The following is a 56,113-nucleotide window of genomic DNA, read 5'->3' on the forward strand; positions in this document are numbered from 1 at the left end:
CCCGAAAAAAAACCCGTAAATTTATCGATGGCCGATTTTGCGCTTTGCAAGCCGTCCTCGGTCGCACTTATAAATTTATCGCTCAGTGCCATCGCGCGCTCATCCGTGATGAAAAAATCCTTTTGATATTTAGCTTCGTAGTAGTTTGACAGCGGTCGCAAAAATAGCGCAATCAGCGTAAAAAACGCGAGAAATACCCCAAAAAACGCTCTCATTAAAATCCTTGATATATAAAGTTAGGCATGCCTGACGGCATCAAAAAGTAAATAATTATCCCAAAAATCGCCAAAAAAACGGCTGAAAAAAGGGCGTTTATATTTTCAAAAAATTTAACCAAAAGCGGATAAACGTCAAGCGCGGCGTATAAAAATACGAATACGAAAACGCCCGCAAATAGCGCGCAAATCGCAAGAAGCTCGCCGCCCGAGTTTCTAAAAATAGCTCCGATGTAGCGCACCGCTCCCTCAAAATCCATCGTGAAAAATACCCAAACCATACTCACGAAAATAAATGTAAAATATCGTCCAAGCATAGCCGAGTTTAGCCATTTGCGCTCGCCGGTTAAGTTTAAAAATACGACGCCAAGGCCGTGGATAAGCCCCCATAGTAAAAAGCTAAGCCCCGCGCCGTGCCAGATGCCAGATATCGCAAAAACTAGCATGACGTTTAGTTGCGTTTGCGCCTGTGTGCCGCGACTGCCTCCCAGCGGAAAATAGACGCACTCTTTAAAAAAATTCATAAGGCTGATGTGCCAATTTTGCCAGAAAATTTTTAAATTTCGCGCCGTAAAAGGGCGGTTGAAGTTTTGCGGCAAAACAAAACCGCACATGAGTCCAAGCGCCGTCACGAAGTCCACGTAGCCGCTAAAATCGGCGTAAAGCAGCACGCTGTAGCTAAAAAGCGCGCCAAGAAGCTGCGACGCGGGCAGGGTGGGCGCGGCAAAAACGGGATTAACTATCTCGAAAAGATGGTTTGCGACGATGAGCTTTTTAAAGAGCGCAGAGCACAAAAGCGCGAATATGGCGGGGCTAGCGCGAAAAACTTTGGGAGAGTTTAACGCCTCGAAAAATGGCTTTGGCCGTAAAATCGGACCCGAAATAATCGCGGCAAAAAAGCTAAGAAAAATCAGCGTATCAAGATAGCTAGGCGCCTCTAGCTCGCCCTCTCGCACGGCCTTTAGCAACAAAATGCTCATAAACGAATAAAACGAAATGCCAAGCGGAAGCGCGATGGTTTCAAGCCTCATGACGCCAAATTTGATCGTAAAATAGCCGCCGTATTTAAAAAACGCAAGCGCACAAAGCACGAAAATAATGCCCGCGGCAAACGGCAATGCCGAGTCTTTGCTCTGAGCCGCCCTTGCGAAAAGAAAAATTGCCGTGCTAAAGATAAAATTTATGATTAGAAATTTAAGTCCGAACGAGGCTAAAAAAAGGTATGAAAAGGCGAGTAAAACGGCTTTTTGCAGGTGCGGGCGCGTGTTTAAAAAATAATAAATCGGCCAAAAAATAAAAAAGCACAAGCCAAATTCTATGGAAAAAAGATTCATATACCGCCTAAATTTTTGCGTAATTATATAAAAAAATTATTTTGGGTTAGGTTAAATTTATGTTTGACGGGAATTTAAAATTTACTTGCTGTTTTGTTTGTGCGTATTTTAAATTCGGCGTCAAATGTGGGGTTTAAATTTGAGTTCAAAACGGCTCAAATTTGCTTGGATTAAATTTGCTTCCAAATTTGAGCCCTAAAGTCGCTCGCCGTCTTGCGTAAATTTGACGGAAATTTAAAGCCGCTCTATCGCCGCAAGTACGTTTGTAGCGTCGTTTGCTGGCTCTGCCACGTCGTTAAATCTTTTTACGACTTCGCCGTTTTTCATAATCAGCGTTTGGCGGCGGTAAAATTTCTTGCCGTCGTTTGTGGTAAAAGTTTGCAAATTTAGCGGGGATTCTAGCTCAAAGTTCTCATCGCTCAAAAATATAAAATTTGCGCCTACGCTTTGTTTAAACTCGTTCATCTTTTCTACGCTTTGAGAACCGACAGCTATTAGTGTAAAGCCCAAAGATTCAAGCTTTTCAAGGTTTTCTTGGTAGGCTTTGCACTGAAGCGTGCAGCCGGTTAACCCCTTTAAATCTTTTAAATTTTCAGGCAAAAACTTCCCGCTCTCGCCCATTTTAGGATATGTAAAAACTATGCAGTTTTTGCCGCCCGTTAGCTCGATAAATTTGACCGAATTTGCGTTTATATCTTTCATTGTGTCCTCTTTGAGTGTGAATTGTTGAAAAAATAGACTAAAAATAGCACCGCAAAGCTTATAAACAGCATAATCGCCGAATAAACGTGCGCCTTAGTATAGTCCATGAGCTCGACGGCCTCGTAGATGGCGATACTGGCGACCTTGGTTTTGTCTCCGACGCTGCCGCCTATCATCAGCACGACGCCAAACTCGCCCAAAGTGTGCGCGAAACTTACTATGAGAGCGGTTAGAAGCGAGAGTTTGATGTTTGGCAAGGCGACTCTAAAAAGCGTCTCCCATTTGCCTTTGCCTAGCGAATAGCTCGCCTCAAAAAGGCTCTTTGGCAGGCTCGCAAAGCCCGCCTGAAGCGGCTGAAACATAAACGGCAGCGAGTAAATGCAGCTAGCGATGATGAGGCCTGAGAAGTTAAAAACCAAGCGTATATCAAAGGTTTCTTCAAAAAATTTGCCCAAAAAGTTGTAAGGCGAGAGAAAAACCAGCATGTAAAATCCCAGCACCGAAGGCGGTAGCACGAGCGGCAGCGAGATCACGGCTTCTAGCACGGGTTTAAATCTAAAACTCGCGCGGCTAAGCCAAAACGCAACCGGTAGCACGAGAAAAAATAAAATCGCAGTCGAGATAAAAGCAAGCTTTAAAGAGAGGTAAAACGGCGTAAAGTCGATATTCATTTCGGCTCGCTTTGCGGGTAAATTTCGCCACTTGGGTCGTCAAATTTGGCGCCGTAAGTCGCGCCTCTTTCACTGTCGCTTTTTTGCAAATTTAGCCCAAACGCCTTGGCGCTTATCGCTGCTTCGTCGCCCGCTTTTAAATTTGTAGCTTCCGCGGCGCTTAGAGCCACTTCGCAAAGCTGCCCACCGACGGAGACGACGGCTACGTAGATGGCGTCGCGCTTTGAGATCTCTAAAATTTTTGCCGGCAGGCTAAATTTCTGCGAGCCGCTGTGGCGCAAAAATATCTCGCCAGGGCTACCTTCTTGCGCGATTTTACCGCCGTCTAGTACGAAAACTTTTGAGGCGAGTTTGTAGATCTCCGCGACGTCGTGGCTAACTAAAATCGTCGTCATATCAAACTTTGCGTGCACCTTAGCAAGATAGTCTTGCAGTTTTTCGCGCATGGCGTTATCAAGCGCGGAGAGCGGCTCGTCGAGTAGTAAAATTTCAGGCTTTCGCATGAGAGCGCGGGCTAGGGCGGCGCGCTGCTTTTGACCGCCGGAGAGCTGCGAGATAGCGGCGTTTTCTAGCGAGCTCATCTCGACAAGACCCAGCAGCTTGCGGGCTAAATTTACGTCGTCGTTTGCGAAAAGCAGGTTTTTCATCACGTTCATATTTGGAAAAAGCGCGTAGTCTTGAAACAAAAACCCGATATTTCGGCTTTGCGGCGGAGTGAAGTTTTTACCGTCAAATAGCGTCTGGTCGCCTGCTTTTATCGTTCCGCTATCAGGCGTTTCAAAGCCTGCGATTAGGCGCAGTAGCGTTGTTTTGCCGCTACCGCTTTTGCCGTAGAGAGCGACGAATTCGCCCTTTTTTACGTTCAAATTTACGTCTAAATCAAATTTTCCGTTCGCGCCGTTTAAGCTTTTTATGCAGTTTAATTCTATCATGCGATGTAGAGCGAGGTTGCCTTGACGTAGGCGTAAATTTGATCGCCAGGCGCTAAATTTAGCCGCTTTAGCGATGCCGTGGAGATAATGCTTTCAAACTCAAACTCGCCCGCGTTTAGATGCAGCGAGCTCGTGATTTGCCCTCTTTGGATATCTGAAATTTGCGCTTTTATCTCGTTTGAGACCGAGCAGTTTAAAAGCGGGGAAGTAGCGACGAAGACGTCTGAGCTTTTAAAGCCCAGCCTCACTTCGTCGCCGATTTTTAAATTTTGCAGATTTTCCAAGGATAGCATTTTTAGGCTCAAATTTTCGGCGCTAAACTCAAAAACGCTAACGCCGCCCGTTTGCTCTATCGCCGAAATTTTAGCCTTTATCATTAGATGTTGTATCCAAATTTTCTAAAAATTTCCTTCGCGCGGTCGCTTCTGATGAAGTCATAGAAAGCCTTTGCTTCAGGATTGTTCTCGCCGTGTTTTAGGATAACCATGCCTTGATCGATCGGAGTGTAGAGCTTTGGATCGATTAGAACGAAATTTTTACCCTCTTTATACTCAGCCATTTTCTTGTCATGCATTGCAGAAGCCGCGATAAAGCCCACGTCAGCTGCGCTTAGAGCTTGGCTTAGCGCGTCGCCGATTGATTTTGAGATGACGATGTTTTTCTCGACTTTGTCGTAAATTTTAGCGTTTTTCAAAGCCTCGATGCTTGCCTTGCCGTATGGAGCAGTCTCAGGATTTGCTATCGCGATAGCTTTTAGCCCTTCAACGGCGTTTATGCCTTTAGCTAGATCGATATCTCTGATCGTAAATAGAGCAAGCGCGCCCTGAGCGTATACTACGGGCTTGGTTACGGCAAATTTGGTGTCGTATAGGTCCTGGACGAATTTCATATTTGCAGCCATGAAAACGTCCGCCGGAGCGCCGTTTTTGACCTGTGTAGATAGCGCGCCGCTAGCTCCTAGCGTGACGGTTACATTGGTGTCCGGATTTGATTTGGCAAACTCCGCTTTTAGCTCGCCAAACGCGTATGTCACGTTTGCAGCGGCAAATACGTTGATCTTGCCCGCGTTTAGGTTAAAAGCGGCGATGGCCGCGACTACTAACGAAAAAAATATTTTTTTCATTTTTATACTCCTATTATGATTTGACTTGCTTTGATTATAGCGGTGAGCTCGTCGCCCACGCCAATACGCATCTGCATCGCGCTTTCTTTGGTGATGATAGATGTTAGCGTCTGATGATTGCTGATTTCTAGCACGATTTCGGCGTTTACGGAGCCGATTTTAGCCTCGATCACGCGTCCTTTTAGCAAATTTGCCGCGCTTAGTTTTAGATTTTCCTCTTTTGCGAGCATTACGCTCGGGGCTTTAAAGATAAATACGACCTTTTTGCCGACTTTTAAATTTAGATTTTTTTCAGACTCGACCGTGACGTTAGCGCGTAAAATTTCGCCGTTTGAGAGTTTGGCGCTGATTTGCGAATTTACCGCGCCAGTTTTTACCTCGGTTATCTCACAGCTTAGTTGATTTCTGGCGCTTAAACTCATGCTCATGCGCTGTAAATTTAAAATTTCGTTCGTATCGATGTTTATATTTGAACAAACTTTTTCTAAAAATATCTTTTGGCTCTCTAGCATCGCGTCGTATAGCGCGATCATCTTTTTGCCGTAGGGCGTGAGCTCCGAGCCGCTGTTTTTCTTGTTGCCTTCGGCTCTTGCGATTAGCGGTTCGTCCGAGCGGTTATTTAGCGCGTCTAGGCTGTCCCATGCGTTTTTGTACGAGATGCCGACATACTCGGCCGCTTTTGTTATGCTTTTGGTGTGCTCTACGGCCTTTAAAAGCTCTATGTGCTTGGCTAACACCGATACGCCGCTATCTAAAAATAGCTCTAAACTAACATCTGCTTTCATGAAAATCTCCCAAATTTATCAGTATAAAAAAATAATTTGTTAGAAAGTATATTTAAATATATATGAAAAATAACTTAAACAAACTTCGTAATACCGGGCATTTTGAAATTTATAAATTTAAAAGCTACATTGAGATAAAATATCAGATTACTGCCTTTGCAGACTTAAAATTCGGAGATTCAATGAGAAAATTTTTACTCTCTTTTTTGCTTTTTTTTAGTTGCGTTTTTGCCGAACAAACGCAAGAAAAGAGCGAATTTGACGACGAATTTACGCAGCCTAGCGAGGTTTTCGATCCGCTTAGCGGCTATAATAGAATGATGACGGGATTTAACGATTTTATGTACGTAAACGCCATCCACCCCGCAATAAAAGGCTATAACTACGTAGTGCCCGAGGCTGCTAGAACTGCGGTAGGGAACTTTTTTGACAACCTTTTATATCCCGTTCGCTTTGTAAATAACCTCTTGCAGTTTAAATTTAGCGAGGCGGGCGAAGAGACGCTGAGATTTTTAGCAAACACGATCATCGGCTTTGGCGGGCTAACCGACGGCGCGAAATACTATAATCTGCAGCGCCATGACGAGGATTTTGGCCAGACGCTTGGATACTGGGGTGTGGGTAGCGGGTTTCATGTGGTTTTGCCATTTCTGGGTCCTTCAAATTTACGCGATATGGCAGGCCTAGTCGGCGATTATTATCTCGATCCCATAAGCTACGTAAAGCCGGCGCTAGACTCCTTTGCGATAAAAACTTTCCGTCAGGGCAACCTTTTGTCCTTGCATCCAGATGCTTACGACAATCTTAAAAAAGACGCGATCGACCTGTATCCGTTTCTACGCGACGCATACGAACAGCGCCGCAACCACTTAATAAAGGAATAAAATGAAATTTTTAAAAATCATCCTACTTGCGCTTTTTAGCGCGGTTAGCCTCTTTGCGATTAGCGAGGAGCAGATAAAGCCTACGATGCAAAAAACGACGCAAGACGCCATCGAGGTGCTAAAAAACGCAAATTTGAGCAAAGACGAGAAAATAAGTAAAATTTTCGCCGTTTTTGATCCATATTTCGACTACGAGCAGATGTCTAAAATCGCCCTAAGCAAGCGCTACAACAACTTAAATGCCGAGCAAAAGGCTAAATTTAATAAAGCTTTTGAAGAGAGGTTAAAATCAAGCTATGTCGATAAACTTTTAAGCTATAAAAACCAAACTATAAATTTTAAAGACGCGACCAAACCAAACGAAAATCGCTACTTTCTAAACGCCGATCTAGTCGGCGAGGACGGCAAAAACTACGGCTTTACGTATAAATTTTACAATGCCAAAGAGCGTGGCTGGCTTATCTACGACGTCGAAATTTTAGGCGTTAGTATCATCCAGACATACCGCAGCCAGTTTGATAGCCTGATGGAAAACGAGAGTTTTGAAAATTTACTTAGCAAGCTAAACTCCGTCCAAGCTCCGCAATAAGGCGTCGATGAAGCGGATTTTTAAATTTATCGTCAACTTTCCAAAAAGCGTTATCGCAGGCGTACTGGCCGCGACGCTCTTTTTTGGATATTTTAGCGGCAAACTCGAGGTGGATGCGTCGACCGAGACGCTGCTGCTTGAAAACGATAAAGACTTAGCTGTCTTTAGGGACGTTTTTAAACGTTACGTTAGCCCAAACTACCTGGTCATCGCCTACACGCCAAAAGACGATTTGCTTGCACCTTCTACGCTTGAAAAGATAGAAAAATTAAGCCGCGAACTAGAAAAAAACGAGCTCGTATCAAGCGTTATTTCGGTACTAAATATCCCGCTGCTTCAAAGCGGAACTAGCGATCTTAGCGAGCTGGTTAAGCATGTGCCAAGCCTCGCTGATGCCGATATAAACAAAACTCTAGTACGCCACGAGTTTGCGGATAGTCCGCTATACACGAACAACCTCGTTAGCCGCGATCTAAAAACTACGGCGATCGTACTAAATTTAAAGACCGACGAAAAATATCAAAGCATACTAAACGAGCGAAATACTCTGCTAAACGCCAAACTCGACGGCAATATCACGAGCGAGCAAAAGCAGCGCCTAAGCGCCGTAAATACGCAGTTTAAGGCCCACCGCGACGAAGCGCGTATAAAAGAGCACGCCGCGATCGAGCAGATACGCGAGACGATAGCGAAATTTGGCGGAGGCGAGAGCCTGTTTTTAGGCGGAGCCAACATGATCGCGGATGATATGGTGAGCTTCGTGCGCTCCGATCTTGCGACATACGGTATCAGCGTCACGCTACTTTTGGTCTTTTGTCTTTGGCTCTTTTTTAGGCAGATTCGCTACATCGTTATGCCGATTTTTATCTGCGTGATTAGTGTTATCTGGGCGAGCGGGCTGTTTGGATTTTTTGGCTGGGAGATTACCGTCATCAGCTCAAACTACATCGCCCTTCAGCTCATCATCACGATCTCGGTCGTCATCCACCTGATCGTGAGCTACCGCGAGTTTTGCCTTACCAAGCCGCACCTTAGCAACCGGCAGCTCGTCTATCTCACGCTACGTGATAAGGCCAGCCCATCGTTTTTTGCGATATTTACGACCGTTATTGGCTTTTTGTCGCTTGCGCTTTCGGATATCAAGCCGATCATAATGCTTGGCATCATGATGAGCGCGTCGATCTCTATCTCGCTGGTGCTTGCGTTTTTGCTATTTGGCTCCGCGATGGCGCTGATGCCAAAGCTCGCTCCCGTTAGGACGTTTGAGGATAAATTTAGCTTTACCAAGCACTGCGCCGCATTTGCGCTAAATCATAGCCGCGCCGTTTACGCCATCAGTCTTGCAGTGCTGATTTTTGGGTTTTACGGCATCTCAAAGCTAAAGGTCGAAAACAGCTTTATAAGCTATTTTAAAGATACGACCGAAATCCACAAGGGCATGCAGGTGATCGATACGAAGCTAGGTGGCACCGTGCCGGTTGATATATTGATCAAATTTAACAAGCCCAAATTTGACGAAAAGGTAGCCAAAAACGAGCCTAAAGACGAATTTGACGACGAATTTGCCGCTAGCGCAAACGAGGATAAATACTGGTTCAATCAGCATAAAATCGACGTAGCAAAAAAGGTGCATAACTATCTAGAAAACAAGCGCTTTATCGGGCACGCCAGCAGTCTAAACACGGTCGTAAAGATCGTCGAGCGTATCACGCAAAAGCCAGCCGACGGCCTCATGCTCTCGATCCTATACGAACAGATCCCGCAAAAGTACAAAGACATCATCCTAAGCCCCTACGTGAGCATAAAGGACAACGAGTTACGCTTTACCGCGCGTACTCTAGATAGTGACGATGCGCTACGCAGGGACGAGTTTTTGCACGAGCTTAAAACCGATATCGCAAATTTGATCGCAAACGACAACGCAAGCGTGCAAGTTAGCGGCGCGATGGTACTTTACAACAACCTCCTTCAAAGCCTCATCGCCTCGCAGGTGGATTCTTTTGGTTTCGTGGTCTTATCGCTTTTTATCGTTTTTTGCATTATTTTCAAAAGCATTAAGCTCGCCGCCATCGCTATCACGTCAAATTTGATCCCGCTTTGTGCGGTATTTGGCGTCATGGGCGTGCTGGGCATCCCGCTTGATATCATGAGCATTACGATAGCGGCTATCAGCATAGGCATCGGCGTGGACGACATCATCCACTACATCCACCGCCTAAAAATCGAGCTTCGCAGTAAAAACGTCGCCGAGTCGATCAAGGCCTCGCACGCAAGTATCGGCTACGCGATGTACTACACCTCGTTTGCGATCATCCTGGGCTTTAGCATCATGGTAACGAGCAACTTTATCCCGACGATATATTTCGGACTTTTGACCGATCTTGTTATGATAATGATGTTGCTAGGGGCGTTGGTGTTGCTGCCGACTCTAATCAAAACCTTTTACCGGGCTAAGATTCCCCATAAATGACGGATTTCAAGCTTTAAAATTTTAAGCCCGTTTTGGTTATGTATTTCATATACGCGCCCTAACGGGTTAAAATTTTAAAGTTAAACTACGCCTATTGCGTCTGGAATATTTGTCTCTTGTCCTGGTAAATTTGCAAATTTGGCTTCTAATTTTAAACGTGCGGCGTGTGTCTTGGAGGATAAAATCTTTAAATTTAACTCAAATTTGAATGGGAAAACTACTCTTTCATAACCTTAAGAAAAGAGTAAACATCCCGCACGCCTTCGATGTGTTTGGCGTACCAGATCGCGTGTTTTTCCTGCTCGATATCGGTGATGATGCCGGTAAATACGACGTTGCATTGCACTACGCTGACTCTCACGCTTGTGCCGTTGATTATGCTATCTTTAAAAAAATTATTTTTTAGTTTTAGCATTATGGCGAGGTTGCTTTCGCATTCGCCGCCGTCGCTAGGGAGGCGAATATACGTATAAATTTTACTCACGCCGTCGGTGTTTTTAGCTAGCTCTACGAGCTTGGTTTTATGCTCGGCGTCAGGCACCACGCCGATGAGATACACGTCGCCGTAAAAGCTCTCGACGTCCACGTTTAGGTTGCTAAGTCCGCTTGAGGCAAAAATTTTAGTCTGGATTTTTGTTTTTATAAATTTATCTTTCGTTATCGAATATATGCCGCGTTCGTCTTTGCTGATCTGGTAGGCGTCGTAGACGTTTATGCCTGTTAGCGGCGTCACGGTCGTAAAGAGCTCGAGGCAGCCGCCAAGGAAAAAAATCGGCGAGAAAATGAGAATGTTTTTTAAAAAAAATCGCGCAAATAGCTTTTGCATCGCCGACCTATAAAATTTTCTCTAAATACTATAGAAATCAAACTAAAATTTATATAAATTTAGCTATAATCGTGCTCATCATCTAAAGACGCGGAGGATAAAGCGATCTGGTGGCGCTCGCGGACTTCAAATCCGATGGCGGGGCGGTTGACCGCTTCGCGGGGAGTTCGATTCTCTCATCCTCTCGCCAAACTTCTACATTTATTATCTTAAAACAAGCAAAATTCAGCTACAATAAGCCGTTTATATTAAATTAATTTAAGGTTTTTCTTTTGGCTAGTTCATCCGCCTCTAAATTTCCTCTCGCACGCGCCGTTTTAGGCAGGATATACGTGGTGCTTTTTGCTACCGCCATATTTCTGATATGCGCGGCTAGCTTTGGGTTAAATTTAAAATTTGAAGGCGTAAAAGAGGATATTTACACTGCAAATTCTAACTTTAAAACTTTCATCAAAGAACGCGCCGTAAATATAGATAACGAACTTAAACTTATCGAAAGATATATTGAAGCACCCGATTTTGACTCAAAAGCGATCTTTGACTTTGCCGTAAAAAACAATAACGAATACATGGCCTTTTTTATCGTAAACGAACGCGGCGAGATAGAGTTTGTCAGCGATGAAAAATTGCGCGATACGTACTCTGCGTTTTTTCTCTCAAAGCCTTGGGAAAACGAGCCTGAGGATAAAATTTTAAGATCAGAGTTTATGTTTGATAAAAGCGACGTACCTACAAGACTCGCCGCAAAAAAGATGAAAAACGGCAAAATCTTAGCTACGCTCATACGCTTTACGGCGATTTACGAGGAGTTTGCGCGCGGATACGAGAGAATCGGCGTAAATTCGTTCGCGATAGATAAAAGCGGTAGGATCGTATTTCACCAAGACCCCGAGCTGGTTTTAGAGCGCAAAAATATCTTTGATCTTTACGATGTGAGTGCGGACTACCTAAACAGCGACGAAGTAAAATTTGCAAATTTAGGCTCGCTAAACAGCGAAATTTATTATATTCAAAGTATCCCGAGGATCGGTTTGGCCGTGGTTTCAAGCTATTCTGTGGATAAATTCTTAAAAGAAAATTTACTATTTTTGCTAATCTGCGCCGTATTTTTGGTTGCAGGCGCATTTTTTACTATTTATTACGTTAAATTTGTCAAAAATTCAGTAATAAAACCTATTTTATCTATAAGAAATATACTAGCCAAGGCCGGGCGCGGCGAGGAAATCAAAGCGTATGCAAATTTCGGATCTATAAAAGAATTTGAGCAAATACTGGACGAAATCGTCAAATTTCACGACGACTTCGTCCAAAAAAAGATGAATTTTGAGGATTATTCGCGTAAATTCGGTTTTTTGTTTGAAAAAGGACCGTTTGTAATGCTACTCATAGACGCAAAAAGCGGCAAAATCATCGAAGCTAGTACAAAAGCATGCGAGTTTTACGGGCTCAACGATGTGGAGATAAAAAATAAAAACCTGGCCGAGCTAAACGCGTCAAATTTGACGGATATGACGATACGGCAAGACGGTGAAGCTCAAATTTACGAAACGACTCATTTCGTCGCTAGCGGCGAAGTAAGGCAGGTGCGTATCCGAAAGCAAAACTACGAGTTACCCGGCGGCGAAAAGATAGGCTTTTGCGTTATTAAAGACGTTACAAAGAGTAATGCTCTAAAGAAAAACGCTCAAAAACAAAGCGAGATAGATGCCAATTCGCCTATGTTTAGCGTGGTTTGGAAGGACCGCTTTATAGGCGATATATCAAGCGTTTCTGACAATATCGAGCGCGCATTGGGATACAAAAAAAGCGAAATACTCTCAAACGAATTTGAGTTTAAAAACATCATCCATCCAGACGACCGAGATAGGCTCGCGAATGAATTTAACATCAAATTTAGCCTATTTAACGCGGCTTCGCTCAAAAAAGAGAACGAGTCGCTACAATCTTGCAGGCTGATAAGGAAAAATCTAGAGGTCATAAACTGCAGCGTATTTATCAAATTTATCTCAAAAGACGGCAGAACCGTGGATGAGGTGATCGGATACTTTATCGAGAGCAAGCTGGCGGCAAATTTGACCGCAAAAACCGGCATGGAGATAGCGCGTCTAAACGACGACAAAGAGGGCGCATATAAAAATACGATTTTAAGCCTATTTGCAAACGCGCAAGAAGCCGTCGCCGTAGTCGGGTTAGACGGAGTGTTCTTGGATGCAAATGAAGCTTTTTGCAGAATAAGCGGCTATTCCAAAGAAGAAGCTATCGGCAAGCCGTCAAATTTACTAAGATCCGGCGTGCATGATGATAAATTTTATGAAAATATGTGGAAAATCTTGTTAAAAAACGGGTTTTATAGTGGTAAAATTTATAACAAGCGCAAAAACGGTGAAATTTATCTCGAGCAGCTTAGTATCGCGACCGTTTATAGCGGCTCAAAGCCTAGCTACTTCGTGGCGGCGTTTCACGAGTTGCCGTGGAGAGAGCCCGGGATAAAACAGAATGAATCAAAAGCAAAGGAGCAAGAGTGAGCGAATTTGACGCGAGCGTTTACGAGCACGAAATACCAAGCGGCACGAGGCTGTATTTCGGACAAAGCGCGAAACTAAAAAGAAAGATCGAGCGCGCGGCGAGCGAAATTTTGGAGAAAAACGGATTTCACGAGATCGTGACGCCATTTTTCTCGTATCATCAGCACCTAAGCGTGCAGCCCACGGCTCTGGTGCGCTTTAGCGATCACGAAAATCACCAAATCAGCCTGCGCGCCGATAGCACCGTGGACGTCGTACGCATCGTGCTTAGACGCCTAAAAGATACCGAACCTAAACGCTGGTTTTACATCCAGCCGGTTTTTAAGTATCCTAGTACTGAAATCTATCAAATCGGCGCAGAGCTAATCGGCGAGAGCGATCTGGCTACTAGCGTCAAGATCGCAAAGGAGCTTTTTGAGTCGTTTGACCTCGCGCCCGTGCTGCAAATCAGCCACATCGCGATCCCGCAGATCGTGTGCAGGCTCTTAAATTTACCTATTTCGATATTTGAGCACGGCGAGATCGAAAAAATCCTAAATCAAAACGAAGAGTGGCTAAAAAGGCTAGCCTTCGTAAATACGGTAGCAAGCATCGACGAGATCTTGCCGGTAGTGCCGGACGAGATAAAAACTGCGCTACTTGAGATAAAAGAGCTGGCGCAGGCGGTAAAATATGAAAATTTAAGAATTGTTCCGTTATATTATTCAAAGATGAGGTATTATGGTAAGCTGTTTTTTAGATTTTTGGGCGGCAACGCCGTGCTAAGCGGCGGCGGCAACTACGAGATAGAAGGCATCAAAAGCAGCGGTTTTGGCGTATATACCGACGCGTTAATCGAAAATTTAGATCAAAAGGAGATAGTATGAGCAAGGCTGACGTGATTGTAGGCGTACAGTGGGGAGACGAAGGCAAAGGTAAGATCGTAGATATGCTAAGCGGCGGCTACGATATGGTGTGCAGGTGCCAAGGCGGACACAACGCGGGCCACACGATCGTCGTAGAGGGCAAGAAAATCGCGTTGCATCAGGTTCCATCGGGCATACTTCATAAAAATATAATCAACATCATCGGCAACGGCGTCGTGCTCTGTCCGGCCGCGATAATCGAGGAGTTAAAGCAGTTTGGAGACGTTTCGGGACGGCTGTTTATCAGCGACAAGGCGCATTTAAATTTATCTTATCACGCGCAAATCGACCAAGCTAAAGAAAAAGCCAAAGGCGCGCACGCTATCGGCACGACTGGCAAGGGCATAGGGCCTGCGTATAGCGATAAAATTAGCCGCAGCGGACACCGCGTCGGGGAGCTAAAAAATCCCGAAAAGCTTTGCGACGCTATTTTGGCTGATTTTGCGGCAAATAAAGCGTTTTTAGACGTTTTAGGCGTCAAAGCGCCTGTTCGCGATGAGCTTTTGGGCGAGCTAAAGAGCTATGAGGCCGCGCTGGGTAAATTTATCGTTGACACCACGCATATGGTGTGGGAGGCGATAGACGCGGATAAGAAAATTTTGCTCGAGGGCGCGCAGGGCACGCTGCTAGACATCGATCACGGCACCTATCCTTTCGTAACTAGCTCAAACACCGTAACCGCAGGCAGCTGCAGCGGCATCGGACTAAGCCCTAAAAACGTCGGCGAGGTGATCGGTATCATCAAAGCCTATACTACGCGCGTTGGCAACGGCGCATTTCCGACCGAAGATATGGGCGAGGACGGCGAAAAGATACGCGATATCGGACGCGAATACGGCGCTACCACGGGCAGGCCGCGCCGCACTGGCTGGTTTGACGCGGTTGGCGTGAGATATGCGGCGAGACTTGACGGCGTGGATAAATTTGCGCTGATGAAGCTTGATGTTTTAGACGGCTTTAAAAAGGTAAAAATCTGCAAAGCCTATGAGAAAAACGGCAAGATAATCGAGTATTTCCCAAGCGATCTAGAGGGCGTAAAACCGGTCTATGAGGAGCTTGATGGCTGGGATAAGGTAGAAGGGGCGCGTAAATTTGAGGATCTTCCTGCAAATGCAAAAGCCTTTATCAAACGCATCGAGGAGATCACGGGCGTAAAGGTCGGCATCGTTTCCACGAGCCCGGAGCGCGAAGACACGATAGTTCGTTAAGATGAAAAGCAAATTTACGCAAATCGTAAATATAAAAAAGCGAAATTTAGACAAAATCGAGCTAAATTTAGCAAGAACCAGAAACGAAGCGGCGATGATAGAGGGCTTCATAGCGCAGGCCGCGGAGCAAATTTCAAAATTTGAAATGCCCTCCAGCGGCTCTGCGACCGATTTGCGTGGATCGCTCGAGCTTCTGGGTGCGATGCGGCGAGAAAAGAATCTGCTAACCGAGCGGCTCGAGCTAATGAAAAAAAACATCGCGCACCTCGAGTGGCAGCACAAGGCGGCAAATTTGGAGTACGAAAAGATGAAATACCTGCAAACGCAGGACTTTAGCGCGCAAATAGAAAAGATAAAAAAGGCCGAAGCAGCGGCTCTGGACGAGTTTGCGACGATGAATTTTACTAGGCAAAAAGAGGCGAAAGCTTGAAAAAAATTTTGATTTTACTAACTTTAAATTTATGCGTTTGGGGCGCAAACGACGTAAACGCTCAAAGCGCGAGCCAAAGCGGCTTTAAGATCCCGGTGGACTGCGTTTCGATATTTGAAACCAGAAAAGACGAGCTAAAAAGAGAGCTTGCCAAAATAGACGAAGCAAGGCAGAGTTTGGAGGCTTTTAGAGCGAGTTCGGCGGCGCTTTTTGAGGAGCGAAACGCCAAGCTAGCCGTCAAAGAGGCCGAGATAAACGCAACTCTAGCCCGCGCGCAAGAGGAAAAAAAGCAAACCGAGCAGCTGCTAAAGAAAAACGAGGAAATCGTAAAAGAGCTAAAAGCGATGACTAGCGACAAGGTCGGCGAGGCTTACGGCAAGATGAAAGACCAGGCCGCCGCCGACGTGCTAAGCGCGATGGATAGGGCGGATGCGGCTAGCATCATGTACTCGCTAAGCCCTAAAAAAATCTCCGCGATAATGGCAAAAATGGAGCCTACCGCGGCGTCTGAAATCACGCTTTTAATCAAACAAGGCCCGCCATTTATAAAAGCCGAAAAAAACGTAACACAGGAAATCTCTCCGACTTCGCCCGACGGCCCGGCGGGAAATCTGCTAAATTTGTAAATTTGGGCTATAACGCTCTAAATTTATCTTGGCTGGCGTCTAAATTTGGGCTCAAATTTGCGCGGATAATGCGAAAGCCAAATTTGCCTTTGGCGGTCAAATTTGACTCCAAAGGTTAAATTTTACTGCCGTCAAATTTAACTATCGCTCGGACCCAAAAGCATTTTTGCCAGCGCGTCAAATTTTGCTTCAAATTTTACTTAAAACAAACGCCCTTCAAAACAAAAAACTCCGTAAGATTTTAGGTATTTCTTACCAAATTTTGGTTAAAATCAAGCCCAAAAAGAGAGGTAAAAATGCGTATAAAACTCCCACACACACCCTACATCGCGCACAAAATCGCTATTGATTTATTAAAGTCCGGATTCGTAAATTTAACGCGCGGAGTAGAGCCCGTAGCGGCATGTGCGAAAGAAATTTTAGATAACGATTTACAAAAAGAAAAAGCGCTTGAAGAGCGCGTAAATGAGGTGCTCGCCGAGAATGAAGACGATATGGAGAGCATGCAAGTCGATAGAAAAAATATGTTTTGGCTCGTAAAAAAGAAGCTGGCTAAAGAGTACGGCGTGATCCTGACATATGAAGACCGCTTTAGCAACGTCGCTCATCTCGTGCTTGAGGGCGCTTGGAAAAAGGGACTCATCGACTACACTGTCTCCGAAAACCGTATCAAAAACATCATCTATGGCTCGATCGAAGAGTATCTAAAAACGTATGAAATTTTACAAGACGTGGTCATCGACAAGATCGACGGCTACAAGCGCAAACTAATCCCGGGCACCGAGGAGTACGACATCGTATTTGAGCGGCTCTACGAGGACGAACTAAGAAAACGAGGCATGCTGTGAGAGCTTATATCTACCTTGAAAACGGCGTTTTTTTACAGGCGAAGGCATTTGGCGCGAGCGGTACGGCTAGCGGAGAAATGGTCTTTAATACGAGTCTAACGGGCTATCAGGAGATCATGAGCGATCCTAGTTATGCGGGGCAGTTTATTGTTTTTACGATGCCTGAGATCGGCATAGTGGGCGTAAACGAAGACGATATGGAGAGTGCGAAAATCCACGCTAGCGGCGTTTTGATGCGGGATTTTAATCCTACTGCGTCAAATTTCCGCTCGCAAAAAAGCTTGGAAGAGTTTTTCAAAGAGCAAGGTAAATTCGGCGTTTACGACATCGACACGAGATTTTTAACCAAGATGCTACGCGATAACGGCGCGCTACACGCTGTGATCTCGACTGAAATTTCAGACGAAAAAGAGCTAAAAAAACTGCTCGAAAACTCGCCTAGAATCTCGGAGATAAACTACGTCGCAAAGGTAAGTACCGAGCAAATTTACGCTCACGAAAACGGCGCTTGGGATCACGCGAGCAAAGCCTACTCCGCGCTAAAAGCAAACGGCAAAAAGGTCGCCGTCATCGACTACGGCGTGAAGCGAAACATCCTAAACGAGCTTTGCGAAACCGGCCTTGAGACGCAAATTTACCCTCACGACGTGCAAGCAGACGAGCTCATCGCTAAATTTAACAAAGGCGAGATAAACGGCGTGTTTCTCTCAAACGGCCCGGGCGAACCCAAAGCCCTAAAAAACGAGATCGCGCAGATAAAAAAACTGATCGAAGCGAGGGTGCCGATTTTTGGTATTTGCCTAGGCCATCAGCTGCTTAGCAACGCGTTTGGCTTTGAGACGTACAAGCTAAAATTCGGTCAGCACGGCGCAAATCATCCGGTTTTAAATTTGCAAACCAAAGCAGTCGAGATAACGGCGCAAAACCACAACTACAACGTTCCCGAGGAGATCGCGCAGGTCGCCGAGATCACGCATAGAAATCTTTTCGACGGCACGATCGAGGGCGTGAAATACAAGGATTATCCGGTATTTTCGGTGCAGCATCACCCCGAAGCTAGCGGCGGACCGAGCGAGAGCAAATATATCTTTAAACAATTTTTAGAAATTTTATAGTTGCTAGTCGCGGTCAAATTTGAGCAAAATTTAGGGTTAAATTTGCGAGCCGAATTTAACCCCAGCGCGGCTAAAATTTGCAAATGAAATTTGACGGTCAAATTTGATGAGCGGCGCGGAGTTTGTTTCGATTTTGAGCGTCGCGGCGCTTAGCTCGGTGGGCCACTGCGCGGGTATGTGCGGCGGTTTTGCTATCTTGCTCGCGCGGTTTTTGAATGGCAAAGGTAAAATTTTTAGCGCGGCGATGATAGCGGGGTACAACCTAGCTAGAATTTGCGCTTATATGCTACTTGGCTTTATTTTCGGGTCGCTTGGCGGCGTTTTTACGCTATCTCTTGCGGCGCGAGGCTACCTATTTTTTGCTATCGGCGTTTTTATGGCGGTTTTGGGCGTTGCGCTCATTAGGCGCGGAGCGGTGTTAAATTTCATCGAGAAAAACGCATTTTTATCCAAAATTTTAAACGAAAAAATGAAAGCCGCCATCGCGAAAAATAGCGTGATCGGGTTTTTGACGCTCGGGTTTTTAAACGGGCTGCTGCCGTGCGGAGTGGTTTACTATTTTTTAGCTTTAGCAGTAGCTAGCGGCAGCGGGGCAAAGGGTGCGGCGATCGCGGCTACGTTTGGCGCGGTTAGTTTTTTTGCGATGAGTTTTTACGCGCTGGTTTTAAAGGCCGTGAGCGAAAAATTTAAAAAACAGGCTCTAGATTTAAGCGGCGCGGCGATAATAATTTACGGAATTTATCTATCTTTTATAGGATTTACGGCGAGCAATGGATGATATCAAAGAAAGATTTAGGCAGTATCAAGAGGCTATCGAGACTAGCAATATAGTCTCAAAGACCGACACAAACGGCACTATTACCTTCGTAAACGACGAGTTTTGTAAGATGTCAGGCTTTTCGCGCGAGGAGCTAATCGGCGCAAATCACAACATCGTGCGCCATCCCGAGGTGCCAAAGGAGGTTTTTGCACGGCTTTGGGATACGATTTTAGCCAAAAAAGTACACAAAGGCACGATAAGAAATCGCACCAAAGACGGCCGCGATGTCTATCTAAACACGACTATCATCCCGATTTTGGATTTAAGCGGGCAGATCGAGGAGTTTCTTGCGATTAGATACGATGTAACGGACGTGATAAATTTAAACAACGAGCTTGAAAAGACGAAAAAAGAGCTGCTAAATTTAAACGAAAGTCTCGAAAATAGGGTCGCCAAGCAGACGGCCAAGCTCGTAAATTTAAACCAAAATCTAGAAAATTTGGTGAAAGCCGAGATAAAGAAAAACGAGGAAAAGACCAAAATGCTCTTTTTGCAGTCGCGTCTAGCTTCGATGGGCGAGATGATCGCAAACATCGCTCACCAGTGGCGCCAACCGCTAAACGAGCTTAGTATCACGCTTTTTAAACTAAAAGAGAGCGTGAAGTCAAACGAGAAATTTGAAACCAACTACGAGCACGCAAAACGTGTGATAAAGGGCATGTCGCAGACGATCGAGGACTTTAGAAACTTCTTTAGCGTCGAGCGCGAGAGGGGGCTTTTCTTTCCTTCGGCTGCGGTAGAAAACGCGCTAAAAATGGTACAGGGAACCTACGAAAAAGAGGGCATAGACGTAAATTTGGAGCTAAAAAGCGAAGGTCAAATTTACGGCTTTGAGTCGCAGCTTTGTCAGGCCGTAATCATACTGCTTTCTAACGCCAAAGATGCGCTGGCAAATAAAAAAGACGATAAAAAAGTAACGCTAACGTTAGAAACAAAGGATAAATTTGCTATCATAAGAGTAACGGATAACGCCGGCGGTATAAAAGACGAGATAATGGACAAGATTTTTGAGCCGTATTTCACCACGAAGCACCCGAGCGCGGGTACGGGCATCGGTCTATATATGTTAAAAAGCATAGCCAAAAATCACGGCGGAAGTGCCGGCGCTAAAAACGTAAAATTTGGAGCGGAATTTGAGATAAAGTTGCCGCTAAAGGATGAAAAATGAAAAATTTTAAAGAGCTAACGCTGCTGCTAGTCGAGGACGAGGATAGCATAAGGGAGTCTATGCAAGAGGTTTTCGGCGGCGTATTTCAAAAGGTCATTTCGGCCTCAAACGGCGACGAAGGACTTAAGAAATTTAAAAAATTTAGCCCCGACATCGTGATAGCTGATATCATGATGCCTATCATGGACGGACTTGAGATGTCAAGGCAGATAAAAGAATTCTCAAAAAACACGCCAGTAGTGATCCTAAGCGCATATAGTGAAAAGGAAAAACTGCTAAAAGCTATCGAAGTAGGCATCGATAAATACGTGATCAAGCCTATCGACATGGACGAGCTTTTTGTCGTGCTGGAGCAGATCGTAAAAACTAAAATCATAGGCGCCGATATCATCGATATTTCGGGCGGGTATTCGTTTAATCAAACCAAAAAAGTGCTCGTAAAAAACGGAGTCGAGATCGCGCTAACCAAAAAAGAGCTGGCCTTTATCTCTCTTTTAGTTAAACGCATCGGCACTCTAGTTTTAACCGAGGAGATCAGAAACGTGGTATGGTTTGGTGAAAAGGTAAACGATCCGGCCGTTAGGACATTTATCAAGCGAATACGTGATAAAGTGGGCGCCGGACTCATAAAAAACTCGCCAGGACTTGGCTATAAAATCGAGCTTAAAAAGTAAAATTTAAAGTAGTGTAAATTTAAAACGATTAAGCGATTTTGCGCTTAAATTTTAGTAAAATAACATTTTCGTAATAAAATAAACAAAGGAGGATATCGATGCGACTAGACAGGGCGCTAAGCTACGACTACACGGTCGCCAAGTATTTTATGTTCGCGACGATACTGTTTGGGATAGTCGGCATGGGCATAGGCGTGCTGATAGCCTTTCAGATGGCATATCCCGATCTAAACTATCTCGCGGGCGAATACGGTACCTTTAGCCGCCTAAGACCGTTGCACACGGCAGGTGTGATATTTGGATTTATGCTATCTGGCGTATTTGCGACGTGGTACTATATCGGACAAAGGGTTTTAAAGGTCTCGATGAGCGAGTCGCCGTTTTTGATGGCGGTAGGTAAGCTACACTTTTGGATATATATGCTGGTTATGGCAGGCGGCGTGTTTAGCCTCTTTGCCGGCGTTAGCACGTCAAAAGAGTATGCCGAGCTAGAGTGGCCTCTAGATATCGGCGTGGTCGTGCTTTGGGTGCTTTGGGGCGTTAGTATATTTGGCCTCATCGGTATTCGCCGCGAGAGGACGCTTTATATCTCGGTTTGGTATTTTATCGCGACGTTTCTAGGTATCGCGATGCTTTATCTGTTTAACAACATGGCCGTGCCGACTAGGCTGGTCTCGGGATATGGCAACTGGTGGCACTCGGTTTCTATGTATGCGGGAGCAAATGACGCGCTAGTGCAGTGGTGGTACGGGCATAACGCCGTGGCGTTTGTATTTACCGTGCCGATAATCGCTCAAATTTACTACTTTCTCCCAAAAGAGAGCGGTCAGCCGATATTTTCTTACAAACTTTCGATTTTCTCGTTTTGGAGCCTGATGTTCCTTTATCTGTGGGCGGGCGGACACCATCTGATCTACTCTGCGGTGCCTGACTGGATGCAGACGATGGGCTCGGTGTTTTCGGTGGTTTTGATACTGCCGTCTTGGGGTTCAGCTATAAATATGCTTCTAACGATGCGCGGCGAGTGGCAGCAGCTCAGAGAAAATCCTCTTATCAAATTTATGATTTTAGGCTCGACGTTTTATATGTTTTCTACCCTTGAGGGGCCGATTTTAGCGATCAAGTCCGTAAACGCCCTCGCGCACTTTACCGACTGGGTGCCGGGCCACGTGCACGACGGTACGCTAGGCTGGGTCGGATTTATGACGATGGCGGCGCTTTATCACATGACGCCGCGCGTATTTAAACGCGAAATTTACTCGAAATCCTTGATGGAAACTCAGTTTTGGATACAGACTATCGGCATCGTGCTTTATTTTTCATCGATGTGGATCGCGGGCATCACTCAGGGTATGATGTGGCGCGCGACCGACGAATACGGAAATTTGGCCTATTCATTTATCGATACCGTGATAAATATCGTGCCGTACTACTGGATCAGAGCCGTGGGCGGACTGCTCTATCTGCTAGGATTTTTCATCTTTGTTTATAATATCTACAAGAGTTTTGGCGCCAAAGCGCTCGAAAAAGAGCCGCTAAGCGCAAGTCCTGCGGGCGTAAAGGAGGTTGCTAATGTTTAGTTGGTTAGAGAAAAATCCCTTCTTTTTCGCGGTTATGGTTTTTATATTTATCGCCTATGCGGGCGTGATCGAGATACTGCCTGATTTTGCCAACAGAGCTAGGCCGCTTGAGGGCACCAAGCCGCCGACGGTTTTACAGCTTGCGGGCAAACACGTGTATATGAAAGATAGCTGTAACGCCTGCCACACGCAGCAAATTCGCCCTTTTAAGGCCGAGACCGACAGATACGGCATGTATTCGCTAAGCGGCGAGTATGCGTTTGATCGCCCGCATCTTTGGGGTTCTAAAAGAACAGGCCCCGACCTTTGGCGCGTGGGCAACTACCGCACCACCGACTGGCACGAAAATCACATGAAAGAGCCGACCTCCGTGGTGCCTGGTTCTATAATGCCTGCTTACAAGCATCACTTTAGCAATAACGCCGACATCGAAACCGCATACGGCGAAGCGGTAACGACGAAAAAGGTATTTGGCGTACCGTACGACGTAGAGGGTATGCCAAGCCTAGGCACCTACGAGCAGGCACAAGCAGCCGCTAAAGAAGAAGCCGCCGCTATAGTTGAAGAGATGAAAGACGAAGAGGTCAAAAAGGCCTTCGAGCGCGGAGAGATCCGCGAGATAGTGGCGCTCATCGCCTATCTAAATAGCTTAAAATAGGCGAATTTATGGATGCGCAAACTCTAAGAGAGCTCCAAGGATACGGAGCTTTTATCTTTCTAGCAGTGTGCGCCGCGCTTCTTTACGGATACTATTTTCATCTATATAGATCCGAAAAGAGCGGCAGGCGAGACTACGAAAGATACTCCGATCTGGCCCTAAAAGACGGCATAGACGAGGAAATTTTAGAGTCTGCGTCCATAGAGCAAAACGCTAAAAAGGAAAAATAATGCAATGGTTTAATTTAGAAGATAACGTAAATTTGCTGGGGCTTATCGGAGCTATTGCTATCGTTTTGGCCACGGCTTTCGTCGTAAGTCGCTTGGTCGGGCAGATGAAGGTAGCAAAACCTAAGGCCGAGCTTAGCGAGCATGGCTGGGATGGCATAGGCGAGTACAAAAACCCTCTGCCGCTGGGCTGGGCGGTCGTTTACGTGCTGGTTATCGTTTGGGCTTTGTGGTATATGCTAGCAGGCTATCCGCTAAACTCATACTCGCAGATTGGCGAATACAACGAGGAAGTCGCCGCTGCGAATGCTAAATTTGAAAAGAACTTCGCAAATCCGGACGCCAAGACGCTTCACGCGATGGGCGAGAGCGTGTTTTTGGTGCAGTGCTCGGCCTGCCACGGTATCACCGGCGACGGCATAAACGGCAGGGCCGCAGACCTTTCCAAATGGGGCAGCGAAGAGGGGATATATGATACGATAATAAACGGCTCAAAAGGCCTTGAGTATCCGATGGGCGAGATGCCTGCCGGTATGGCGGACGAGGAGGGCGCAAAGGCGATCGCGGCCTACATCGCTAAAGAAATTTCCGGTATAAAAAAGACCAAAAACGAAAATTTGGTAGCCAGCGGCAAGGAACTTTTTGCGACCTGCGCGGCGTGCCACGGCGAGGACGGCAAAGGTATGGAGGGCATGAGCCCTGATCTATCCAAATACGGCACGGCGTCATTTGTCGAGGACGTATTGCAACGCGGCAAAAAGGGCACTATCGGTACGATGCCTAAATTTAACGACGGCAGACTAAACGCCTTGCAGCAAAAAGCGGTCGGCGAGTACGTTATCTCGCTTTCTAAAGGAGAATAAATGGAAAACACGAATCGAAACGTTTTCGGCCTCCACGGTGTGACTGGGCTACTCATCGCGACCGGGCTACTACTAGCGATCTTAGCGGCACTCACGTACTACGCGATCAAGCTTCAGCAAGAAGTCGCACAAAAGCCCTACGCGCTAAACGCCTCCGAGCTAAAGATGAAAAGCGCGGATAACGCCAAGCAAGTGCGCGTAAAGGAGTAGCTATGCAAGCAATTTTGGAAAAATTTATCGTCGCCGGACTCATTGCGGCGGCGGTATTTACGGCGTGGGCAGTGCTAACGCCAAATCACCTTTTTGTGGGATGAAATTTGATAAATCAAAGAGCGCAAACCTTGCCGCTCTTTTTCAAATTTTACGTTTAAATCCTAGCGGCTCGCTTTACTTTTTACGCGAAAATACGCGACTGGACCGATGAAATTTATAAATTACGCTAGCTCAAATTTGACTGCGCTCGCTTTTTTGCGAGGCGTTAAATTTACAATGAATTTTCTAAATTTAAATTTTAGCGCACTTCGCCGCTTTTCGGCGCTCAAATTTGCAAATTTGACCCGCGTATTTTTTATCTTTTTATTTTTTCTTTTTTACGGCGCAGCGAGTTTGCAGGGCTCAAATTTACCTCGCGAGATAGTTTTAGTAAATCAAAACATCCTAAGCCCGGCTGTAAGCGAGAAAATCGCGCTTTTAGGCCAAGAGCTAGCTGGTAAAAGCGGCGTATTTGCGGGGGTTGCGGTTTATGAGAGCTTGGATGGCAAAACGCTAAAAGAAGCGGCCGCCCAGCTAAATTTAACCCCGCCTTACGCGCTTTTGATGCTTGCTAAAGCAGAGCATAAGGTGGAAATTTTTGCCGACCCGCAGACGCTTAAGCTTTTTGATAAGGAGAAAATTTTAAGCCCGTATCCAAGCTCTGGCTCGATTTTACCAATACTAGCGTCTAAAAACGGCAAAGATATCTTTAACGCCGCCCTGCTAAACGGCTACGCCGATCTTGCCGAGCAAATCGCCGCAAGCAAGGGCGTGAGCCTGCAAAACGCGGTCGGTAGCCAAAACCGCCGCACGCTTGATGCGTTTAGGATTTTTATCTACGGCTCTATCGCTCTGGTTATTTGCGCCGCTATTTTTAGAAAATTTAGGAGGAAAAATGGCTAAAAACTACTGGCCTCACGCTATCGTCGGCTCGCTTATTTTGATAGTCGCCTCCTGCGTAGCGACCGTCGTCCTGGCTGTGAAAAACCCCGTGGAGATGGACGGTTTTTACTTCGAGCGCTACCAAAACGTCGATGAAAATATAAACGAGATCGAGGCTAGTCAGCGTAGATTTGATGCCAAATACGATCTTGATTTCAATCCTGAATTTGACGGATTAAACGGATATTTTGGTATCGCCGTCACGCCTAAAAACGGCTTGGTATCGCTAAATTTCACACACGAGATTTTACTAACTAGACCCGCGACGAACGAGCAAAATCAAAATTTAGACGCCAAATTTGACGGGCAAATTTTAAAAACCGCGCCCGTGACGCTCCCAAAAAAAGGCAGATGGCAAATTTTGCTAAAAATCTCCGACACAAACGACACCGGCTTTTATAAATTTAACTTCGAGGCGCGCTAGTTTTCTTTGATTTTCAGCCGCTCTGGGCTATCATTTCGCCAAAAAACAAAGAGCCTTTATGCAAAATTTAGACAAACTTTACATCTTTACCAACTCGCGAAAGATTCGCGAATTTAACGCGAAATTTCAAAACGAACTTGTGCCAAAGGCTATGACGATAGCGCAGTTTGAGCAAAAAGCCGTGCTGGTGCCGGGGCGCTTTGAGGCGGACGAGGCATACGCGCTGGTGCTGATGCAGCGAGCCTGCGCGAGCGTGAGAGAGGCCTCCGAGCGGCTGCGTATCCCGTCGGAGTTTTTTGCTTTTTTGAAAAACAACGACTATCTTTTTAGCTTTTTTAAGGAGCTTGCTATCAGCAAAAAGAGCGTGGCGGATCTAAAATTTAGCGACATTTACGCCGATTACGAGGAGCATTTGGGTATCCTTGAGGCGGTGCTGGCGCGCTATAAGGAGCTGCTCGCGGCTGAAAATCTATACGACGGTATCGTGCTGCCTGAAATTTACGAGCTAAACGGCGGATTTGTCAAAGAATTTCGCGAGATAAATCTCGAAGTAGACGGCTTTTTGAGCGAATTTGAGTGGGAGCTGTTTAGCGAGACCGCAAAGCTAACGACGCTAAAAATCATCTTTCAAACCAGCAAATTTAACAAAAAACTGATCTCAAAACTGGCTGAAATTTCTGGCATTGAGGAGAGCGAATTTGGTCTTTACGGCGAATTTGAGCTAAATTTGAGCTCGAGCGAGCTAAGAAAAACGGGCGTCGTGCGCAAAAATCCGCTCGTTTTAAAAAGAAGCTTTGGCGCTAGAAGCCTGCAGGCGGCGTATGCGATGGCAAAGGCTAGCGAGTTCGTGGCTGATGGCATCAAGCCCGAAAACATCGCCGTTATCTTGCCTGACGAGAGTTTTGCCGAGATCTTGCGCCTGCACGACCGCGGCAAGATGTTTAACTTCGCGATGGGCGAGAGCTTTACGCGCACGCGGTTTTTTCAAATTTTAAAGTGCATGGTAACCGCGATAAACGACAAAATCCGCGTAAATTTGAGCGAGGATAACTATAAAAATTTCAACGAATTTGAGTTTAATCTGCATGAATTTGGCGTTAGCGGCGAGCTGTTTGAGAAATTTAAAAACGGCTTTGAAGCGCCTTGCTCGTTTGAGGATTTTAGGGCGCTGATGGAGGAGATTTTGGCGCTTGAGAGCGACCACGCCGCCGCGCAAAAAACGCGCGAGGAGCTATTTTACGCGCAGAGTTTGGCGCGGTATTTTAGCTTTACGCTACGTCAAATTTGCGAGATATTTTTGATAAAGCTAGCTAGGCTTAGGCTAGATCACGTAGGCGGCGGCAAGATCGGCGTCATGGGCGTTTTGGAGAGTCGCGGTCTAAAATTTGAGGGTGTCATAGTGCTTGATTTTAACGACGATTTAGTGCCAAAGCGCAGCGTAAACGAGATGTTTTTAAGCTCGCGCGTGCGTCAAAAAGCGGGCCTCATCGGCTACGTGGACCGCGAAAATTTGCAGAGATTTTACTACGAGAGCCTAATCGGCGGCGCGAAAAAAGCGGCGATATGCTACGCGGCAAACGAGGAGAAAATCGCATCGAGATTTCTCGGCGAATTTAACGCCGTGGAGGACGCGAGATACGGCGACGAGAGTTATGCGGCGCTATTTAACGGCGAATTTGACGCGGGGGGCGATTTTGCGGATGAGCAAAATTTTGAGGGCGAGATTAACCCGAGTCTTGACGAAAAGAACGAGGCTAAATCTAGACAAGCAAAAACTGCCAAAGAGCGGAGTTTGTTTGAATTTGACGAAGCGGACGGCGAGCTAAATTTGTCCGACAAATTTGACGAAAAAGCGGCGCAAAACAAAATGCCGAGCGAAAAACGGCAAGCCGTAAATTTGATAAATTTCACGCGAAAAACGCCTGCAAAGCCTAAAATTTTCGAGCAGGACATCATCGTCAAGCATGATTTTTTCGCTATTCCGCTCTCTTTTAGCAGGCTAAACACATATCTGCAGTGCCCGCGGCGGTATTATTACAGATATATCCTGGGCGTTCAGCCGCCCGTGATGCCTCAAACGGCGTCTGCGGCGGACTTTGGCAACTCGCTTCATAGGGCGCTTTTTGAGTATTATTCTAAATTCGAGCGATTTGACCTCGCTAAATTTGAAACGGTGCTAAGAGAGCTAAATACTCCGCCGCTAGAGCGCGAGATAACGATGATAAAGATGGAAAAATTTAAGGCCGTAGAGGACGCCAGATATGAGGACGGATGGCGCGTGCAGGGGCTTGAAAAAGAGCTTGATAGCGTCTTTGCAGGCGTGCGTATAACGGGCAAAATCGACCGCATAGATGGGCGCGGCGGCGAGCTAGCGGTGATTGATTACAAAAGCGGAAATTTCGACGCCAAATCGCTGCAACTACCCTTTTACGAGGCGCTTGTGGGTAGGCCTTGCGAGGGGTACTTTTACGATCTTAAAGATAACATGAACTTGGTGGCGGGCGAGGCTAGCACGGAGGCGCTGGGCGAGGCGATCGAGCAGCTAAAATCCATCAACAACACGCTGATAAATTTCGGGGAGGCCAAGGGCGCGATGAGCGAATACGAAGACTATAAAATTTTAGTGAAAGGCGAACTATGAAGCCGTTTTTGGCCCTCGAGGCGAGTGCGGGCAGCGGCAAGACCTTTGCGCTTAGCGTGCGTTTTATCGCGATTTTGCTATCAGGCGCCGACGCGCGCGAGATCACGGCGCTAACCTTTACCAAAAAGGCCGCCAATGAGATGAAAGAGCGCATCGTGCAGACCTTTTTGCGGCTCGAGGAAAAGAGCGCGGAGCTAGCCGAGCTGGAGCAAATTTTAGGTGCCGGCAGGGATGAAATTTTAGCTATGCGCGACGCGCGGGCGACGCATTTTTTAGAAAGCGATCTAAAAATCGGCACGTTTGACTCGTTTTTCGTTGGCATCCTGCGCAGTTTTTGCTTAAATTTGGGTCTAAGTGCGGATTTTGAAGTGAGCGAAAATTTAAACGAGCTGCAACGAGGAGAGTTTGTCGCTAGCGTAAGCAAGGATATGTGGCTACTAAAGGCGCTTGCAAATTTGATAGCGACGGCCGAGCGCAGTCAGAGTAGCTTTTTTGAGAGTTTGGAGATGTTTTACGAAAACTTCGGCGAGCTAAAAAGCAGCGAAAATGCGACCTTTCCAAACGAAAGCGGCGTTGCAGAAGCGCTAAAAAACATGCGCGAATACGTCATGGCTAGGGGTGGCGGCAAAGACGCGCAAAACGCCGTAAAAAAAGGGACTCCTGGCGAAATTTTAGCTCGCTCTTTTATGTCGCGCATGAGCCTTGATTATCGTACGTTTTCTAAAATTTATACGCCGGAGCTCGACGAGATGTTTTTTACGCTAAAAGCGCGGTTAAAGCGGTATTTTGACGAGCTAGAGGAGTATAAAATCGCCGAGCTGGCTAGATTTTTAAAAATCTATAAAGAGTGCAAAATCTCGCTAAACAAAAGGCTAAATTCGCTTGCATTTAGCGACGTGACGCGCCTAGTTTACGAGCTTTTACGAGGCGGCGAGATGGACGCGCAGATGCTTTATTTTAGGCTCGACGGGCGCATAAATCACCTACTCATCGACGAGTTTCAAGACACCAACGTCGCGCAGTACGAGATCATGCGACCTCTCATCGAAGAGATTGTTGCTGGATACGGACAAAACGGGCTTGGCAGCTTTTTTTACGTGGGCGACGTAAAGCAGAGCATTTACCGTTTTCGCGGTGGCAAAAAGGAGCTTTTTGGTAAGCTGATGCGAGATTTTCCGCAGATCAAAGCACAAAATTTGGAGGTAAACTACCGCAGTAAAAAGGCGCTGGTTAGATTTACGAACGCAGTATTTGCAGGCAAGATCGAAAATTTTAAACCACAAAGAACGCCCGAAAAAGAGGACGAGCGAGTAAATTTAGTAGGACAGATGCCGTATTTTGAGGCGGAGGCGGACGATCTTGGATTCGTGCGGGTAAGTAGCGGCGATGACGTGGCGGCAGAGGCGGCGCAGCAGGTTAAATTTCTGCTTGGAAAAGGTGTCCGCGAGGACGATATCACCGTGCTTTGCTGGAAAAACGACGACATAAATAAAATCGCAAATTTGCTTGACGAAGCTGGCATAAAAAGCGTGAGCGAGGGCGTGATGCCTCTGCTAGCTAGCAAAAACGTGCGAGCAGTAGTGGAGTACGCTAAATTTTGCCTATTTAACGAGCGAATTTATAAGCTAAATACCGAAGCGATCCTGGACGTAAACGCCGTAAAACTAAGCGTAAATCCGCAAAAATCGGCGCTTGAGAGCCTGCACTATCTGGCGGGCAAGCTTGGCGTAGATATGAGCAACGCGGACGTTTTGCGGCTGCTTGAACTTGCGCAGCCTTATTCAAATTTGACCGAGTTTATCTATAATCTTGGTAGATTTGAGGCAAAAGCGAGCGCAAAAAGCGGCGAGGGCGTGAAAATCATGACCGTGCACAAGTCAAAGGGACTGGAGTTTGAAAATGTGATCGTGTGCGATAAAATGGGCGCCGGACGGCACGATGGGTCAAATTTTATCGCTGAATACGACGCTGACGCGGGCTCCTGGCAGGTGCGCCACAACGTCAAAAAACAGTGTATCGACGAGGAGTTTGCAAGGCTAAAAGAAAAGGCGGCGTGGCTCGAGCGCGAGGAGGATATGAATAAGCTCTACGTCGCGCTGACGCGGGCTATCAGCGGGCTAATCATCGTCAAAAAAACGGGCGCAAACGGCAAAAATCCGAGCTTTTTTGGGGCGTATGAGAGTAGTGGCGAGGTTGTAGAGTATCTTGATTTGGTCGATTTTAGCTTCGGCGAGCCTACGCCTAGCAAGGCGCGAAATTTGACGTCGGTAGGCAAATTTGAGCCTATTGAACTAGCTCAAATTTCAAAGCAAATCGTGGATGAAACGCCCAAAACCGAAGGCAAAAATCAAAAGGCGATTTATTTTGGCTTGGCGCTACACTATCTGCTAGAAATGGCGGAAAAATTTGACGAGGACTCTCTAAAAACCGCGCAAATTTCGATGCGAAATGCTTTTCATAAATTTTTAGACGAGGGCGAGCTGGATGAAATTTACGCTCGCGGGCTAAATTTGATAAACGAGCCTAAATTTAAGCAAATGACGCAGGGGAAGCGTGCGTTTAAAGAGCAGCCCTTGCGATATGAGGGCGCGTTAAAACAGCTTGACCTTCTCTGCTTGGATGAAACCCAAATCTGCGTGATTGACTACAAAACGAGTGATAAAAATATAGATGAAAATATCGCGCAAGTGGCGGAATACAAAAAAATATTGGCTCAAATTTACCCGAATTTGAGCGTAAAGGCGGCGATATTTTACGTTTTGCGGGATGAAATTCGAAGCATTGATATTTAAATATAGCTTAAATTAAGCTATTTGTAAGGTGCATTTGAATACAATCACGACTTAAAATTATCTAAAGGGTAAGAAAATGACGAAAATAACAAAACCAAACGAAGTGGAGCGTGAGTGGATCGTGCTCGACGCGGCAGGCAAGCGTTTTGGTAGATTGCTAACCGAGGTAGCCACGCTGCTTCGCGGTAAGCATAAGCCAAATTTCACTCCGAATGTCGATTGCGGCGATTACGTTATCATAATCAACGCTTCTAAAGCCGAATTTACAGGCAATAATAAAGCCGAGCAAAAGCTTTATCACCGCCATTCAGGATATTTCGGTAGCACGAAAAGCGAGAAATTCGGCGAGCTTTTAGCCGATAAGCCGGAAAAGCTGTTCAAGCTAGCCGTTCGCGGAATGCTTCCAAAAACAAAACTCGGCAGAGAGATGATAAAAAAACTAAAAGTTTACGCCGGCAGCGAGCATCCGCACACGGCTCAAATAGCTAAAAAAGAAGGAAAATAATCATGGCGAAAGTTTATGCAACCGGTAAAAGAAAAACTGCCGTAGCAAAAGTCTGGCTAAAACCGGGCAGCGGTAAAATTTTAGTAAACGGACTTGATCTAAACACTTGGCTTGGCGGACACGAGGCTATCAAGCTAAAAGTAGTTCAACCTCTACTTTTAACAAAACAAGAGGGTTCTGTAGATGTGACCGCAACGACTCTAGGCGGCGGATACTCTGCTCAGGCTGAGGCGCTAAGACACGGTATTTCAAGAGCATTGGCTCTATTTGACACCGACTTTAGAGCGACTCTAAAACCAAAAGGTCTACTAACTCGCGACTCACGCGTCGTCGAGCGTAAGAAATTCGGTAGAAGAAAAGCTAGAAGAAGCCCGCAGTTCTCTAAACGCTAATAGTTTTGAGAGCGGTGCGAATTTGAGGTGCATTGATATTTATGATTATTTAATTATATTTTTTATAAATATCAAATGTTAAAACGAAATTTATAATTTTTGTGATATTATTAAAAAATACATTTCACCATGAAAGGATTTTCTATGAGAAAGATTGCTATTGCTTTAGTTGCTGCTACAGCTCTTTTTGCTGCTGATTCAGCTTACAAATATGAATTAACTCCAACCATCGGCGGAGTTCACCCTGAGGGAAACCTAGGAGTTAACGAACAGTCTGCTATTGGTTTAAGAATAGGAAGAAACCTTGAGAATTTCTTCTTAGATCATGTTGAGCTTGGTGTTAGCCATACTAATAAAATAAGAGAATATGGCGTAGACGGTAAAGCTACTAGATATTTCGTTAACGCTATTAAAGATTTCGGTCTAACTGAAAAACTATCTCTTTACGGTTTGCTTGGCGCTGGATATGAAGATGTTTCAAAAAGATTCGTTAAAAACGATGACGGCGGTTTCGGTCAATACGGTCTTGGCCTAAGATACCAAATCACCGACAACTTCGCATTGCGTGCTGAAGCTGTAGACGCTATTAAATTTAACCATGGCGACCACAACCTATTCTATACTCTAGGTTTTGCAGTAGGTTTTGCTCCTAAAAACGCTCCTGTAGTTGCAGAAGCTCCAAAAGTTGAGGCAGCTCCAGCTCCTGTAAGCCTTGACGATGACAACGACGGCGTTTTAAACGATGTTGATCAATGCCCAAATACACCGGCTGGCGTAGTAGTTGACGAGACTGGATGCGAGAAGGTTATCGTTCTTAGAGATATCGGCGTAAACTTTGCATTCGACAGCTATAAAGTAACTCCAAAATATCTTGAGGAGATCAAAAAAGTAGCTAACTTTATGGGTGAAAATCCAGGCTACCGCGTAGTTCTAAGCGGTCACACAGATAGCGTTGGCGCTGAGGCTTATAACCAAAAACTATCTGAAAAAAGAGCAAATGCGGTAGCTAAAGCTCTTGAAGAGCTTGGCGTAAGCGCAGACAAGATTACAACTGTAGGATACGGTGAGCTTAAACCTGTTGCTTCAAACAAAACAAAAGAAGGACGTGCTGAAAACAGACGCGTTGAAGCCAGATTTAACAAATAATTAGTCTAGCTTAAATAGCATGGACGAGATTAAATTCGAACTTATTTGGTCACTAATCTCGTCCTACTCCTTAAAAATCTTAGGCTCTATCGCTATCTTGCTTATCGGCAAATGGCTAGCAGTTAAAATTTCAAATCTTATATCAAAATTAGTCATTTCTTCTAGGCTTGACGAGACTCTTTCAAATTTTCTGCTGAATATCATTAAAACGCTGCTTATGGCTTTTGTAATCATAGCCGCGATCGCAAATTTGGGTGTCGAGACGTCTATGTTCGTTGCTGCGCTCGGTGCTGTCGGTCTTGCTATAGGCATGGCGTTTAAGGATACTTTTTCAAACATCGGTGCAGGATTTTTGATAATTTTTTTTAGACCGTTTAAGCTCAAAGACCACATAGAAGTCGCAGGCGTGCAAGGCGCGGTCAAGGAAATCAATATGTTTAGCACTGTTTTACGTACGACCGATCATAAAACCATCATTATCCCAAACGGACGCATCGTAAGTAGCAATATAATCAACTTCTCAAAAGAGGGCACTAGACGCGTCGAACTCGTGTTTTGCATAGATTATCAAGATGATTTAAAGTTCGCAAAAGAGGTTATTTTAAGCCTAGCCGACGAAAATAAAAAGATCTTAAAAGAGCCAAAGCCGTTTGTCGGCGTCGGAGGCCTGGGCGACAATAGCGTAAATTTGACCGCTAGATTTTGGTGTGCGAGCGATGATTTTTCCGACGTGCAGTTTGCTATGCTTGAGAGCGTTAAGCTTGCATTTGACGCTAAAGGTATCTCTGTACCGTCACGGCAGCTTAGTATTAGCTATCAGGATAAAAAGGAAAACGAACAGATTTAACTTGTGTTGTTTTGCTTTATCTTGCGTATTTTTTCTCTTTAGCGTTTCTTAAGGTGGTGATTTTTAAATAAATTTAGGCTCAAGATAAGTTAAACGGATTCTCTCTTATCATCTTTAGCAAAATATGATAGAAAGTTTTTGTATCTTTACTGTTACTATATCTAAATTCTAATCCCTTTAAATTTAGATAATCTATCTTGAGACATTAAAATTCTAATGCTTTTTAGAATCTTATTAATGGAAATTCTAGAAATCCCGGTTAAATTTGCTATTTTAGTAGCCTCTATATCCTCTGTAAAATACTTGAGAATTTCTCTAAATTTCTTCTGCGAAATTCGGGAACGGACTATATACTTATTTTTCATTGACAGGATCATAGTTCTTGTGCTTGCACACTCTTTGAGAAAAACTCCTTTGAAAGTTTTTAACTTATCTTGAGCCAATATAAATATTGCGTTAAAGCCATATTTTAAATATCATAAACTATTGCTGTATAAAGTTTAAGATCTAATTCAAAAATTATTGCAAGTTTTAAAATCTCAAATTTGCAGAAGTTAGCTTAAGGAAAATTTTAAAATACAAAAAGTAAAATTAAATTTTATGATAACGTAAAATCGGCGCTAAAATGCAGTCAAATTTGCGACATTAAATAAAATGAAAGAAAAATAATGAAAAAAACTATACTTTTTGACCTTGATGGTACACTTATTGACTCGACTCCAGCTATCCTAGATGGTTTTAACGCCGCGTTTCGCGCTCACGGCAAATCAACCCCTAATCATGAAACGGTTAAGGCGTTAGTCGGGCACCCGCTTGACGTTATGTTTGCAGGACTCGGCGCGCCGACGCAGCTCGTACCTGATTATATCGCTGCATATAAGGCGCGTTATGAACAGATTTTTTTGGAACAAACTTCGTTACTCGAGGGTGCTGCGGGAGCACTGGCGCTTGCTAGCGAGTTTGCAGACGTAGGCGTCGTAACTACTAAAACATCGAAGTTTTCCATTATTTTGCTTGAACATTTGGGTGTTATGGGTTTTATTAAAACGGTAATCGGTAGAGACGACGTAGTAAATCCAAAACCGGACCCCGAACCTATAAATACGGCTCTTGATCGCCTAGGCAAAACGAGCGCGCAAGATAAAGCCAGAGCCTTTATGGTCGGCGATACGACGATGGACCTGGAGGCGGCTAGGCGTGCAGGAGTAGTCGGCGTCGGACTGGTTTGCGGATACGGTAAAGAGGCTAGTTTGCGCGAATATTCAAATTTGATCTTTAAAAACGCGTTTGAGGCGGTTAAATTTATAGCGGGTAGATGAGCCTGGCTTGCGGCCGTGTCGGTTAAATTTATAAATTTTTGTAGCGATCAAAGCCTATATCTGGCTTACTAAACGACTATTTTTAATGTTTTGCTGCGGTTATAAATTTAGCCACTCGCAGGGCAAAAATTAAGTCAAATTTGCGGCAAGCTCGTAAGAAAAAGGCAAATTTGACTTATCTGCGTGCGCTTTCTTTTTCAAAGTGTTCAAACGCATCAATTATATCAATATAAATGCCGTCAAAGCTTGCGTCAAGAATTTTTTGATACGACTCGTAGTTTCCCGTAATGATTTTTTGCCAATCCGCATCCCAGTGTTTGACGACATAATTCCCTTTCCAGCGCAGATTTTCTTTCATGAGCCAGGCAGGCTTTCCGGTTTTCCAGGCGTCACTTTAATAATACCGATAATCCTCTGCCTCGCCAGCAGATTACGAGCAGCTTTCTGCCGTTGCGTTTTGTTTTGAGCTCTCTTGCTTTGGACGCGGCATAGGCTTTTACGAAGTGAAACAAATCCATTGTTATGATATCGTAATCCGTATTTTTGAGCGCACCGATAAACTGCCGTTTTGTTGAAAATTTTTCGCTGTTAATCAGATACAAAAAGTTTTCGGCGTCTGCAACTGTTTTTATATCTTTGCTGTTTGTGTTGTGTGGAGTGTTTGGATGTCTTGGAGCGGCGGTCAGATTGCGTTTATCCGCTGCAGCTAGCCGCTAGCAGGGCCGTCTTTGGTAATGAGCTCAAGCCCGTTTTGCGGGATGGCGATGAAATTCTTATCAAATTTTTGCCGTATCGCGAGATAGTGATGACTGGGCGGCGCATCTCCTCGCGGTAGTCTATCGCGGATTTTGCTTCGCCTGCGCGATTTTCATCCGCCCTAGCGCAAAAACATTGGATGAAAATCGCGGCTAGCGGATAAATTTTAGCAAATTTATAAAAATCGGCCGTCAAATATTTTTTGATCGCAGCTCAAATTTGAGGCTTTGGATTATTAAATTTAATCTTTTTTGAAAATGTAAAGCGGCGGATTAATGATAGATTTTGGAATTTAGCCCTATAATAAAAGATTTTTAAAAAACATAAGAAAATTTGAGGCGGAAAAATGGCTAAAATAATGAAAACTATGGACGGAAACGAGGCTGCGGCACACGCGGCTTATGCATTTACCGAGGTTGCGGGCATCTATCCGATCACTCCTAGCTCGCCGATGGCTGATTACACCGATATGTGGGCGGCTCAGGGCAAGAAAAATCTATTCGGCATGCCGGTTAAAGTAGTCGAAATGCAAAGCGAGGGCGGAGCCGCGGGCACCGTGCACGGCTCGCTGCAAGTAGGCGCCCTAACTACGACATACACGGCTTCACAAGGTCTTTTGCTAAAAATCCCAAATATGTACAAGATCGCAGGCCAACTGCTACCGGGCGTCATCCACGTGAGCGCGCGCTCTATCGCAGCCCAGGCGCTTTCTATCTTTGGCGATCATCAGGACATTTATGCCTGTCGCCAGACGGGATTTGCGATGCTAGCAAGCGGCTCTGTGCAAGAAGTCATGGATATCGCCGGCGTCGCGCACCTAGCGGCGATCAAGGGTCGCGTACCGTTTTTGCACTTTTTCGACGGATTTCGCACGAGCCACGAGATACAAAAGGTCGAGGTGCTTGACTACGCGCACTTTGATAGACTGCTAGACCGCGAAGCTCTGCAAAAATTTAGAGACGAGGCGCTAAGTCCCGAGAGTCCTAAAACTCGCGGTACAGCGCAAAACGACGATATCTACTTCCAAACTCGTGAGCTAGCTAACCGCTACTACGACGCGGTTCCTGATATCGTGGCCGAGTATCTAAAAGAAATTTCAAAAATCACGGGACGCGACTATAAACCGTTTAACTACTACGGCGATCCGCACGCTACGCGCGTCGTGATCGCGATGGGTTCGGTAACGCAAACTCTCGAAGAAGTCGTCGATCACCTGCGTGCAAAGGGCGAAAAAGTAGGCGTGCTCAAGGTGCATCTATATCGTCCGTTTAGTCTAAAATATCTCTTTGACGTGATGCCTGAAACGGTAGAAAAGATCGCCGTGCTAGACCGCACGAAAGAGCCCGGAAGCCTGGGCGAGCCGCTGTATCTGGATATAAAAGCCGCTTTTTACGGGCGCGCGGACGCCCCGCTTATCGTGGGCGGTAGGTATGGTCTAAGCTCCAAAGACGTTGATCCCGCGCAGCTAATCGCCGTGTATGAAAATTTAAATGCAAAGGAGCCTAAAAACGGCTTTACGATCGGTATCGAGGATGACGTGACCTTTACCTCGCTAAAAGTCGGCGAGAAAATTTCGCTAAGCGATGCAAGCGTGAAAGAGTGCCTATTTTACGGTCTTGGCGCGGACGGTACCGTTGGGGCTAATAAAAACTCAATCAAAATAATCGGCGATAAAACCGAGCTTTACGCACAGGCGTATTTTGCCTACGATAGTAAAAAATCAGGCGGCTACACGCGCTCGCACCTACGTTTTGGCAAAAACCCGATCCGCTCGACCTACCTCGTCTCAAATCCGCACTTCGTAGCTTGCTCGGTCGCGGCGTATCTTGAAATTTACGACGTCATAAACGGCATCCGCGAGGGCGGGACATTCCTGCTAAACTCTATCTGGGACGCCGAGCAGACTGTCGCTAAACTACCAAATAAAGTAAAGAAAATTTTGGCCGCTAAAAAGGTAAATTTCTACATCATTAACGCCACGAAGCTAGCTCGCGAGATCGGGCTCAAAAACCGCACGAACACCATCATGCAGTCGGCGTTTTTTAAACTCGCAGACATCATCCCGTTTGCCGATGCGCAAAAATACATGAAAGAGTATGCGCACAAAGCCTACGCCAAAAAGGGCGAAGCGATCGTGGAGATGAACTACAAGGCTATCGACATGGGTGCGGACGGACTAGTTAAAGTCGCGGTCGATCCTAGCTGGGCAAATTTGACGGATGATGCCGCTAACGAGGAAAAATATGTCGGCGACGAATTTATAGAAAAAATCGTTAAACCTATAAACGCCGCCAGGGGCGATAGCCTGCCTGTTTCGGCGTTTGTCGGCTTTGAGGACGGACACTTTAAATCAGGCACGACGGCGTACGAAAAGCGCGGCATCGGCGTGATGGTGCCAAAGTGGATCGAAGAAAACTGTATCCAGTGTAACCAATGCGCCTTCGTCTGCCCGCACGCAGTCATCAGACCGTTTTTGATCGATGAAAACGAGCTCGCCGCCGCTCCGCAAACGGTGCAAGATCACGTCCTAGACGCCAAAGGCAAAGAGGTAAAAGGGCTAAAATATAAAATCCAGGTTAGTCCGCTAGACTGCACTGGCTGCGAACTGTGCGCTCAAAACTGCCCGAGCAAGGAAAAATCGCTCGTCATGGTGCCACTGGCCGAGGAGATGGAGAAAAACGAGCAGGAAAACGCGGATTATCTATTTAAAAAGGTAACCTACAAAGACGACCTGATGAGTAAAGAAAGCGTCAAGGGCGTTGGTTTTGCTCAACCGCTATTTGAGTTTCACGGTGCGTGTCCTGGTTGCGGCGAGACGCCTTATATAGGGCTTGTGACGAGGCTGTTTGGCGACCGTATGATCGTGGCAAACGCGACTGGTTGTAGCTCGATCTACGGCGGTAGCGCGCCTTCGACGCCTTATACGACGAACAAAGATGGCAAAGGCGTAGCGTGGGCGAACTCGCTGTTTGAGGATAACGCGGAGTTTGGCATGGGTATGAACGTCGCGGTCGAGACGCTGCGCCACCGCATCGAGGATGTGATGCTGCGCACAAAAGACGCCGCGCCAAACGCTCTAGCTGCGCTATACTCCGACTGGATCGCGCACAAAAACGACGGCGAGAAAACGACGCAAATCGCTAAAATTTTGACCCCTCTTTTGGAGCAAAATTTAAGCGTCCCGGGCGTAAAAGAAATTTTAGAGCTAAAAAGATATTTAGTTAAAAAATCTCAGTGGATCATCGGCGGCGACGGCTGGGCCTACGACATCGGCTTTGGTGGGCTTGACCACGTACTAGCTAGCGGCGAGAATGTAAATGTGCTCGTGCTAGATACCGAAGTCTACTCAAACACCGGCGGCCAGAGCTCAAAATCAAGCCGCGCGGGCTCGATAGCGCAGTTTACCGCTAGCGGCAAGCCGATGCAGAAAAAAGATCTGGGCTACATCGCGATGACCTACGGAAATATCTTCGTCGCGCAGATCAACTCAAACGCGAGCCAAGCAAACACGATAAAAGCCATCGCCGCAGCTGAGGCGTATGATGGACCTAGCCTCGTGATAGCGTATTCGCCGTGTATCGCGCACGGTATCAAGGGCGGTATGGCTCTCTCTGGCGATCAGGGCGAGCTAGCGACTAAATGCGGCTACTGGCCGACCTACGTTTACGATCCACGCCTAATCAAAGAGGGCAAAAACCCGCTAAAAATGACCTCAAAAGAGCCCGACTGGTCGCTTTACGAGGAGTTTTTGCTAAACGAGGTTCGCTACAACTCGCTTAAAAAAACCAACCCTGGGCACGCCGACGAGCTACTAGCTAAAAACAAGGCCGACGCGCAAAGACGCTACCGCCAGCTAAAACGCCTAAGCTTGGCTGATTTTAGCGATGAGGTCGAGACTAGCGCGGAGGCTGCCCAAAGCGCCGAGTAGGGTGCAAATTTCTCTCGTCCGAATTTGACGGGCGAGAGAGGCTTTCTTTAAATTTAACCGCTTGCTTTGGCGGTTAAATTCGCTTTCAAATTTGAAAAATGCCAAAAGCACGGCAAATTTAAAAGGCGCAAAATGAGCCAAACCCATCCTTTTAAGCCGATTTTTGATAAAAATTCTAAAATTTTAATCCTCGGCTCCTTTCCCTCCGTAGTTTCTCGCGAGCTGGGCTTTTACTACGCAAATCCGCAAAATCGCTTCTGGCGGGTGCTGGCGCAAATTTTAAACGCGCCGCCGCCTGAAACTACGGACGAAAAGATAAATTTTCTCTTAGCACACCGCATCGCCATCTACGACGCTGCGATCTCGTGCGAGATAAAGGGCTCGAGCGATGCCAAAATGACTGCCGTCGCTCCTGCAAATTTAGAGCCGATCTTTAGCGGCGCGCGCATAGCGCAAGTGTTCGCTAACGGCGGCAAAGCTTATGAAATTTGCAAAAAATACTTAGAAGATGAGATCATAAAAGCGACAAAAAACGAGGTGATAAAACTACCATCAACCAGCCCCGCAAATGCTAAATTTAGCCTTGAAAAGCTCACGTGTGAATGGAAAGTAGTAGTCAAAACGCTAAAAGGCGGTTAAATTTTACTAGAAAGCTCAAATTTAGCTCGTTTAAAATAAAAATAACCACGCCTTCATATCAAATTTAGCTTTAAATTTTAAAATTAACCAAACCAAGCCAAACGGAAAAGCCATGAAAATCCTAAAATTTCTATTTTTACTTCCGCTTTTATCGATCGGGGTGCAAGCACTGGAGCCAAAAATCGTAATGAAGCCAGAAGCGAACCTAAAAAACGGCCTTTACTACGTAAAAGGTAAGCTCTACGACGGCACGTTAAAGATGTTTCGATACAGCGCCGAGGACCTTTATGGCGTAAATGCGATGGGCATGGTCTATCCTAGGCTAAAGCCGCTACCGCCCACTCTCCATCCGTGAGATAGACGCGCAGGGCGGTACGGCGGTGCGGCGGCGGGATTATTTTAACGGCAAGGATAAGCCCTTAAACGAACACCCCCTAAAAACGGCGTCCGCGAGGGCGCGGCTAAGCACTACCATGCAGATAGCGGCGCTCTGATGGGCGAGAGCGAATACAAAAATGACCGCAAAAACGGCGCTTGGAAGCGATTTTACGAAAACGGCAAAACGCGCGTGGTAGAAAACTATAAAGACGGCGAAAAGGACGGCGTCGCGCGCGAATACTACGGGGGCGGCAAGCTACGAGGCGAATACGAATACAAAGACGGCCGCCAAACGGGCGCGGGGCTGGACTACTACGAGAGCGGGGCGCTGGCGGCAAAGGTGATGTTTAAAAACGGGCGCTATCACGGACTATACGAGGAGTATCACGAAAACGGCGCGCTAAAGGCCAAAGTAACGTTTGAGGACGGGCTGGAGGTCGGCACGGCGAAACACTACTATGCAAACGGCAAACTCGAAGCCGAGGGCGAATTTGAGCGCGGCAGGCTCGTGCGTGCCAAAAAATACGACGAAGCGGGCAAGCTAATCAGCGACAAATCCGATAAAAACGGACTTCCGCGGGAGTGAGTTTGAATAAAATTTAAATTTTAGCGGAGCCAAATTTGATCCGTGCAGCTTAAATTTAGCGCTTTGACGGGGGTTTGGCTTTACGCGACGTTTGGCATTTTCTTGTTTTAAGCACATACGAGGCGTCAAATTTGACTCAAAACCTGCTACACTAGTCTAAAATTTTAATAAAAATAAAAGTTACATAAAATAATACTATTCAAAAAAAATTAAAAAATAATTTTTATTTTAGCTTAATATATCAATATTTGTAGTAAAATTTGCTCTAGATTTAATACACAAAAACACTAAAAAGGAGCAAAATATGGCTGCTGCGGGTATTATTATCGGCACGGTAGTGCTGTTTATCGTGGGTTGGGCGATAGTGCGGGGCAAGTACGCGCCGCTCGTGCTTTTTCTTTCGGGCGTTTTTATGTTGATCTGTTCGGTCGCGCTGGGTACGGGAAGCTTCATGCCCAAACAGGCCGTAGCGACGGGCAATGCATACCTGAACATCATCGAGTTTATCCGATATATGTTTTCAAACAGATTTGCAAATTTAGGCCTTATCATAATGTTTATGGTGGGCTTTGCGAGCTACATGACGCATATCGGCGCGAACCACGCTTTCGTCTCTATCGCCACGAAACGCTTTGCTAGGATCAAAAATCCATACGTCATGGTCTTTGTCGCATTTGCGGTGGCTAAGCTCATCAGCATGGTTATCACTAGCGCGGTAGGGCTTGGCGTGCTATGCCTTGCGCTTTTAGGACCCGTACTCATCTCGCTTGGGCTAAACAAGCTCACCGTAGGCTCGATCTGCGCGATGTCGGGAGCCGCCTCGATGGTGCTTATCGGCGCATCGACCGCCGCTGCGGCAAAGGCTACACAACTTAGTATCCTTGACTACGTTTTCGTCTATAAAATTCCGGCCGCGCTTCCGACCTCGATCGTGATGGGTATCGCGCTCGTTTTTTGGAACAGATACCTCGATAAAAAAGAGGGCTGGGTATGCAGCGAGCATGTGGGCGAAGTGATGGAATTTGACGGCGCCGTGCAAAATCCGCAGACCGCCGCGCCTAAAATTTACGCGATACTGCCGTTTTTACCGATGATTTTAGTGGTAGTATTTTCGCAGTACTGCATCGCCTCTATCAAGCTTGACATCTCGGCGATCATCATCCTGTCAGTCGTCATTGCGATGCTTTTTGAGGCGGTCAGGCATAGGTCTAAATTTGACCCGATCGCCGAAGGGGTCAAGGTATTTTTCCAAGCGATGGGCAAGAGCTTAAGCGGCGTCGTTATCCTTATCATCGCAGCGGGCATATTTGCGGAAGGCTTTAAGGCGCTAGGCATGCTTGATAGCATCGTAAAGCTCGCAAATTCGCTTGGCTTTGGCGGCTTTGGCATGTCGGTGCTTTTTGTCGTTATCACGACGCTAGTTACGATCATCTCGGGCTCAAACGGAGCGAGCTTCTATCCTCTCATCGAGATGGTGCCGCATATCGCCGCTAAGCTAAACGTGAGCTCGGTTATGCTCGTGCTACCGATGCACCAGGCCTCCACTATCGCTCGTCCTCTCTCGCCCGTAGCTGGCGTGGTCGTCGCGATAGCGGGCATGCTAAAGTGCAGTCCGCTTGATATCGTCAAGCGCTGCAGCGTACCTGCGGTCCTTGGTCTAGTTAGCCACCATATTTTCGTATTTTTACTCTCTTTGTGAGGCGCGAAATGCAGCTTCCTAGATGGACGTTTGAGGACGCGTACGGCGACTTTGACGATGCGAGATTTACGGACGCGCTGTCAAATTTAGACGAAATTTTAGGCGAGATAGAGAGGCTGCTAGGCTCTGGCGGCGAGTTAAATTTGCTGATAAACGCATACGAGCGCGGATTTGAGGAGGTAAACTCCTTGCTCGCGTTTTGTCGTTGCAAATCAAGCGACGATACCAAAGACGAGCGAGCAGGCGCGGCCGAGGCAAAAATCAGAGAGAAATTTTTGCGCCTTGAGCGGACGAAAGAGATCATTTTTGAAAAGATGGACGCACTGGATCCTTTCGATACTGCGCGCCAAACGCAGGAGTTTGCGCGGATAAAGTTTCTCTACGACGAGCGCAAAAACAGCTGGCGGGCAAAATTTGACGCGAAGGAGCGTAAAATTTACGAAGATACGGCGGCTAGCAGTTTCACTCCGCTTTACGGCGTATTTAGGCATCTAAACAACCTAATCGCCGTACAGGTTACGGATAAAAACGGCGTAAAAAGCGTCTATAATCTCTCAAAATGTGCTGGCGTTTTAAAGGGCTCGCCTGATGCCGCGCTGCGAAAGAGCGTATTTGAGGGGCTAGCGGAGCATTACGCTAGGCACGCGAGCCTATACGCCGACGTTTTAAATTTGCTTCAGGGCTTTAGGCTGGGCGAATTTAGTGCAGCGGGGACGGATATTCTGACGCCTAGCCTGCAGCAAAATAAAATCAGCGAGCAGGCCGTAACGACGATGTTTGCGGCGCTGGATCAAAGAGCGGATAAAATAAGAGAGTGCGTGAGTCTGCGCGCGAAGTATTTTCCGCAGGGTAAAATTTACGCCTGCGATCTGCTCGCGCCGTCTCCCTTTGCTAGCGCTGATGATATCCCGTACGAGCGGGCGATAGAGACGATCTGTGCGGCTCTGGGCGAGGTTGGCGAGGAGATACCAAAATTTATCAAAATGATGCTAGAGAAAAACTGGATCGAGGCGCAGGTGCGCGAAAACAAAGCAGGCGGCGCGTTTTATACGAGGTTTGATAAATTTCGGCAACCGCGCGTTTTTTCTAGCTACATGGGCACGCAGGCGCATATGATCCAGCAGGCGCACGAGCTCGGACACGCGTGGCACTACTGGATCATGCGCGATCTGCCCGCGCTGCACACGCAGTTTCCTATGACGCTGGCGGAGGCTGCGAGCACATTTAACGAAGCCGTGCTGCGAAACTATCTGCGTAAAAACAGCTCGGATAAAAATTTACTTTTTGACATCTTGTGGCAGGAGCTAAAATCGGCGGCAAATTTCATGCTGCACATCGGCGTGCGGTTTGATTTTGAGATCGCTTTTTTAAAAGCTAGGCAAAAGGGCGCGGTCGGCGCGGCGCAGATAGAAGAGCTCATGCAAAAGGCGTGGCGCGGACGTTACGGCGATACGACGCAGGACGTGGAGGGCTTTTTGCCGTATTTTAAGCTGCATTTTTACAAAACCGATCAATACATCTACAACTATCCTTACGCGGTCGGCTACCTGCTATCGCAGTTTTTGCTGGGCGAGTTTAGGCGCGCGGGCGATAAATTCATCGGCGCGTACAAGGCGTTTTTGCGCGAGTGCGGCGTGATGAGCGTCGAAGAGCTATTGCAAAAGCACTTCGGCAAAGACGCGCGAACGCAGGAGTTTTGGCTTGAGTGCGTCGATAATGCGCTCGTTTACGCAGATGAGTTTAAGCGGCTCGAGGAGCAGATGGGATTTGATAAGGCGGCAAATTTGGGCGGGCAAATTTGAACCCAAATTTGATTTATTTTTGACGTCGTTTTTAAATTTAAGAGCAAAAACGTTGAGCTTTTTGCTCTTGTCGCCTATTCGTCAAATTTGATCGCCGTTTCTTGATCCTAAAAGATAAATGAGTAAGTCAAATTTAAAACTCCCTCGCAGAATTTGGCATGCGTTACAAATTTGCACTTAACTGATAACAACTATCATAACTAAGCTATTTTTTAGCTAATCTATTTTATAATAATCACAATCAAATAAACAGGAGCCCAAAATGTCAGTTTTAGTTATCGGAGCCGATGAGATAACGCCTATAAAAGCAGTCCTCAAAGACCTCGGCGCGGAAGCGATCGAGCACTGGGACGCGCGCAACGAAAACCGCGTAAATCGCAAACCGATCCCGCAAGATACCGAGTGCGTCGTGATGCTAACCAGTTTTCTAAACCACAACACGATGAAAACGATAAAAAACCAAGCCAAAAAGCGCAATATCCCGATAGTTTGCGCCAAAAGAAGCGTTAGCTGCGTGTTTAGCGAGTATTGCAAAGTCTTTGGGCTAGATAAGGAATTTGGATGCTGCAAGGTAAAAGATTAATAGATGAAATTCGGCTTTTTATCAGGTATTGGAGAAATAACTCCAAGTATTTTTTCAGGGCTTGACGCGGTAAATAAAGCCCGAATTTTTATAAATTTATACAACTGTTGCGCAGGTCGCGAGCTAAAAATCCCTCTAGTTTACGCGTATTCGGGCTTAAATTTGGAGGAAATTTTTCTAAAGCGCATCGATGATCTGTGCGAGTTTAAAAATCCTAGCCGAAGCAAAATTTCAAGCTTTTGTATCGCCTCAAACGCCGTCATCTGCGCCTATAAATCAGGTAAATTTGATGCCGTCCCGCCGGTAGCCGTCTCACCCAAGCACCCGGCCGCAAAGCTAATCGTTATGCTAAAATCCCAAAACGGAATATGTTTTGACGCGGACATAATGTTTTCTCAGTTTGTTTATGATAAAATACGCGCCAAACATTTTGATAAAAACGTTTATTTTCAAGACGGGATTATCTTTGCAGAGCAGGGCGGGCGCAAGCTTTTTGGCGTTATGCCGTGCTTTAAAGAGATAACTAAAGAGCGGTTTCATCTGGCTAACTGCGAGATCGCTAGAGGCTTTGAGGCGCTTAGCGGCGGAGAGTTTGACAGGATGTTTATCGTAGCTCCGAGAAATGCGAATTTCTCGCGCTACATCGAGGTAAGACGTGAGTGCGGATGCGGCGGATCGCTGCGACTGGTGCCCTACACGATAAGTCATCATATTTTTTAAAGGAAATTTAAATGATAGGTATCATTTTTGGAAGCAGTATGGGAAATACTGAGGAGGCGGCGAGCTTTTTAGCCGAGAATTTGGGTCTAGAAAACGAGCTTTTAAACGTAGCAAACTGCGACGCTGCCAAGCTAAACGGCTTTGATAAGCTGATTTTGGGCGTTTCGACCTGGGGTACGGGCGACTTGCAAGACGACTGGGACGCGTTTGATTTTGGCGGACTAAAACTTAGTGGCAAGACGGTTGCGATATTTGGTACCGGCGATGCCGAGAGCTACGCGGATAGCTTTTGCGGTGCGATGGGTAAGCTATACGATGAGGTCGTAAAAGCTGGTGCAAATGTCGTGGGCGCAGTGTCCGTGGACGGATATAAATTTGACGAGTCAGAAGCCGTAAGAGACGGTAAATTCGTCGGTCTGCCTCTTGATGCGGACAACGAAAGCGAAAAAACCGAGCCTAGAATCAGCGCTTGGATAGAGCAGATCAAACCTCATTTTGCTTAAAATTTAATACTTCAAGTCGGGCTTTTTGCCCGATTTTTAACCCCAAACAAACTCAATCTAATCACTAAAATCGAATCTCTAAAATTTCAGTTTTCTTTAAAATCTTAAAGGTAGAATTAAATTTATTTTTTAAATTTAGGAGAAAATATGGCGTATCAAGAGGAGTATTGGCAAAATTTTTATGAAAAAGCATGGGCGACAAGGGCTAAATTTATGGATGAGTGCCTAAAAAATGGACTCAATAGCTATCAAGCCGTAAAAATGCTGGAAAAAAAAGAGCGGCTAAGTGAGCTAAGTTTGGATAACGTTACAAACGAAATGGTTTGGGAGAAGCGAAAGCTTTTTAGCACGAATGTTTTAAGATTCGTCGAAATCCCTATTGCCAGGCTTAGCACTAGACAGGGGGCTGAGCTAATCGTACCTTTTCACTCGTCGTTTAACTTCTATGACATGCTGATCGATATCATCGACGAGACGGGGCCATATGATAGTATCGTGGAGCTTGGCTGCGGATACGGTCGAAATTTGATTGAAATTTTTTATAGAGGCGGGCCGACGGATGTGCGGTATTTTGGCGGAGAATTTACGCAAAGCGGCGTGGAAATCGCTAGCAAACTAGCAGCTGCGACGCCTAAAATGAATGCTAAGTTTTTCCATTTTAATCACCTAGAGCCTAGTCTTGAAGGGTTAGATTTGGGTAAAAAGGCCTTTGTTTTCACCTGCCACTCTATCGAGCAGGTTAAGGAGATCCCGCCGCATTGGTTTGACGTAGTGGCAAACGCTGCTGACTTCGTGCGCTGCGCTCATCTAGAGCCGTTTGGATTTCAGATAGAAGGAGCAAACGATGCCGTTAGCGAAAGACAAAGGGGGTTTTTTAAAACTCAAGGTTGGAACGTAAATTTTGCCGAGACCTTCTTTAATGCCGCCAGACGAAACGTTATCGCTATAGACGATGCGATCGCCGATATCGGACTCTCTCAAGATCCTATGAATCCAGGCTCGCTAGCATTTTGGCATACAAATAAGTAGATGATCAGCTAAAAATTAACCAAAGCTACCGCTCTTGCGGTTGCGTTATTTGGCCATCGGCTTAGTAAATTTACGTAAATGCAAATTTAAATCAAGCCGTGGCTAATAAAAATTTAGCTAAAATCATGCCGAATTTATGTTAAAAATAAGGAGAAAATATGCCTCTACTAGATAGTTTTTGCGTCGATCACGTGAGGATGAACGCGCCCGGCGTGCGCCTGGCAAAGACGATGAAAACGCCAAAAGGCGATGATATAAGCGTGTTTGATTTGCGTTTTTGCAAGCCAAACGAGGAAATTTTGCCAGAAAAAGGCATCCATACGCTAGAGCACCTATTTGCGGGCTTTATGCGCGATCACCTAAACGGCGCAAATGCCGAGATCATCGATATCTCGCCGATGGGTTGCAGGACGGGCTTTTATATGAGCGTGGTCGGCGTGCCTAGCGAGGAGGCGGTCAAGGCCGCGTGGACGGCGTCGATGAAGGATATCCTAGGCGTCAAAAACCAAGAAGACATCCCCGAACTAAACAAGTATCAGTGCGGTACGTACAAAATGCACTCGCTAGACGAAGCGCATGCGATCGCGAGTAAAATTTTAGAGCGCGGACTAGTCACGATAGATAACGAAGAGATCGCGCTAGACGTCGCTGCAATGGGGCTTAAAAAGCACTGATTGATCTTTAAATTTAGCCGCCGTTTGCGCGGCTTTTACTCGCGCGGCAAATTTGAGCAAATTTCAAATTTGGCTAGGTTTGCCGTTTTCTTGCTTCAAATTTTACTTTTTTAATATACAAAACCCGCTTCGTAATAAAATATAGCGATGTAATTTTAAGCCGTAAATTTATAAAATTACATTAATAATTTTTCTTAAGGAAGTGCGATGAAAAGTTTTAAATTTGTTTTGATCGCGGCCTGTGCGGCGGCGATAGGCTTAAACGCCGAGGTTTTGACAAAGACGACCGATATATCGCTAGGCGGTAAAAAGGTCGGCAAGATCGAGGTTTTAACGCCGGTCGAGGTCGTCTCCAAAGAGGGCGCAAAGGCTAAAATCAAGGTAAAAGGCGCCGTTTCGGCAAACTACCTGGCTCAGATACAGCGTAGCGTCAAAAATACCGAGATTTTCACGGTTTTTGATGCCGAGAGCGAGGCGAATTTTAAGAAAATAAAAGAGGTCGGGGACGACTACGGCGAGCTTTGGTATGAGGTCGAGGGCACGTACGAAGTCGCCGCAGACGCGCTAGGTAGCGACGCAAACGCGCTATACAAACAGGCTCAGCAAAAGTACGAGGAGACCTGCTCGGCGTGCCACCGTTTGCACGAGCCAAACAGTTTTACGGCGGCTCAGTGGCCGGCAAATTTACAGTCGATGATCGATACGAACTACGTCTCGCTAGAGGAGACGGAGCTAAATTTGATCGTTAAATACCTGCAGCATAACGCAAAAGATGCAGAATAGGGCTCTGCGCGTTTAGCTAAATTTGCTCGTCGCTTGAAGCGTAAATTTTAGCGACGTTTGTTCTTTAAATTTAGATTTTTGGGATTTTATACTTTTACGGCGGCAAATTTGATGCTAATAGAGCTTAAATTTGCCTGCATCTTGTTCGCCGCACAACCACGTTAATAATATATGGGCGAGCACAAAATATGGTTTTAAAAAGCAAATAAGGGAAAAAGTTGCCTGACCGCGCAGATGCTGCAAGCATAGGCGTGCTTTGGGCGAGTATAGGGAGTGCTTGCGCTCCCGCTCACGGCAGGGCTTTGCTCCTGCGAGAATTAAAATAAGGGAGAAACCGATGAAAAGACGAGATTTCATCAAATTTTCGGCCTTGGCGGCTACGGCTGCGCAGGCTAGCAGGATAGAAGGCGTTACGCAGACGATTTTCGATAACAAAAAGGTATTCGGCGCGAACAGATTCGGGCTTTTTTGGGCAAATACCAACTCAAATCAGATAGTTTCCGTTAGCGATTTTGAGGGCGATAAATTCCCTAATACGATGAATTACAGCCTGCCTGATTGCGTGCAAAACGAGGCTCGCGTGCTATATCCGATGGTGCGCAAAAGCTATCTAAAAGCAAAGGGCGCGGCTAAATCCGAACTGCGCGGCAAAGAGGAATTCGTGCGCGTTAGTTGGGACGTCGCGCTTGATCTTGCCGCCAAGGCGTTAAAAGAAGCCCACGAGAAATACGGCAGCGAAGCGATCTACGGCGAGTGCTACTGGTGGGGCGGCAGCGGCAAGGTCAGCTGGGGGCGCACGGTAGCTCATAGGATGCTTAAAATTTTAGGCGGCTACGTGGAAGAAAGCGGCGATTATTCGACGGGAGCGGGGCTTGTCATCATGCCTCACGTGCTTGGCAGCAGCGCGGTCTACGACACGCCTACTAAGTGGGCGGCGATAGTTAAAAACGCTAAAAACGTCGTATTTTGGGCGACCGATCCTGTGGTAACCAATCAAATTTCATCCATTCCGCCTACGCACGACGGCTACGTAGGTATAAAAGAGCTTAAAAAATCGGGCATCAAAACATATAGCGTAAATGCGATGATAAACGACACGGCGCGCTACTTCGGCTCCGAAAATATCATCGTACGCCCTAATACCGACGCGGCGTTAATTATCGGCATGTGCCACCATCTGTTTACGAACAAGCTCTACGACGAGGAATTTATCAAAAAATACACCGTCGGATTTAATAAATTTAAAGACTACTTTATGGGCGAGACCGACAAAGTCGTAAAAGACGCGGAGTGGGCGAGCAAAATTTGCGGCGTAGCGGCGGATAAGATAAAAAGCTTCGCCGAGGCGCTAGCCAAAGAACCGACGACTATCCTTATAGGCCGCGCGCTTCAAAGAGCCGACCACGGCGAGCAGCCTTTCTGGGCGCTTATAGCTCTTAACGCGATGCTAGGCTATATCGGTAAAGAAGGCCTTGGCTTTGAGTTTAGCCTAGGATACGACTCTGGCGGTATGACGAATAAAATTTCGCCGACGCTAAAAGGCATCAGCACGCGCATTAGCGAAAAATACGAAAATTTAGGCAAGGCTCCTTGGAAAGACGCTAAAAACGTCACCATTCCGTCCTCTCGCAGCATCGAGGCCTTGGAGTATCCGGGCAAAGAGATCGACTACGACGGCACTAAGATTAAACTACCTCGCATGAGAGTGGCGTATATGGCCTCAGGCTCGATGTTTACGCGCCATCAAGACGTAAATAATGCAGTTAAACAGTGGAGAAAATTCGAAACCGTCATCACCGCCGAGCCTTATTGGACCAGCACGGCGAAATTTAGCGACATCGTACTACCCGTAGCTATCGAAGTCGAGCGCAACGACATAAACCAAACCGGCGACAGCGGCGAATACATCGTAGCCTATAAGCCCGTCATCGCGCCGATGGGCGAGAGCAAGAGCGACTTTTGGATCTGCGAGCAAATTTGCAAACGCTGGGGTTACGGCGAGGCGTTTAGCGAGGGCAAGGACGAGCTCGGCTGGATGAAAGAATTTTACGCCGACGCGGCCGAGCAGGCCAAGGGGCTAAATTTAAGCATGCCTAGCTTTGAGGAATTTTACGAAAAAGGATTCGTGAGATTTGAAAAAGACGACGAGAGCAACGCGCTCTACACTCGCCTAGCCGCCTTCCGCGAAAATCCGGCTAAAAACCGTCTAGGAACTCCGTCGGGTAAAATCGAGCTATACTCGCCGACGATAGCGAAGATGAACTACGCCGACTGCCCTGCGCACCCTGCGTGGATCGAGCCTTTTGAATGGCTAGGCAACGCGAGCAAGAAGTACCCGTTGCATATCGTCAGCCCGCACTCTCGCTACCGCCTGCACAGCCAGTTAAACAACTCTATCATCAGAAATTTCGCCGAAGTCAGCGGACGCGAACCGATGCTAATCAACCCGAAAGACGCCAAAGAGCGCGGCCTAGCTACGGGCGATATAGCGCGCGTATTTAACGATAGAGGCGAAATTTTAACGGGCGTTTTAGTAACCGACGTCGTGCCGCCTAGCGTCATAGCCATCTGCGAGGGCGCGTGGTACGATCCGGAAATTTGGGGCGAAAAGAGCCTATGCCAGCACGGCTGCGTAAACGTCCTAACCCGCGACAAAGGCACTTCAAGCCTAGCACAAAGCAACTCGGCTCACACCGCGCTAGCGCAGGTCGAGAAATTTAAAGGAGAGATTAGGCCGATTACGGCGTTTTCAAAACCAAAAATCCTACAAAGCATTTAATGCGTCGTCTCGCGAGCGCTTTTGAGAGAGATTTGAAATTTTAAGTCTGCGGCAGACTACTTGTCTAGCCTTGACTTAAAATTTCTGCACAACTCTCAAAATCATCTCGCGATACTTCCGCTTGTCTTTTTACGCTCAAATTTGCAATTTGTTGAATTTGAGCGTAAATTTACTTCTTTCGTATTCGTCAAATTTGAACGCAAATTTTGCTCAGGTTAAAAACTCTGCTAAAATTCGCTCAAATATAACCCAAAGGCCGCGCCGTGCAAATCCCAAGTTTGATCCGAAATTTTATCCGCAAACGTATCGTTTCAGAGCCCGTTTTGCTACCGTTTTTCTATCCAGAGGAGGGCGAGTTTGAGAGTTTTCAGGACGGATATAGACTCGTTAGCCGCAAAACGGGCGAGGAGCTAGCAGACGACGCACCAGGGCAGTGGCGCAAGAGCTGGCGAGTCATCGCGCGTAACGGCATGGACGATCCGTTTTTTGTAGATTTTGCGCTAGGCGACGCCTCGCCCGTGTATTTTGCGTATCACGGCGCTGGCTCGTGGGAGCCGATAAAGATCGCGGACGACATCGTTAAATTTGAAGAAATTTTAATCGCACTTGCCGCGCTTGAAGCGCCTTGCCCGCTTGAAGCGATCGCGCCGCTTGCTGATTTAAACAACGAATTTTACCGCGAACTAGCAGGCGACTACGCGCGGAAAGATGAAGCGCGCGAGGAGCCCAAATATAAATATTTCAGCGTTTTCATCGAGGATTTAGGCGCGGATAAGGCAAAAACGCTCGTGTTTTTAAAGAATTTTTTTGACGACGAGAGCTTTGCGGCGACCAAAGAGAGGGCGCAAAATTTGCCGCTTTGTATTTTTAGCGGCATAGAAGAGCTGGCGCTACCGATACAAGATAAACTCGCCTCGCTCGGAGTTAAATTTCACGCACGAGAGATAACTTTTAACGAACTTATCGCCAGTCATGGCTAATTTATCCAAATTTCGCTATCATACGCGGTATTTTTTAAAAAGGATAAACATGAAAAAATCACTGCTTTTCGTCGCGCTTTGCGCTTTTGCCGGACATCTTGCGGCAGCTGATATGCCCGCTGCTTGCGAGGAGTATAAAAAAGTTTCTTACGACTTCATCGATTCGATGGCAAAACAAGCCCAGGCTCAAGGTAAAAAGGACTTTGACGCTGCTGCGACGAAAAAAGAGTTTGAAGCTGACTACGCGAGCATAAAAAAGATGAGCAAAGAGGAGCAAGAATCTACGTGCAATCAAGGCATAGCCGAGGTAAAAGAGCTTGAAAATATGCTAAAAATGATGGAAGCGATAAAGTAAATTTAAGTCACTTCGGCTTATTTACGCTCCCAAAATCCGCGTTTAAATATCAAATTTGAGCGCGGATTTTTAATTTTACTCACAGATTTTAAAAACTATCACTCAGGCACGCAAATTTCGCCGCGCCGCATCGCCTTTATCGTGTAAAAGCCCACGATGCCGATAAAAACGCACAAGATAGCAAAACCGGCCGCTCCCGCAAACAAGAAAAATTTGATCCCGTTAAACTCAAACGCTCGCAAAAACGCGATGCTAGCCGCAGCCGTCGGGAAGGTAAACGCCCACCACGAGAGGAAAAATTTAAGCCGCAAAAAGCTTTTAAACATAAAAAGTATGAGAAGCGCGAAAAATAGCGTGACGTAGAGCATGATCTTCGCCGTCACGTCAAAGCTGCCGGTGAGCTTGACGTAGTCCAAAAACGCCATCGCAGGCGGCGCGATCACGATAAAAAGCGTCGGGATAAATTTCTGCAGCATCTGATCGTGAAAGATGATGCGGTAAAACAAAACCGCAAAGAGCACGGGCCAAAAAAATATCCCGATAGCAAAGTAATACCACGCAAGCTCGCTAGCGGCGGGCGAGGCTAGCGGGACGAAGAGGTTACCCACGATCGGGATGAACCACGCGGGGTTTGAGTGCGCGATCTGGACGTTATTTTTGATCCAAAAGGAGACGACGTGCAGCGTGATAAAGGTCTGAAACGCCGTGCCCGCACAAAAAAGCGTATCGTAAACGAGCGCAAAGTCCCGCCAGAGCGAGGAGACTAGCAGTGTGCCGATCGAAAAAGCGGCGAAAAAATTTACGCGCACCGGGTGGAAAAACTCCGCCTTGCAAGCCCCTGGGTATTTTATCAGCTTCGCCGCGTAACAAGCGCAGATGAGCGCGTACGCAAGGCTAGCCGCGCCGCGTAAAATCTCAAAAACCGCGCCTGAGATATCAAAGATCAAATTTAGCCGCTCGTACGCGAGAGCTAGTCCGCCAAGCCCCATAACTACGGTGTAAAACATGATCGGAAAGTGCTGTAGCCAGTTTGGTTTTTCGTCCTGCGTTTTCATATTTTTCCTCGTTTTTTCTAAATTTTAGCCCAATTTTAGCGCAATTTCGGTGAGTTAGTCACGGAATAAATCAATGCTTAAAATATTTTGTAGCTAAATTTTATCACCGTGCTTTTACGTAAAAGAAAATATAATTAAACAAAACCGAATTTAACCAAGGAGTGCGTATGTTGGGAGACGAGCTAAAAGATACGCTAAAGCAGCGGTTTACCTCTAAATTTACGCTTAGTGCGCAGGATGAAGAGGCGGTGTTAAAAAGCGCGACGCTAAAAAGCTTTAAAAAAGGCGAGAGGATATACCCAAAAGATGTCTGCCTTGGCTACGCGATCATCATAAGCGGACGTGCGCGAGGGCTGGTTAGCACGAGTAATTTTAAAGAGATTACCGTCTTTAACCTACAAGGCGGTGATAGCTGTATGCTGTGCGGCTTTTGTTCGCTTGGAGTGCTGCAAGCGGAGATAAATTTACAAATCGAAGATGATATGCGGATGATTTTGATCCCGAGGGAGATATTTAAGAGGCTACGCGAAAACTATCCGCAGGTGGCAAATCACGCGCTAGAGCTCATGGCGACGAGGTTTAGCTCGGCGATAACGGCGATGGATCAGACGCTGTTTTTGCCTCTAACTAGGCGAATAATAAATTTCCTCGAGCAAAACGGCGCGAAAAACGGGCTAAAGATCACGCACGAGCAGATCGCAAACGACATCGCTAGCGCGCGAGAGGCGGTATCAAGAGCGCTAAAAGAGATGCAGAAAAAGGGGCTCGTCGAGCTAAAACGCGGGGTCGTGACGTTAAGGTGACTTTGTTACATATTTAAATTTTAAAATGCGCTATGATTTGACAATAACTTCTAAAAGGAGCTTTTATGCAAAGCATCGACAGAAGAGGCGCCTTGAAAATTTTAGGCGCGGCGGGGCTAGCGGCGGCGGGAGTCGCAGGAGCTAGCAAGCTAAATGCGGGAGAAAATGCGGACATCCGCGCAAATATCCTAATAATCGGCGGCGGTCTAGGCGGCATCAGCCTAGCGGCGAAACTACGACGAGATATGCCAAACGCCGAACTAACGGTCCTTGATAAGGACGAGTACTTCTACTATCAGCCCGGCTTTACGCTCATCGCAGCCGGTCACTATCTGCCCGAAGACATAACCTACGAAAAATCAAATTTGATCCCAGACGGCGTAAAATGGATAAAACAAAATGCCGCATCTATCGATCCGGCGACAAATTCCGTCAAGCTAGAGGACGGGTCAAATTTGAACTACGACTACCTCGTGATAGCTAGCGGAGCGGAGTATGAGTTTGAGAGCGTAAAAGGACTTAGCGCCGACGATATAGGTAGCGACAACGTGACTTCTATCTACACGATCCCAGGTGCCGTTGCTATGTCCGGCATAATGAAAAAAGTCGGCAAAGATGGCGGC

General features: G+C 46.3%; 56 protein-coding genes, 1 tRNA gene and 1 pseudogene (2 of these 58 running past the window's edge). 45 read left to right on the plus strand and 13 right to left on the minus strand.

Annotation, left to right across the window (positions count from 1 at the left end; all coding sequences use genetic code 11):
- The 8 genes from CSUNSWCD_RS00270 to CSUNSWCD_RS00305 form a co-directional block, all read right to left on the minus strand.
- Positions 1-215, minus strand: the 5' end (the start) of a protein-coding gene (locus CSUNSWCD_RS00270; protein WP_009492425.1) for an SGNH/GDSL hydrolase family protein. The gene continues 892 nt to the left of window position 1, outside the view; only the first 215 of its 1,107 coding nucleotides appear in the window; it begins with the start codon at positions 213-215; its stop codon lies beyond the left edge, outside the window.
- On the minus strand, positions 215-1,549 hold the full coding sequence (locus tag CSUNSWCD_RS00275; RefSeq protein ID WP_009492427.1) for an MBOAT family O-acyltransferase: 1,335 nt from the start codon (positions 1,547-1,549) through the stop codon (positions 215-217). Before CSUNSWCD_RS00275 ends, CSUNSWCD_RS00270 begins: the two co-directional genes overlap by 1 nt.
- Before the next feature lie 234 nt (positions 1,550-1,783).
- On the minus strand, positions 1,784-2,251 hold the full coding sequence (locus CSUNSWCD_RS00280; RefSeq protein ID WP_009492429.1) for a redoxin family protein: 468 nt from the start codon (positions 2,249-2,251) through the stop codon (positions 1,784-1,786).
- Positions 2,248-2,922, minus strand: a complete 675-nt coding sequence (gene modB / locus CSUNSWCD_RS00285) for a molybdate ABC transporter permease subunit (RefSeq protein ID WP_009492431.1) — start codon at positions 2,920-2,922, stop codon at positions 2,248-2,250. Before modB ends, CSUNSWCD_RS00280 begins: the two co-directional genes overlap by 4 nt.
- Positions 2,919-3,854 (minus strand): ABC transporter ATP-binding protein, encoded by a 936-nt coding sequence (locus CSUNSWCD_RS00290; protein WP_009492433.1) that lies wholly within the window; start codon positions 3,852-3,854, stop codon positions 2,919-2,921. Before CSUNSWCD_RS00290 ends, modB begins: the two co-directional genes overlap by 4 nt.
- Positions 3,851-4,231 carry a TOBE domain-containing protein gene (locus CSUNSWCD_RS00295; protein WP_009492435.1) on the minus strand — a complete coding sequence of 127 codons (381 nt, stop codon included), beginning with the start codon at positions 4,229-4,231 and terminating at the stop codon, positions 3,851-3,853. Before CSUNSWCD_RS00295 ends, CSUNSWCD_RS00290 begins: the two co-directional genes overlap by 4 nt.
- A complete protein-coding gene (gene modA / locus CSUNSWCD_RS00300) occupies positions 4,231-4,977 on the minus strand; it encodes a molybdate ABC transporter substrate-binding protein (RefSeq protein WP_009492436.1) in 747 nt (248 codons plus the stop codon). The genes CSUNSWCD_RS00295 and modA overlap by 1 nt, the downstream gene beginning before the upstream one ends.
- Positions 4,978-4,979: 2 nt before the next feature.
- Entirely contained in the window at positions 4,980-5,762 is a 783-nt protein-coding gene (locus tag CSUNSWCD_RS00305) for a TOBE domain-containing protein (RefSeq protein ID WP_009492438.1), read from the minus strand.
- 62 nt (positions 5,763-5,824) lie between these two features.
- Between CSUNSWCD_RS00305 and CSUNSWCD_RS00310 the strand changes: the two genes are divergently transcribed.
- The 3 genes from CSUNSWCD_RS00310 to CSUNSWCD_RS00320 are packed head-to-tail and all read left to right on the plus strand — an operon-like array spanning position 5,825 to position 9,705.
- Positions 5,825-6,646: an MlaA family lipoprotein gene (locus CSUNSWCD_RS00310; RefSeq protein ID WP_009492440.1), complete on the plus strand. Its 822-nt coding sequence runs from the start codon at positions 5,825-5,827 to the stop codon at positions 6,644-6,646.
- Between the two features lies 1 nt (position 6,647).
- Positions 6,648-7,235, plus strand: coding sequence for a Tgt2/MlaC family protein (locus CSUNSWCD_RS00315; protein ID WP_009492442.1), 588 nt, complete (start codon positions 6,648-6,650; stop codon positions 7,233-7,235).
- Between the two features lie 7 nt (positions 7,236-7,242).
- A complete protein-coding gene (locus tag CSUNSWCD_RS00320; protein WP_009492444.1) occupies positions 7,243-9,705 on the plus strand; it encodes an efflux RND transporter permease subunit in 2,463 nt (820 codons plus the stop codon).
- 217 nt (positions 9,706-9,922) lie between these two features.
- Here the strand turns inward: CSUNSWCD_RS00320 and CSUNSWCD_RS00325 are convergent, their stop codons facing one another.
- Entirely contained in the window at positions 9,923-10,531 is a 609-nt protein-coding gene (locus CSUNSWCD_RS00325) for a BON domain-containing protein (protein WP_034964021.1), read from the minus strand.
- 92 nt (positions 10,532-10,623) lie between these two features.
- On the opposite strand from CSUNSWCD_RS00325, the gene CSUNSWCD_RS11210 reads away from it, so the two are divergent.
- The 24 genes from CSUNSWCD_RS11210 to CSUNSWCD_RS00440 all read left to right on the plus strand — a co-directional run bounded on the left by CSUNSWCD_RS11210 (position 10,624) and on the right by CSUNSWCD_RS00440 (position 34,119).
- Positions 10,624-10,721 (plus strand) — tRNA-Sec (locus tag CSUNSWCD_RS11210).
- Positions 10,722-10,803: 82 nt separating this feature from the next.
- Positions 10,804-13,056, plus strand: a complete 2,253-nt coding sequence (locus tag CSUNSWCD_RS00330; RefSeq protein WP_244263898.1) for a PAS domain S-box protein — start codon at positions 10,804-10,806, stop codon at positions 13,054-13,056.
- Positions 13,053-13,922: an ATP phosphoribosyltransferase regulatory subunit gene (locus CSUNSWCD_RS00335; RefSeq protein WP_009492452.1), complete on the plus strand. Its 870-nt coding sequence runs from the start codon at positions 13,053-13,055 to the stop codon at positions 13,920-13,922. The genes CSUNSWCD_RS00330 and CSUNSWCD_RS00335 overlap by 4 nt, the downstream gene beginning before the upstream one ends.
- A complete protein-coding gene (locus CSUNSWCD_RS00340) occupies positions 13,919-15,169 on the plus strand; it encodes an adenylosuccinate synthase (protein ID WP_009492454.1) in 1,251 nt (416 codons plus the stop codon). The genes CSUNSWCD_RS00335 and CSUNSWCD_RS00340 overlap by 4 nt, the downstream gene beginning before the upstream one ends.
- A 1-nt stretch (position 15,170) precedes the next feature.
- Positions 15,171-15,599, plus strand: a complete 429-nt coding sequence (locus CSUNSWCD_RS00345; protein WP_009492456.1) for a flagellar export protein FliJ — start codon at positions 15,171-15,173, stop codon at positions 15,597-15,599.
- The gene (locus CSUNSWCD_RS00350) at positions 15,596-16,225 is read left to right on the plus strand and encodes a MotE family protein (RefSeq protein WP_009492458.1); all 630 of its coding nucleotides are present in this window, start codon (positions 15,596-15,598) and stop codon (positions 16,223-16,225) included. Before CSUNSWCD_RS00345 ends, CSUNSWCD_RS00350 begins: the two co-directional genes overlap by 4 nt.
- Positions 16,226-16,521: 296 nt before the next feature.
- Positions 16,522-17,073 (plus strand): DUF507 family protein, encoded by a 552-nt coding sequence (locus CSUNSWCD_RS00355; protein WP_009492462.1) that lies wholly within the window; start codon positions 16,522-16,524, stop codon positions 17,071-17,073.
- Positions 17,070-18,188 carry a glutamine-hydrolyzing carbamoyl-phosphate synthase small subunit gene (gene carA / locus CSUNSWCD_RS00360; protein WP_009492464.1) on the plus strand — a complete coding sequence of 373 codons (1,119 nt, stop codon included), beginning with the start codon at positions 17,070-17,072 and terminating at the stop codon, positions 18,186-18,188. Before CSUNSWCD_RS00355 ends, carA begins: the two co-directional genes overlap by 4 nt.
- Positions 18,189-18,294: 106 nt before the next feature.
- Complete coding sequence (locus CSUNSWCD_RS00365) at positions 18,295-18,966, plus strand: sulfite exporter TauE/SafE family protein (RefSeq protein WP_034964023.1); 672 nt, start codon at positions 18,295-18,297, stop codon at positions 18,964-18,966.
- Positions 18,959-20,176, plus strand: coding sequence for a PAS domain-containing sensor histidine kinase (locus CSUNSWCD_RS00370; protein WP_009492470.1), 1,218 nt, complete (start codon positions 18,959-18,961; stop codon positions 20,174-20,176). Before CSUNSWCD_RS00365 ends, CSUNSWCD_RS00370 begins: the two co-directional genes overlap by 8 nt.
- Positions 20,173-20,850, plus strand: a complete 678-nt coding sequence (locus CSUNSWCD_RS00375; RefSeq protein ID WP_009492472.1) for a response regulator transcription factor — start codon at positions 20,173-20,175, stop codon at positions 20,848-20,850. The genes CSUNSWCD_RS00370 and CSUNSWCD_RS00375 overlap by 4 nt, the downstream gene beginning before the upstream one ends.
- Before the next feature lie 98 nt (positions 20,851-20,948).
- On the plus strand, positions 20,949-22,430 hold the full coding sequence (gene ccoN, locus CSUNSWCD_RS00380; protein WP_009492475.1) for a cytochrome-c oxidase, cbb3-type subunit I: 1,482 nt from the start codon (positions 20,949-20,951) through the stop codon (positions 22,428-22,430).
- Entirely contained in the window at positions 22,423-23,088 is a 666-nt protein-coding gene (gene ccoO, locus CSUNSWCD_RS00385) for a cytochrome-c oxidase, cbb3-type subunit II (RefSeq protein WP_009492477.1), read from the plus strand. The genes ccoN and ccoO overlap by 8 nt, the downstream gene beginning before the upstream one ends.
- An 8-nt stretch (positions 23,089-23,096) precedes the next feature.
- A complete protein-coding gene (locus CSUNSWCD_RS00390) occupies positions 23,097-23,318 on the plus strand; it encodes a cytochrome c oxidase, cbb3-type, CcoQ subunit (protein WP_009492479.1) in 222 nt (73 codons plus the stop codon).
- On the plus strand, positions 23,318-24,178 hold the full coding sequence (locus CSUNSWCD_RS00395; protein ID WP_009492481.1) for a c-type cytochrome: 861 nt from the start codon (positions 23,318-23,320) through the stop codon (positions 24,176-24,178). Before CSUNSWCD_RS00390 ends, CSUNSWCD_RS00395 begins: the two co-directional genes overlap by 1 nt.
- Complete coding sequence (locus CSUNSWCD_RS00400; RefSeq protein WP_009492483.1) at positions 24,179-24,388, plus strand: DUF4006 family protein; 210 nt, start codon at positions 24,179-24,181, stop codon at positions 24,386-24,388.
- Between the two features lie 210 nt (positions 24,389-24,598).
- The gene (locus CSUNSWCD_RS00405; protein ID WP_009492487.1) at positions 24,599-25,333 is read left to right on the plus strand and encodes a hypothetical protein; all 735 of its coding nucleotides are present in this window, start codon (positions 24,599-24,601) and stop codon (positions 25,331-25,333) included.
- Positions 25,326-25,796, plus strand: a complete 471-nt coding sequence (locus tag CSUNSWCD_RS00410) for a FixH family protein (RefSeq protein ID WP_009492490.1) — start codon at positions 25,326-25,328, stop codon at positions 25,794-25,796. Before CSUNSWCD_RS00405 ends, CSUNSWCD_RS00410 begins: the two co-directional genes overlap by 8 nt.
- A gap of 58 nt (positions 25,797-25,854) precedes the next feature.
- Positions 25,855-28,437, plus strand: coding sequence for a PD-(D/E)XK nuclease family protein (locus tag CSUNSWCD_RS00415; protein ID WP_009492492.1), 2,583 nt, complete (start codon positions 25,855-25,857; stop codon positions 28,435-28,437).
- On the plus strand, positions 28,434-31,229 hold the full coding sequence (locus CSUNSWCD_RS00420; protein ID WP_009492494.1) for a RecB-like helicase: 2,796 nt from the start codon (positions 28,434-28,436) through the stop codon (positions 31,227-31,229). Before CSUNSWCD_RS00415 ends, CSUNSWCD_RS00420 begins: the two co-directional genes overlap by 4 nt.
- A gap of 76 nt (positions 31,230-31,305) precedes the next feature.
- Entirely contained in the window at positions 31,306-31,734 is a 429-nt protein-coding gene (rplM, locus tag CSUNSWCD_RS00425; protein WP_002949135.1) for a 50S ribosomal protein L13, read from the plus strand.
- 2 nt (positions 31,735-31,736) lie between these two features.
- Positions 31,737-32,126 (plus strand): 30S ribosomal protein S9, encoded by a 390-nt coding sequence (gene rpsI, locus CSUNSWCD_RS00430; protein ID WP_009492499.1) that lies wholly within the window; start codon positions 31,737-31,739, stop codon positions 32,124-32,126.
- Between the two features lie 144 nt (positions 32,127-32,270).
- Entirely contained in the window at positions 32,271-33,272 is a 1,002-nt protein-coding gene (locus CSUNSWCD_RS00435) for an OmpA family protein (protein WP_009492501.1), read from the plus strand.
- 97 nt (positions 33,273-33,369) lie between these two features.
- Positions 33,370-34,119 carry a mechanosensitive ion channel family protein gene (locus CSUNSWCD_RS00440; protein ID WP_009492503.1) on the plus strand — a complete coding sequence of 250 codons (750 nt, stop codon included), beginning with the start codon at positions 33,370-33,372 and terminating at the stop codon, positions 34,117-34,119.
- Between the two features lie 173 nt (positions 34,120-34,292).
- Here the strand turns inward: CSUNSWCD_RS00440 and CSUNSWCD_RS00445 are convergent.
- Positions 34,293-34,496 (minus strand): annotated as a pseudogene (locus CSUNSWCD_RS00445) (IS1595 family transposase); the annotation flags it as partial.
- A gap of 291 nt (positions 34,497-34,787) precedes the next feature.
- Between CSUNSWCD_RS00445 and CSUNSWCD_RS00450 the strand changes: the two are divergent.
- Positions 34,788-35,438, plus strand: coding sequence for an HAD family hydrolase (locus tag CSUNSWCD_RS00450; RefSeq protein WP_009492505.1), 651 nt, complete (start codon positions 34,788-34,790; stop codon positions 35,436-35,438).
- 175 nt (positions 35,439-35,613) lie between these two features.
- On the opposite strand, the gene CSUNSWCD_RS10830 is transcribed toward CSUNSWCD_RS00450, so the two are convergent.
- Together CSUNSWCD_RS10830 and CSUNSWCD_RS00460 are read right to left on the minus strand one after the other, a co-directional pair.
- Positions 35,614-35,796 (minus strand): hypothetical protein, encoded by a 183-nt coding sequence (locus CSUNSWCD_RS10830; protein ID WP_009492507.1) that lies wholly within the window; start codon positions 35,794-35,796, stop codon positions 35,614-35,616.
- 335 nt (positions 35,797-36,131) lie between these two features.
- Entirely contained in the window at positions 36,132-36,389 is a 258-nt protein-coding gene (locus CSUNSWCD_RS00460; protein ID WP_009492512.1) for a hypothetical protein, read from the minus strand.
- Between the two features lie 151 nt (positions 36,390-36,540).
- Here CSUNSWCD_RS00460 and nifJ point away from each other — a divergent pair, with 151 nt between their 5' ends.
- From nifJ to CSUNSWCD_RS00535, 15 genes are all read left to right on the plus strand, one after another.
- Positions 36,541-40,122, plus strand: coding sequence for a pyruvate:ferredoxin (flavodoxin) oxidoreductase (gene nifJ, locus CSUNSWCD_RS00465; protein WP_009492514.1), 3,582 nt, complete (start codon positions 36,541-36,543; stop codon positions 40,120-40,122).
- Positions 40,123-40,254: 132 nt separating this feature from the next.
- Positions 40,255-40,761: a DNA-deoxyinosine glycosylase gene (locus CSUNSWCD_RS00470; protein ID WP_034964091.1), complete on the plus strand. Its 507-nt coding sequence runs from the start codon at positions 40,255-40,257 to the stop codon at positions 40,759-40,761.
- A gap of 112 nt (positions 40,762-40,873) precedes the next feature.
- Entirely contained in the window at positions 40,874-41,116 is a 243-nt protein-coding gene (locus tag CSUNSWCD_RS11615) for a hypothetical protein (protein ID WP_009492518.1), read from the plus strand.
- 138 nt (positions 41,117-41,254) lie between these two features.
- The gene (locus tag CSUNSWCD_RS11620; protein WP_009492522.1) at positions 41,255-41,725 is read left to right on the plus strand and encodes a toxin-antitoxin system YwqK family antitoxin; all 471 of its coding nucleotides are present in this window, start codon (positions 41,255-41,257) and stop codon (positions 41,723-41,725) included.
- Positions 41,726-42,029: 304 nt separating this feature from the next.
- Complete coding sequence (gene dcuC, locus CSUNSWCD_RS00485) at positions 42,030-43,424, plus strand: C4-dicarboxylate transporter DcuC (RefSeq protein ID WP_009492526.1); 1,395 nt, start codon at positions 42,030-42,032, stop codon at positions 43,422-43,424.
- A gap of 8 nt (positions 43,425-43,432) precedes the next feature.
- The gene (locus CSUNSWCD_RS00490; RefSeq protein WP_009492528.1) at positions 43,433-45,226 is read left to right on the plus strand and encodes a M3 family metallopeptidase; all 1,794 of its coding nucleotides are present in this window, start codon (positions 43,433-43,435) and stop codon (positions 45,224-45,226) included.
- 262 nt (positions 45,227-45,488) lie between these two features.
- A complete protein-coding gene (locus CSUNSWCD_RS00495; RefSeq protein WP_002949171.1) occupies positions 45,489-45,809 on the plus strand; it encodes a DUF2325 domain-containing protein in 321 nt (106 codons plus the stop codon).
- A gap of 3 nt (positions 45,810-45,812) precedes the next feature.
- Complete coding sequence (locus CSUNSWCD_RS00500) at positions 45,813-46,529, plus strand: hypothetical protein (RefSeq protein ID WP_009492533.1); 717 nt, start codon at positions 45,813-45,815, stop codon at positions 46,527-46,529.
- An 11-nt stretch (positions 46,530-46,540) separates the two neighbouring features.
- The gene (fldA, locus tag CSUNSWCD_RS00505; protein ID WP_009492535.1) at positions 46,541-47,032 is read left to right on the plus strand and encodes a flavodoxin FldA; all 492 of its coding nucleotides are present in this window, start codon (positions 46,541-46,543) and stop codon (positions 47,030-47,032) included.
- Positions 47,033-47,179: 147 nt separating this feature from the next.
- Entirely contained in the window at positions 47,180-48,061 is an 882-nt protein-coding gene (locus CSUNSWCD_RS00510; RefSeq protein WP_009492539.1) for a class I SAM-dependent methyltransferase, read from the plus strand.
- Between the two features lie 158 nt (positions 48,062-48,219).
- A complete protein-coding gene (gene luxS, locus CSUNSWCD_RS00515) occupies positions 48,220-48,735 on the plus strand; it encodes an S-ribosylhomocysteine lyase (RefSeq protein WP_009492541.1) in 516 nt (171 codons plus the stop codon).
- Between the two features lie 207 nt (positions 48,736-48,942).
- Positions 48,943-49,518, plus strand: coding sequence for a cytochrome c-type protein TorY (locus tag CSUNSWCD_RS00520; protein WP_009492545.1), 576 nt, complete (start codon positions 48,943-48,945; stop codon positions 49,516-49,518).
- A gap of 337 nt (positions 49,519-49,855) precedes the next feature.
- Entirely contained in the window at positions 49,856-52,297 is a 2,442-nt protein-coding gene (locus CSUNSWCD_RS00525) for a molybdopterin-dependent oxidoreductase (protein WP_009492547.1), read from the plus strand.
- A 263-nt stretch (positions 52,298-52,560) separates the two neighbouring features.
- On the plus strand, positions 52,561-53,277 hold the full coding sequence (locus tag CSUNSWCD_RS00530) for a hypothetical protein (RefSeq protein WP_009492551.1): 717 nt from the start codon (positions 52,561-52,563) through the stop codon (positions 53,275-53,277).
- A gap of 49 nt (positions 53,278-53,326) precedes the next feature.
- Entirely contained in the window at positions 53,327-53,632 is a 306-nt protein-coding gene (locus CSUNSWCD_RS00535) for a DUF5339 domain-containing protein (protein WP_034964030.1), read from the plus strand.
- Between the two features lie 98 nt (positions 53,633-53,730).
- Here CSUNSWCD_RS00535 and CSUNSWCD_RS00540 read toward each other — a convergent pair whose 3' ends face one another.
- A complete protein-coding gene (locus CSUNSWCD_RS00540) occupies positions 53,731-54,687 on the minus strand; it encodes an SLAC1 anion channel family protein (RefSeq protein ID WP_009492555.1) in 957 nt (318 codons plus the stop codon).
- A gap of 167 nt (positions 54,688-54,854) precedes the next feature.
- Here CSUNSWCD_RS00540 and CSUNSWCD_RS00545 point away from each other — a divergent pair, with 167 nt between their 5' ends.
- Positions 54,855-55,490: a Crp/Fnr family transcriptional regulator gene (locus tag CSUNSWCD_RS00545; protein ID WP_009492557.1), complete on the plus strand. Its 636-nt coding sequence runs from the start codon at positions 54,855-54,857 to the stop codon at positions 55,488-55,490.
- A gap of 65 nt (positions 55,491-55,555) precedes the next feature.
- On the plus strand, positions 55,556-56,113 hold the start of the coding sequence (locus CSUNSWCD_RS00550; protein ID WP_009492559.1) for an NAD(P)/FAD-dependent oxidoreductase. The gene runs 789 nt beyond the window's last position; 558 of the gene's 1,347 nt are visible here — the first part of the coding sequence; it begins with the start codon at positions 55,556-55,558; the stop codon falls past the right edge of the window.

Origin of the sequence: Campylobacter showae CSUNSWCD (genome assembly GCF_000313615.1) — a bacterium.
Classification (GTDB): Bacteria; Campylobacterota; Campylobacteria; order Campylobacterales; family Campylobacteraceae; genus Campylobacter_A; species Campylobacter_A showae_A.

What these genes read in the sequence shown, in the direction of transcription:
- CSUNSWCD_RS00275 (WP_009492427.1), bottom strand. Translation starts at nt 1,549, where the DNA reads ATGAATCTTTTTTCCATAGAATTTGGCTTGTGCTTTTTTATTTTTTGG.
- CSUNSWCD_RS00280 (WP_009492429.1), bottom strand. Translation starts at nt 2,251, where the DNA reads ATGAAAGATATAAACGCAAATTCGGTCAAATTTATCGAGCTAACGGGC.
- modB (WP_009492431.1), bottom strand. Translation starts at nt 2,922, where the DNA reads ATGAATATCGACTTTACGCCGTTTTACCTCTCTTTAAAGCTTGCTTTT.
- CSUNSWCD_RS00290 (WP_009492433.1), bottom strand. Translation starts at nt 3,854, where the DNA reads ATGATAGAATTAAACTGCATAAAAAGCTTAAACGGCGCGAACGGAAAA.
- CSUNSWCD_RS00295 (WP_009492435.1), bottom strand. Translation starts at nt 4,231, where the DNA reads ATGATAAAGGCTAAAATTTCGGCGATAGAGCAAACGGGCGGCGTTAGC.
- modA (WP_009492436.1), bottom strand. Translation starts at nt 4,977, where the DNA reads ATGAAAAAAATATTTTTTTCGTTAGTAGTCGCGGCCATCGCCGCTTTT.
- CSUNSWCD_RS00305 (WP_009492438.1), bottom strand. Translation starts at nt 5,762, where the DNA reads ATGAAAGCAGATGTTAGTTTAGAGCTATTTTTAGATAGCGGCGTATCG.
- CSUNSWCD_RS00310 (WP_009492440.1), top strand. Translation starts at nt 5,825, where the DNA reads ATGAAAAATAACTTAAACAAACTTCGTAATACCGGGCATTTTGAAATT.
- CSUNSWCD_RS00315 (WP_009492442.1), top strand. Translation starts at nt 6,648, where the DNA reads ATGAAATTTTTAAAAATCATCCTACTTGCGCTTTTTAGCGCGGTTAGC.
- CSUNSWCD_RS00320 (WP_009492444.1), top strand. Translation starts at nt 7,243, where the DNA reads ATGAAGCGGATTTTTAAATTTATCGTCAACTTTCCAAAAAGCGTTATC.
- CSUNSWCD_RS00325 (WP_034964021.1), bottom strand. Translation starts at nt 10,531, where the DNA reads ATGCAAAAGCTATTTGCGCGATTTTTTTTAAAAAACATTCTCATTTTC.
- CSUNSWCD_RS00340 (WP_009492454.1), top strand. Translation starts at nt 13,919, where the DNA reads ATGAGCAAGGCTGACGTGATTGTAGGCGTACAGTGGGGAGACGAAGGC.
- CSUNSWCD_RS00345 (WP_009492456.1), top strand. Translation starts at nt 15,171, where the DNA reads ATGAAAAGCAAATTTACGCAAATCGTAAATATAAAAAAGCGAAATTTA.
- CSUNSWCD_RS00355 (WP_009492462.1), top strand. Translation starts at nt 16,522, where the DNA reads ATGCGTATAAAACTCCCACACACACCCTACATCGCGCACAAAATCGCT.
- CSUNSWCD_RS00365 (WP_034964023.1), top strand. Translation starts at nt 18,295, where the DNA reads ATGAGCGGCGCGGAGTTTGTTTCGATTTTGAGCGTCGCGGCGCTTAGC.
- CSUNSWCD_RS00370 (WP_009492470.1), top strand. Translation starts at nt 18,959, where the DNA reads ATGGATGATATCAAAGAAAGATTTAGGCAGTATCAAGAGGCTATCGAG.
- CSUNSWCD_RS00375 (WP_009492472.1), top strand. Translation starts at nt 20,173, where the DNA reads ATGAAAAATTTTAAAGAGCTAACGCTGCTGCTAGTCGAGGACGAGGAT.
- ccoN (WP_009492475.1), top strand. Translation starts at nt 20,949, where the DNA reads ATGCGACTAGACAGGGCGCTAAGCTACGACTACACGGTCGCCAAGTAT.
- ccoO (WP_009492477.1), top strand. Translation starts at nt 22,423, where the DNA reads ATGTTTAGTTGGTTAGAGAAAAATCCCTTCTTTTTCGCGGTTATGGTT.
- CSUNSWCD_RS00390 (WP_009492479.1), top strand. Translation starts at nt 23,097, where the DNA reads ATGGATGCGCAAACTCTAAGAGAGCTCCAAGGATACGGAGCTTTTATC.
- CSUNSWCD_RS00395 (WP_009492481.1), top strand. Translation starts at nt 23,318, where the DNA reads ATGCAATGGTTTAATTTAGAAGATAACGTAAATTTGCTGGGGCTTATC.
- CSUNSWCD_RS00400 (WP_009492483.1), top strand. Translation starts at nt 24,179, where the DNA reads ATGGAAAACACGAATCGAAACGTTTTCGGCCTCCACGGTGTGACTGGG.
- CSUNSWCD_RS00405 (WP_009492487.1), top strand. Translation starts at nt 24,599, where the DNA reads ATGAAATTTATAAATTACGCTAGCTCAAATTTGACTGCGCTCGCTTTT.
- CSUNSWCD_RS00410 (WP_009492490.1), top strand. Translation starts at nt 25,326, where the DNA reads ATGGCTAAAAACTACTGGCCTCACGCTATCGTCGGCTCGCTTATTTTG.
- CSUNSWCD_RS00415 (WP_009492492.1), top strand. Translation starts at nt 25,855, where the DNA reads ATGCAAAATTTAGACAAACTTTACATCTTTACCAACTCGCGAAAGATT.
- CSUNSWCD_RS00420 (WP_009492494.1), top strand. Translation starts at nt 28,434, where the DNA reads ATGAAGCCGTTTTTGGCCCTCGAGGCGAGTGCGGGCAGCGGCAAGACC.
- rplM (WP_002949135.1), top strand. Translation starts at nt 31,306, where the DNA reads ATGACGAAAATAACAAAACCAAACGAAGTGGAGCGTGAGTGGATCGTG.
- rpsI (WP_009492499.1), top strand. Translation starts at nt 31,737, where the DNA reads ATGGCGAAAGTTTATGCAACCGGTAAAAGAAAAACTGCCGTAGCAAAA.
- CSUNSWCD_RS00435 (WP_009492501.1), top strand. Translation starts at nt 32,271, where the DNA reads ATGAGAAAGATTGCTATTGCTTTAGTTGCTGCTACAGCTCTTTTTGCT.
- CSUNSWCD_RS00450 (WP_009492505.1), top strand. Translation starts at nt 34,788, where the DNA reads ATGAAAAAAACTATACTTTTTGACCTTGATGGTACACTTATTGACTCG.
- CSUNSWCD_RS10830 (WP_009492507.1), bottom strand. Translation starts at nt 35,796, where the DNA reads ATGAAAGAAAATCTGCGCTGGAAAGGGAATTATGTCGTCAAACACTGG.
- nifJ (WP_009492514.1), top strand. Translation starts at nt 36,541, where the DNA reads ATGGCTAAAATAATGAAAACTATGGACGGAAACGAGGCTGCGGCACAC.
- CSUNSWCD_RS00470 (WP_034964091.1), top strand. Translation starts at nt 40,255, where the DNA reads ATGAGCCAAACCCATCCTTTTAAGCCGATTTTTGATAAAAATTCTAAA.
- CSUNSWCD_RS11615 (WP_009492518.1), top strand. Translation starts at nt 40,874, where the DNA reads ATGAAAATCCTAAAATTTCTATTTTTACTTCCGCTTTTATCGATCGGG.
- CSUNSWCD_RS11620 (WP_009492522.1), top strand. Translation starts at nt 41,255, where the DNA reads ATGGGCGAGAGCGAATACAAAAATGACCGCAAAAACGGCGCTTGGAAG.
- dcuC (WP_009492526.1), top strand. Translation starts at nt 42,030, where the DNA reads ATGGCTGCTGCGGGTATTATTATCGGCACGGTAGTGCTGTTTATCGTG.
- CSUNSWCD_RS00490 (WP_009492528.1), top strand. Translation starts at nt 43,433, where the DNA reads ATGCAGCTTCCTAGATGGACGTTTGAGGACGCGTACGGCGACTTTGAC.
- CSUNSWCD_RS00495 (WP_002949171.1), top strand. Translation starts at nt 45,489, where the DNA reads ATGTCAGTTTTAGTTATCGGAGCCGATGAGATAACGCCTATAAAAGCA.
- CSUNSWCD_RS00500 (WP_009492533.1), top strand. Translation starts at nt 45,813, where the DNA reads ATGAAATTCGGCTTTTTATCAGGTATTGGAGAAATAACTCCAAGTATT.
- fldA (WP_009492535.1), top strand. Translation starts at nt 46,541, where the DNA reads ATGATAGGTATCATTTTTGGAAGCAGTATGGGAAATACTGAGGAGGCG.
- CSUNSWCD_RS00510 (WP_009492539.1), top strand. Translation starts at nt 47,180, where the DNA reads ATGGCGTATCAAGAGGAGTATTGGCAAAATTTTTATGAAAAAGCATGG.
- luxS (WP_009492541.1), top strand. Translation starts at nt 48,220, where the DNA reads ATGCCTCTACTAGATAGTTTTTGCGTCGATCACGTGAGGATGAACGCG.
- CSUNSWCD_RS00520 (WP_009492545.1), top strand. Translation starts at nt 48,943, where the DNA reads ATGAAAAGTTTTAAATTTGTTTTGATCGCGGCCTGTGCGGCGGCGATA.
- CSUNSWCD_RS00525 (WP_009492547.1), top strand. Translation starts at nt 49,856, where the DNA reads ATGAAAAGACGAGATTTCATCAAATTTTCGGCCTTGGCGGCTACGGCT.
- CSUNSWCD_RS00535 (WP_034964030.1), top strand. Translation starts at nt 53,327, where the DNA reads ATGAAAAAATCACTGCTTTTCGTCGCGCTTTGCGCTTTTGCCGGACAT.
- CSUNSWCD_RS00540 (WP_009492555.1), bottom strand. Translation starts at nt 54,687, where the DNA reads ATGAAAACGCAGGACGAAAAACCAAACTGGCTACAGCACTTTCCGATC.
- CSUNSWCD_RS00545 (WP_009492557.1), top strand. Translation starts at nt 54,855, where the DNA reads ATGTTGGGAGACGAGCTAAAAGATACGCTAAAGCAGCGGTTTACCTCT.